Annotated in this window: 54 protein-coding genes and 2 pseudogenes (1 of these 56 only partly in view); 20 read left to right on the plus strand and 36 right to left on the minus strand. The window is 46.5% G+C overall.

Annotation, left to right across the window (positions count from 1 at the left end; all coding sequences use genetic code 11):
* Positions 1–420: 420 nt before the first annotated feature.
* Positions 421–1,488, minus strand: coding sequence for a BMP family protein (locus tag ACFW2W_RS27490; RefSeq protein WP_378185308.1), 1,068 nt, complete (start codon positions 1,486–1,488; stop codon positions 421–423).
* Between the two features lie 190 nt (positions 1,489–1,678).
* On the opposite strand from ACFW2W_RS27490, the gene ACFW2W_RS27495 reads away from it, so the two are divergent.
* Positions 1,679–2,077: a DoxX family protein gene (locus ACFW2W_RS27495; RefSeq protein WP_378185309.1), complete on the plus strand. Its 399-nt coding sequence runs from the start codon at positions 1,679–1,681 to the stop codon at positions 2,075–2,077.
* A 178-nt stretch (positions 2,078–2,255) separates the two neighbouring features.
* Positions 2,256–2,747 (plus strand): ureidoglycolate lyase, encoded by a 492-nt coding sequence (locus ACFW2W_RS27500; protein ID WP_378185311.1) that lies wholly within the window; start codon positions 2,256–2,258, stop codon positions 2,745–2,747.
* A 106-nt stretch (positions 2,748–2,853) separates the two neighbouring features.
* On the opposite strand, the gene ACFW2W_RS27505 is transcribed toward ACFW2W_RS27500, so the two are convergent.
* Entirely contained in the window at positions 2,854–3,213 is a 360-nt protein-coding gene (locus ACFW2W_RS27505; RefSeq protein ID WP_378185313.1) for a hypothetical protein, read from the minus strand.
* Between the two features lie 12 nt (positions 3,214–3,225).
* Here ACFW2W_RS27505 and ACFW2W_RS27510 point away from each other — a divergent pair, with 12 nt between their 5' ends.
* The 3 genes from ACFW2W_RS27510 to ACFW2W_RS27520 all read left to right on the plus strand — a co-directional run bounded on the left by ACFW2W_RS27510 (position 3,226) and on the right by ACFW2W_RS27520 (position 4,373).
* Positions 3,226–3,423 carry a hypothetical protein gene (locus tag ACFW2W_RS27510; protein ID WP_378185315.1) on the plus strand — a complete coding sequence of 66 codons (198 nt, stop codon included), beginning with the start codon at positions 3,226–3,228 and terminating at the stop codon, positions 3,421–3,423.
* 257 nt (positions 3,424–3,680) lie between these two features.
* The gene (locus tag ACFW2W_RS27515; RefSeq protein ID WP_378185317.1) at positions 3,681–4,088 is read left to right on the plus strand and encodes a helix-turn-helix domain-containing protein; all 408 of its coding nucleotides are present in this window, start codon (positions 3,681–3,683) and stop codon (positions 4,086–4,088) included.
* Between the two features lie 9 nt (positions 4,089–4,097).
* A complete protein-coding gene (locus ACFW2W_RS27520) occupies positions 4,098–4,373 on the plus strand; it encodes a hypothetical protein (RefSeq protein WP_378185319.1) in 276 nt (91 codons plus the stop codon).
* Here ACFW2W_RS27520 and ACFW2W_RS27525 read toward each other — a convergent pair.
* From ACFW2W_RS27525 to ACFW2W_RS27535, 3 genes are all read right to left on the minus strand, one after another.
* Positions 4,360–4,521: a hypothetical protein gene (locus ACFW2W_RS27525; protein WP_378185321.1), complete on the minus strand. Its 162-nt coding sequence runs from the start codon at positions 4,519–4,521 to the stop codon at positions 4,360–4,362. The genes ACFW2W_RS27520 and ACFW2W_RS27525 overlap by 14 nt on opposite strands.
* 69 nt (positions 4,522–4,590) lie before the next feature.
* The gene (locus ACFW2W_RS27530; protein ID WP_378185323.1) at positions 4,591–5,292 is read right to left on the minus strand and encodes a class I SAM-dependent methyltransferase; all 702 of its coding nucleotides are present in this window, start codon (positions 5,290–5,292) and stop codon (positions 4,591–4,593) included.
* Between the two features lie 114 nt (positions 5,293–5,406).
* Complete coding sequence (locus tag ACFW2W_RS27535) at positions 5,407–5,628, minus strand: hypothetical protein (protein ID WP_378185325.1); 222 nt, start codon at positions 5,626–5,628, stop codon at positions 5,407–5,409.
* 446 nt (positions 5,629–6,074) lie between these two features.
* On the opposite strand from ACFW2W_RS27535, the gene ACFW2W_RS27540 reads away from it, so the two are divergent.
* Positions 6,075–6,821 (plus strand): TVP38/TMEM64 family protein, encoded by a 747-nt coding sequence (locus ACFW2W_RS27540; protein WP_378185327.1) that lies wholly within the window; start codon positions 6,075–6,077, stop codon positions 6,819–6,821.
* A complete protein-coding gene (locus ACFW2W_RS27545; RefSeq protein ID WP_378185329.1) occupies positions 6,821–8,353 on the plus strand; it encodes a mercuric reductase in 1,533 nt (510 codons plus the stop codon). The genes ACFW2W_RS27540 and ACFW2W_RS27545 overlap by 1 nt, the downstream gene beginning before the upstream one ends.
* A 46-nt stretch (positions 8,354–8,399) precedes the next feature.
* On the opposite strand, the gene ACFW2W_RS27550 is transcribed toward ACFW2W_RS27545, so the two are convergent.
* From ACFW2W_RS27550 to ACFW2W_RS27585, 8 genes are all read right to left on the minus strand, one after another.
* On the minus strand, positions 8,400–9,644 hold the full coding sequence (locus tag ACFW2W_RS27550) for a leucine-rich repeat domain-containing protein (protein WP_378185331.1): 1,245 nt from the start codon (positions 9,642–9,644) through the stop codon (positions 8,400–8,402).
* A gap of 151 nt (positions 9,645–9,795) precedes the next feature.
* Positions 9,796–10,719 (minus strand): LysR substrate-binding domain-containing protein, encoded by a 924-nt coding sequence (locus ACFW2W_RS27555; RefSeq protein ID WP_378185333.1) that lies wholly within the window; start codon positions 10,717–10,719, stop codon positions 9,796–9,798.
* Positions 10,720–11,009: 290 nt separating this feature from the next.
* Positions 11,010–11,774, minus strand: coding sequence for a BMC domain-containing protein (locus ACFW2W_RS27560; protein ID WP_378185335.1), 765 nt, complete (start codon positions 11,772–11,774; stop codon positions 11,010–11,012).
* 102 nt (positions 11,775–11,876) lie between these two features.
* Positions 11,877–12,608 carry a hypothetical protein gene (locus ACFW2W_RS27565; protein ID WP_378185337.1) on the minus strand — a complete coding sequence of 244 codons (732 nt, stop codon included), beginning with the start codon at positions 12,606–12,608 and terminating at the stop codon, positions 11,877–11,879.
* 63 nt (positions 12,609–12,671) lie between these two features.
* Positions 12,672–14,681, minus strand: coding sequence for a ribulose bisphosphate carboxylase small subunit (locus tag ACFW2W_RS27570; protein WP_378185339.1), 2,010 nt, complete (start codon positions 14,679–14,681; stop codon positions 12,672–12,674).
* Between the two features lie 31 nt (positions 14,682–14,712).
* Positions 14,713–15,015, minus strand: coding sequence for a EutN/CcmL family microcompartment protein (locus tag ACFW2W_RS27575; RefSeq protein ID WP_378185341.1), 303 nt, complete (start codon positions 15,013–15,015; stop codon positions 14,713–14,715).
* A gap of 89 nt (positions 15,016–15,104) precedes the next feature.
* The gene (locus ACFW2W_RS27580) at positions 15,105–15,446 is read right to left on the minus strand and encodes a carbon dioxide-concentrating mechanism protein CcmK (RefSeq protein ID WP_190412142.1); all 342 of its coding nucleotides are present in this window, start codon (positions 15,444–15,446) and stop codon (positions 15,105–15,107) included.
* 133 nt (positions 15,447–15,579) lie between these two features.
* Complete coding sequence (locus tag ACFW2W_RS27585) at positions 15,580–15,888, minus strand: carbon dioxide-concentrating mechanism protein CcmK (protein WP_378185342.1); 309 nt, start codon at positions 15,886–15,888, stop codon at positions 15,580–15,582.
* Between the two features lie 676 nt (positions 15,889–16,564).
* Here ACFW2W_RS27585 and ACFW2W_RS27590 point away from each other — a divergent pair.
* The 3 genes from ACFW2W_RS27590 to ACFW2W_RS27600 all read left to right on the plus strand — a co-directional run bounded on the left by ACFW2W_RS27590 (position 16,565) and on the right by ACFW2W_RS27600 (position 21,384).
* On the plus strand, positions 16,565–18,436 hold the full coding sequence (locus ACFW2W_RS27590) for an NAD(P)H-quinone oxidoreductase subunit F (protein ID WP_378185344.1): 1,872 nt from the start codon (positions 16,565–16,567) through the stop codon (positions 18,434–18,436).
* 93 nt (positions 18,437–18,529) lie between these two features.
* Positions 18,530–20,044 (plus strand): NADH-quinone oxidoreductase subunit M, encoded by a 1,515-nt coding sequence (locus ACFW2W_RS27595; protein ID WP_378185346.1) that lies wholly within the window; start codon positions 18,530–18,532, stop codon positions 20,042–20,044.
* 209 nt (positions 20,045–20,253) lie between these two features.
* Positions 20,254–21,384 (plus strand): CO2 hydration protein, encoded by a 1,131-nt coding sequence (locus ACFW2W_RS27600; RefSeq protein WP_378185348.1) that lies wholly within the window; start codon positions 20,254–20,256, stop codon positions 21,382–21,384.
* Positions 21,385–21,443: 59 nt separating this feature from the next.
* On the opposite strand, the pseudogene ACFW2W_RS27605 reads toward ACFW2W_RS27600, so the two are convergent.
* Positions 21,444–21,632: pseudogene (locus tag ACFW2W_RS27605) on the minus strand (acetyl-CoA C-acyltransferase); the annotation flags it as partial.
* A gap of 258 nt (positions 21,633–21,890) precedes the next feature.
* Between ACFW2W_RS27605 and ACFW2W_RS27610 the strand changes: the two are divergent.
* The gene (locus tag ACFW2W_RS27610; protein WP_378185350.1) at positions 21,891–22,955 is read left to right on the plus strand and encodes an ABC transporter permease; all 1,065 of its coding nucleotides are present in this window, start codon (positions 21,891–21,893) and stop codon (positions 22,953–22,955) included.
* Here ACFW2W_RS27610 and ACFW2W_RS27615 read toward each other — a convergent pair.
* A pseudogene (locus ACFW2W_RS27615) lies at positions 22,935–24,153 on the minus strand (RNA-guided endonuclease InsQ/TnpB family protein). The gene ACFW2W_RS27610 and the pseudogene ACFW2W_RS27615 sit on opposite strands and share 21 nt — an antisense overlap.
* Positions 24,154–24,293: 140 nt before the next feature.
* Here ACFW2W_RS27615 and ACFW2W_RS27620 point away from each other — a divergent pair.
* Both ACFW2W_RS27620 and ACFW2W_RS27625 read left to right on the plus strand, forming a co-directional pair.
* On the plus strand, positions 24,294–25,229 hold the full coding sequence (locus ACFW2W_RS27620) for an ABC transporter permease (RefSeq protein WP_378185352.1): 936 nt from the start codon (positions 24,294–24,296) through the stop codon (positions 25,227–25,229).
* Positions 25,226–25,885, plus strand: coding sequence for an HAD family hydrolase (locus ACFW2W_RS27625; protein WP_378185354.1), 660 nt, complete (start codon positions 25,226–25,228; stop codon positions 25,883–25,885). The genes ACFW2W_RS27620 and ACFW2W_RS27625 overlap by 4 nt, the downstream gene beginning before the upstream one ends.
* Positions 25,886–25,895: 10 nt before the next feature.
* Here ACFW2W_RS27625 and upp read toward each other — a convergent pair whose 3' ends face one another.
* The 8 genes from upp to ACFW2W_RS27665 form a co-directional block, all read right to left on the minus strand.
* Positions 25,896–26,531: a uracil phosphoribosyltransferase gene (gene upp / locus ACFW2W_RS27630; protein ID WP_378185356.1), complete on the minus strand. Its 636-nt coding sequence runs from the start codon at positions 26,529–26,531 to the stop codon at positions 25,896–25,898.
* Between the two features lie 137 nt (positions 26,532–26,668).
* A complete protein-coding gene (locus ACFW2W_RS27635) occupies positions 26,669–27,904 on the minus strand; it encodes a URC4/urg3 family protein (RefSeq protein WP_378185358.1) in 1,236 nt (411 codons plus the stop codon).
* 42 nt (positions 27,905–27,946) lie between these two features.
* Positions 27,947–29,221 carry a GTP cyclohydrolase II gene (locus ACFW2W_RS27640; protein WP_378185360.1) on the minus strand — a complete coding sequence of 425 codons (1,275 nt, stop codon included), beginning with the start codon at positions 29,219–29,221 and terminating at the stop codon, positions 27,947–27,949.
* A gap of 755 nt (positions 29,222–29,976) precedes the next feature.
* A complete protein-coding gene (locus ACFW2W_RS27645) occupies positions 29,977–31,074 on the minus strand; it encodes an ABC transporter ATP-binding protein (RefSeq protein ID WP_378185362.1) in 1,098 nt (365 codons plus the stop codon).
* Between the two features lie 146 nt (positions 31,075–31,220).
* Complete coding sequence (locus ACFW2W_RS27650) at positions 31,221–32,105, minus strand: carbohydrate ABC transporter permease (RefSeq protein ID WP_378185364.1); 885 nt, start codon at positions 32,103–32,105, stop codon at positions 31,221–31,223.
* Between the two features lie 3 nt (positions 32,106–32,108).
* Positions 32,109–33,020 (minus strand): carbohydrate ABC transporter permease, encoded by a 912-nt coding sequence (locus ACFW2W_RS27655; protein WP_378185450.1) that lies wholly within the window; start codon positions 33,018–33,020, stop codon positions 32,109–32,111.
* Between the two features lie 276 nt (positions 33,021–33,296).
* The gene (locus tag ACFW2W_RS27660; protein ID WP_378185366.1) at positions 33,297–34,625 is read right to left on the minus strand and encodes an ABC transporter substrate-binding protein; all 1,329 of its coding nucleotides are present in this window, start codon (positions 34,623–34,625) and stop codon (positions 33,297–33,299) included.
* Between the two features lie 553 nt (positions 34,626–35,178).
* A complete protein-coding gene (locus tag ACFW2W_RS27665) occupies positions 35,179–35,355 on the minus strand; it encodes a hypothetical protein (RefSeq protein ID WP_378185368.1) in 177 nt (58 codons plus the stop codon).
* A 38-nt stretch (positions 35,356–35,393) separates the two neighbouring features.
* Between ACFW2W_RS27665 and ACFW2W_RS27670 the strand changes: the two genes are divergently transcribed.
* Positions 35,394–35,600, plus strand: a complete 207-nt coding sequence (locus ACFW2W_RS27670; RefSeq protein WP_378185370.1) for a hypothetical protein — start codon at positions 35,394–35,396, stop codon at positions 35,598–35,600.
* Between the two features lie 10 nt (positions 35,601–35,610).
* Here ACFW2W_RS27670 and ACFW2W_RS27675 read toward each other — a convergent pair whose 3' ends face one another.
* The 3 genes from ACFW2W_RS27675 to ACFW2W_RS27685 all read right to left on the minus strand — a co-directional run bounded on the left by ACFW2W_RS27675 (position 35,611) and on the right by ACFW2W_RS27685 (position 42,588).
* Positions 35,611–38,268, minus strand: a complete 2,658-nt coding sequence (locus ACFW2W_RS27675; RefSeq protein ID WP_378185372.1) for a response regulator — start codon at positions 38,266–38,268, stop codon at positions 35,611–35,613.
* A 413-nt stretch (positions 38,269–38,681) separates the two neighbouring features.
* Positions 38,682–39,143, minus strand: coding sequence for a response regulator (locus ACFW2W_RS27680; protein ID WP_378185374.1), 462 nt, complete (start codon positions 39,141–39,143; stop codon positions 38,682–38,684).
* A gap of 79 nt (positions 39,144–39,222) precedes the next feature.
* Positions 39,223–42,588 carry a PAS domain S-box protein gene (locus ACFW2W_RS27685; RefSeq protein WP_378185376.1) on the minus strand — a complete coding sequence of 1,122 codons (3,366 nt, stop codon included), beginning with the start codon at positions 42,586–42,588 and terminating at the stop codon, positions 39,223–39,225.
* Positions 42,589–42,650: 62 nt separating this feature from the next.
* On the opposite strand from ACFW2W_RS27685, the gene ACFW2W_RS27690 reads away from it, so the two are divergent.
* From ACFW2W_RS27690 to ACFW2W_RS27700, 3 genes are all read left to right on the plus strand, one after another.
* Positions 42,651–42,827, plus strand: coding sequence for a hypothetical protein (locus ACFW2W_RS27690; protein WP_378185378.1), 177 nt, complete (start codon positions 42,651–42,653; stop codon positions 42,825–42,827).
* Positions 42,828–42,997: 170 nt separating this feature from the next.
* Entirely contained in the window at positions 42,998–43,207 is a 210-nt protein-coding gene (locus ACFW2W_RS27695; RefSeq protein ID WP_378185380.1) for a DUF4089 domain-containing protein, read from the plus strand.
* The gene (locus ACFW2W_RS27700; protein ID WP_378185382.1) at positions 43,204–44,604 is read left to right on the plus strand and encodes an AtzE family amidohydrolase; all 1,401 of its coding nucleotides are present in this window, start codon (positions 43,204–43,206) and stop codon (positions 44,602–44,604) included. Before ACFW2W_RS27695 ends, ACFW2W_RS27700 begins: the two co-directional genes overlap by 4 nt.
* Positions 44,605–45,261: 657 nt before the next feature.
* Here ACFW2W_RS27700 and ACFW2W_RS27705 read toward each other — a convergent pair.
* The 4 genes from ACFW2W_RS27705 to ACFW2W_RS27720 all read right to left on the minus strand — a co-directional run bounded on the left by ACFW2W_RS27705 (position 45,262) and on the right by ACFW2W_RS27720 (position 48,721).
* A complete protein-coding gene (locus ACFW2W_RS27705; RefSeq protein ID WP_378185384.1) occupies positions 45,262–45,450 on the minus strand; it encodes a hypothetical protein in 189 nt (62 codons plus the stop codon).
* A 242-nt stretch (positions 45,451–45,692) separates the two neighbouring features.
* Positions 45,693–47,099: an aminotransferase class I/II-fold pyridoxal phosphate-dependent enzyme gene (locus ACFW2W_RS27710; RefSeq protein ID WP_378185386.1), complete on the minus strand. Its 1,407-nt coding sequence runs from the start codon at positions 47,097–47,099 to the stop codon at positions 45,693–45,695.
* A 340-nt stretch (positions 47,100–47,439) separates the two neighbouring features.
* Positions 47,440–48,066, minus strand: coding sequence for a class I SAM-dependent methyltransferase (locus tag ACFW2W_RS27715; RefSeq protein WP_378185452.1), 627 nt, complete (start codon positions 48,064–48,066; stop codon positions 47,440–47,442).
* A 133-nt stretch (positions 48,067–48,199) separates the two neighbouring features.
* Positions 48,200–48,721 (minus strand): hypothetical protein, encoded by a 522-nt coding sequence (locus tag ACFW2W_RS27720; protein WP_378185388.1) that lies wholly within the window; start codon positions 48,719–48,721, stop codon positions 48,200–48,202.
* Positions 48,722–48,931: 210 nt separating this feature from the next.
* Here ACFW2W_RS27720 and ACFW2W_RS27725 point away from each other — a divergent pair, with 210 nt between their 5' ends.
* From ACFW2W_RS27725 to ACFW2W_RS27735, 3 genes are all read left to right on the plus strand, one after another.
* Positions 48,932–50,104, plus strand: coding sequence for an NAD(P)/FAD-dependent oxidoreductase (locus ACFW2W_RS27725; protein ID WP_378185454.1), 1,173 nt, complete (start codon positions 48,932–48,934; stop codon positions 50,102–50,104).
* 32 nt (positions 50,105–50,136) lie between these two features.
* The gene (locus ACFW2W_RS27730; RefSeq protein WP_378185390.1) at positions 50,137–50,289 is read left to right on the plus strand and encodes a hypothetical protein; all 153 of its coding nucleotides are present in this window, start codon (positions 50,137–50,139) and stop codon (positions 50,287–50,289) included.
* Positions 50,290–50,400: 111 nt separating this feature from the next.
* Positions 50,401–51,237, plus strand: a complete 837-nt coding sequence (locus ACFW2W_RS27735; RefSeq protein WP_378185392.1) for a sulfite exporter TauE/SafE family protein — start codon at positions 50,401–50,403, stop codon at positions 51,235–51,237.
* Between the two features lie 589 nt (positions 51,238–51,826).
* Here the strand turns inward: ACFW2W_RS27735 and ACFW2W_RS27740 are convergent.
* The 6 genes from ACFW2W_RS27740 to hypB form a co-directional block, all read right to left on the minus strand.
* Positions 51,827–52,282: a cupin domain-containing protein gene (locus ACFW2W_RS27740; protein ID WP_378185394.1), complete on the minus strand. Its 456-nt coding sequence runs from the start codon at positions 52,280–52,282 to the stop codon at positions 51,827–51,829.
* A gap of 70 nt (positions 52,283–52,352) precedes the next feature.
* Complete coding sequence (locus ACFW2W_RS27745) at positions 52,353–53,132, minus strand: cysteine hydrolase family protein (RefSeq protein WP_378185396.1); 780 nt, start codon at positions 53,130–53,132, stop codon at positions 52,353–52,355.
* Positions 53,133–53,438: 306 nt separating this feature from the next.
* The gene (locus ACFW2W_RS27750) at positions 53,439–54,242 is read right to left on the minus strand and encodes an ABC transporter ATP-binding protein (RefSeq protein ID WP_378185456.1); all 804 of its coding nucleotides are present in this window, start codon (positions 54,240–54,242) and stop codon (positions 53,439–53,441) included.
* A 108-nt stretch (positions 54,243–54,350) separates the two neighbouring features.
* On the minus strand, positions 54,351–55,199 hold the full coding sequence (locus ACFW2W_RS27755) for an ABC transporter permease (protein ID WP_378185398.1): 849 nt from the start codon (positions 55,197–55,199) through the stop codon (positions 54,351–54,353).
* A complete protein-coding gene (locus ACFW2W_RS27760) occupies positions 55,196–56,215 on the minus strand; it encodes an ABC transporter substrate-binding protein (RefSeq protein WP_378185400.1) in 1,020 nt (339 codons plus the stop codon). The genes ACFW2W_RS27755 and ACFW2W_RS27760 overlap by 4 nt, the downstream gene beginning before the upstream one ends.
* A gap of 28 nt (positions 56,216–56,243) precedes the next feature.
* Positions 56,244–56,613, minus strand: the 3' portion of a protein-coding gene (hypB, locus tag ACFW2W_RS27765) for a hydrogenase nickel incorporation protein HypB (RefSeq protein WP_378185402.1). 341 nt of this gene lie beyond the right edge of the window; the window shows 370 of its 711 coding nt (coding positions 342–711); its start codon lies beyond the right edge, outside the window — the gene reads right to left on this strand; its stop codon occupies positions 56,244–56,246.

Consider the following 56,613-nt stretch of genomic DNA (forward strand, 5'->3'; position numbering starts at 1 on the left):
CTTTTTTAAGGCTGAGTGTAGTTTCTTTAGTTGCTCTGCATTGAGATGATTCTTCGCTGGCATTTCTGCACTCATTTGACTTAATTAAGCTTTCCATTATACCCTATTTAAATGCATAACAGCTTAGCTCAAGTCCACTCAAGTGGACTAAATGTTTCTTGCTAGTCCTCTTAAGAGGACTTCTGCTATTAGCCGGGGAATTGATTCCCCGGCTTAAGTTCACGGCTAATAGCTCAAGTCCATTCAAGTGGACTAAATGTTTCTTGCTAGTCCTCTTGAGAGGACTTCTGCTATTAGCCGGGAATTGATTCCCCGGCTTAAGTTCACTAAATGTTTCTTGCTAGTCCTCTTAAGAGGACTTCTGCTATTAGCCGGGAAATTGATTCCCCGGCAGGTGATAAGCGAAGAAACTAAACAAAATTAAGCTTGCTTCACACAACGAGTATCTTTCCCCCCCTGCTTACACGCCTCAAACATGACTTTTTTAGCTAATATTGCATCCTTCATCTGGAGTGCTTTTTCCTCTACATTTTTTGGCACCATCGCCCCAAATTTACCAAGATACAGAATCTCAGGATTTTCCAACCCAATTGTATAAATCTCACCTTTGAGATTACCCTTCACAGCGAGATCGGCTAAGTATGCGATCGCTAAGTCAATTCGCTTCACCGCACTGGTTAATACCGCCTTTGGCGCAACATCTAGCTGATCTGTTGTATTGCCGAAAGCAAAAACTCCCTTCTCAGCGGCGGTTTGCAGCACCGCAGGAGCAGCATTATCCAGCCACTGATAAACCACATCTACGCCAGAAGAAATCAACGCTTGCGTCGCTTCCTTTGCCTTAGCCGCATCATTCCAATCACCTGTGTAACTTGCAGCTATTTTAATATCCGGCTTAACAGACTTTGCGCCTAACTCTAATCCACGCAATTCTTCATCAGTTGCTTGAAAAGATTGAGCCGCTAGATAAGCCATTTTATTTGATTTTGTCATCAAAGCACCAATGATGCCGCACAGATAACTGGTTTGCAAATGATCGATTCGCAAAGACGCCATATTGTCACCTTTCACCGTACCATTGACGCCGACAAAAAACGTCTTGGGAAATTGCGCTGCCACCTGCCCAATTGCTGCATCAAATTGTCCCCCGTGAGCATACACTAAGTTGTAGCCACGACGCGCAAAGTCGGACAAAGCTTCTGCCTGATCCGCTTGTTCCACCTTCTCAACCTGAGCAATTTCGACTCCCAGCTTTTCCTTAGCAATTGTCACGCCTTCATAGCCAGCCTGGTTCCAAGCTTTATCTGTAATAATCCCTGGCAAAACGATGGCAACTTTGAAATCCTTACCCGTTTTGGCAGAAGTATCCCCGCTAGCTGCTGTTTGTGTTGGGGTAGGGTTGTCATTGCAAGCCTTCAGCAACAGGCTTGTACCCAAGGCAGCTGAACCGTACAAGAGAAATTTGCGCCGACTATAGTTTTCCGCCATGCGATCGCCCTCAGATAGATAGTATTAATGTAGTTACTTATTTTGAGCGATTCGAGTATAGCGTTGCTACGCTGACGCCAGTCTATTTTTCCGACTGTTGACTGAAAACAAAGTAACATCAGACTGAATAAACTGAAGAAGCAGACAAAATTTGTCAGCAGATTCTAATAGTTAGTCTGTATAGGGTGAGATGGAATACATCAAAAAGAACAAGGAACTGTTGCGAGTGATTCTCGCCGTGTGTATCATCGGCGTCGGCATAGCGCACTTTGCCATCCCAACGCCATTTGTCAAACTCGTGCCTTTGCAACTTCCCTATCCTCTGGAACTGGTTTATATTAGCGGCTTTTTTGAAATTCTGGGTGGGATTGGATTATTAGTTCCCCCGGTGAGTCATGCGGCTGCTTGGGGACTGCTTACTCTTTTCATCTTTGTTTTCCCTGCCAACATCAACATGGCAGTGAATAACATCAACCTCGATCCTATACCAAATTCACCTTGGTTCCAAGCGGTAAGACTTCCCTTCCAAGCAGTCTTAATTGCTTGGGCTTGGTGGTATACAAGACCAAGCAAAATACCTGGCGATTGAAATCGCGGCTACACAAACAAAGCCTGCCTCCGCAGGCTGAATTGAGTCCGCGCTTTTCTGACTTGGAATGCAATAGCCACAGACTGGAAGTCTGTGGGTAATTTGCTTTGGGATGCTTCCTTAGGTTTTTCCAGATGAAAATGACCGCTAAAATGATAAAAATACAAACAAGTTTGATATGAATACATCAAAAACAGTGCAACAATTACACGCAGAATTGATAACACCAGAAAATTTTCGGCGTTATGGTCAAGTAATCTCTGCAAGTATTGACGGCAAACTTTATGATTCTGAAGAAGCGCAGTTAAACCTACAAAATGGAATTCCCCGATTTTACATTATGCGGCTGCATCACAAAGGTCGCAAGTTTCACAAAATCACGCGCCACGTCCAATGCACTCAATGTTTAGGTTCTTTAGAAGGAAAAGACTGGTTAATTGCGGTTGCGCCTCCGAATAATAGCGATCAACCAAAATTAGAAGACATTACAGCTTTCCGCATTCCAGGGAATTGCTTTATCAAGTTAGAAGTAGGCACTTGGCACGCTGGGCCATATTTTGAGCATGAATTTATAGATTTCTACAATCTTGAACTCAGCAATACAAATGTAGCCGATCATTTCACTCACAACTTTTTAGAAAGTCATAAGCTAGAGTTTGAGATTGTCTAGGCAAACCAGCGACTACCCAGGCAATTAACCTGAATAGTCGTTTGCCTCAATCCCCGATAGTCAATGCCATTCGGAGTAGATGGATGAGATGAATGGAGGATAGTTTTTATGCGCCTAGATCAGGCTTCCATCGATTTCGGATAGCCTCAACCAGTAGCCCTTCGGGGTTCCGCACTAGCATTCCTCGCTGACGATATGCCTTCAGCACTGCGATCGCATTCCAAACCACTTCAACCCTGGAACTTATAATGAAATCCTCTAGCCAAGGACTAAGTTCTATTCCGACAGCTTCCACCGCCTGCAAAATTTGGTCAGCGTTAGCATTTGCAGGAGATTGTTGACTTTTCGGATGATTTTGAGCAATCTCAGCAAATTTCATCAGATAATCCAGGCGTTCTACGCCATACGTATCAGCAAATTCTTTCGCTACACGCAGCGTTTCCAGAGTTTCACGATTTGAGGTCATAATGGTCATGTAATGAATTACTGCTTCCCGGCTCCCCTCTATGGTTGGAGTCGGGAGTTTTTCTTTGCCCAAAACAGCATTGGCTCCATGACTGCAACCCTAGAAGTGAATCAGTTCGTATTTTTACTGTATCCCTTACCCAGTAAAGTGTCTAGCAGCTCTAATAAGTTGTACGATGCGTACTTAGCTATGTGTCCAGATGCGTATTGATTATGTTGTGTGATGCGTAATTAGCTATGTATACAGATGCGTATTGATTATGTTGTATGATGCGTACTATTAATGTCGTCAGATGCGTACAAAGGAAACTTAATAGTTTAAAAAAGCCTTTTTAAGGGATTCCAGTATAAAGGAATCCCTTGCAAGCTGCTGAGTGCTAAAGGATCTGGCGCAAGTCAAAAAAAAGGATACAAAACTTTACAAAAACAGCCAATCATCTCAGTCTACTGGTGAGTTATCAGATAGCTATGTCACAAAAGCCCCGTCGCCAGAAGCATCCCAAGTCTCCCAAAAATTGGAGACCTCCCCCAGACGACAAAGGAACAATTCTTGTTCGTAGAGAGTTGGATGAATATGGCTTGAATATCTATGAGTTTCGGGTACTAGCTCACGTAGCACGTAGGGAGTCCAAGGCAGAAGGTTGTTATGCCAGTCAAGCACAGATGGCAGAAGTTTGTGGGATAAGCCAGCGCACAGTTTTGCAAGCCCTGAAAACTCTTTGTCAGGCAGGAATTCTGCGGAAGGAAAAAAACGAAAAGGGGCGTACTAATGTCTACAGATTGAACGAAGGCAGCAAATGGAAACACCCAAGCGAACTGGAGAAGATTCGCAAAGCAGAAGAATTGCAAGAGGACGAATTGTTGAATCTTATATAAAAACAGAGAATGGCACTGAGAATAAGAGCTACACGCAAAGAATTTGAGGCGGCGTGTGCTAATGGTTGCGTCTACGGTGAAATTAGAGGTAAGCGCGGTCTTTATGTTTACGCCGAGTTGGGAGCCGAACAAGAGTATATCTCGTCACCGAATGACGATCCGATGACGGAATACAGAATTTTCACAGGCTGTGATGTCTACTTTGCCCAAACCAGAGAGCAACTCGCTAATGGAGAGTTTGAAGCGGAAGACTTGCCTAATGTAACTGCGATCATTTATTGCTAATGGAGGCTCTAGCGCTATTATCTACTGGGGGTCTACGCAGTTTCTTGCGGCGAGGTTCGATGCGATCGCTATTTTCATACAGATAGTCTTCTAAGTTTTCCAGGCTGACCTGTACAGTTTCTCCACCTTTTAAATACACAGTCGGCATAGCATGACTCCTATCGGTTCCGAATCAATTTTATTCATTTTTAGGTAAAGGTTGCCCGAAACCAGTGTGTTATCCCCTACGCTTTGCAACCCAACCCCCAACCAGCAAGGCACTATAAAAGCGTTCCACCATCCCAAAACCAGCGTCTTCAAGCAGCGCCACGATTCGCTCTTCCGGCACCAAATGGATATTTTTGGGAATATTTTCCAGTCTCTGCTGTACCTGCTCTGGAGGAACACCTTTTTGGAGAACGTAATTCTTTAAGGTTTCAAGCATTCGTTCAACTTGAGCCGAATTCGATTCCCCGTATGAATCCACCAGCAGAAAAGTAGCACCTGGCTTGAGCCGTTGAGCGATACTGCGAAGCATCGCCAGCTTGGTTCCGTCATCTGGAAAAAAATGCATGACTAGAATCAACGTGGCGGCGTCATACAAAATATTTTCAGGTAAGTCAGACACAATGCCTTGATGCAGGCTGACGCGCTTCTGGAGTCCGGCTTTCTGAATGCGATCGCTAGCAATGCTCATCATATCCGCAGACGGGTCTACGCCCAACAACTTCCATGAAGAATTTGCTTTTCCCAGAGTCTCAAGTTCTTTACCCGAACCAGCACCAGCAATTAAAAGTGAGGACTCTTCCGGGAGGCGCACTCGCAGAATCGCCTGTAACAGATCGTGCATCAGCTCATATCCAGGCACCCAGAAAGGAATGTATTTATCATAATTTTCGGCGCGTTCTCCCTCAAAAATAAACACTTGCTGATTTGTCATGCCTGCAAATTTATAAACAACTGATAATTGCTAATTGGGGTCAATTGGTAACAGTTAGTAAGTGGTAGATGCATTTTCCCCATTTCCCATTTTACTCCCATTACCTATTAGCATTTAGCCGCCGACTTCTTCAATCAATTTTTTCAGATAAGCGGCTGCTTCTTTGGGTGCTAGCATAACCACCTCATTTTTGCGAAGAATTTCATACTGGTTACTTCGATAACCGTGACCCAAAATCAGCCCTAAACTGACTGCTCTATTGCCAAGTTCATTTAACTCGTTGTAGCTCATCGCTTCAACTTCCATATTCAGCTGTTTAATGATTTCCTCATCCATGTCCTCATGTCTCCGGATTACTATATTTATTTTACATCTTAGATTTTTTACGCACAGCTAATCCCAATTCAAAGTGCTGATGCTACACATCTGGTCTTCCTTTATCCTCTTGGAGGGTTAGGAGGAGCTTGATGTAGCACATCAAAATGGAAATGGTATAACTAAATCGCTGACGCGAGCGATCGCATCTGGGTGAAGCTAGTATTTTACAGCCCCCTTACCCACCCACTCATTCTAGCTTTTGTTTAGTTCCACCTTTTTCGCATCTTTCTGAAGAAATACTTTTTTGCATGACATCTTAAGCTTCTTTTTAGAAAAATCTAACGTTTTTTTAATAAAATTGTTATCAATTCTCAGCTAAAAATCATTTGTTACCCAATTTTTACTGTGAAAATTAGCTTAGTCTTTAAGTGTCAGCTCCCATATCTGTGTCAGTGAGGTAGATTATGGAGAATGAACCAGTACAAAGCCCCTCCAATTCAAAAATAAAACGGATTCTTGGTTTTTTTCTAATTGCTGCTCTTATCGCTGCCCTCATCTTTGCAGCAAAATATTTCAATGTCCAGGAACTGTTGAAGAACGCCTTGGCGTGGATTGACAGTCTGGGATTTTGGGCACCCGTGACTTTTATTGTCATCTACATCCTAGCCACCGTACTCTTCATCCCTGGCTCCATCCTCACCTTGGGTGCGGGTGTGGTTTTTGGCGTGATTTTAGGTTCATTTTACGTCTTCATCGGAGCCACTTTAGGAGCCACTGCTGCGTTCCTAGTGGGACGCTATTTGGCTCGCGGCTGGGTTTCCAAGCAAATAGAAAACAATCCCAAATTTAAAGCCATCGACCAAGCCGTTGCCAAAGAAGGACTCAAAATTGTTCTCTTGACTCGACTTTCACCTGTGTTTCCCTTCAACCTTTTAAACTATTCTTTTGGAATCACACAAGTTTCTCTGAAAGATTATTTTTTAGCCTCTATCGGCATGATTCCAGGAACGGTCATGTACGTTTACATCGGTTCCTTAGCTGGTAGTATTGCCACAATTGGAGCAGCAAATCAGCCCAAAAATTCCGAAACTGAAATAGCCCAATGGGTAATTCGTGTAGTCGGATTTATTGCCACCGTTGCCGTGACGATTTATGTTACGCGCATCGCTCGAAAAGCATTAGAAGAAAGCGTTAATCAGGAGGAATCGTAATGCCACAGCCAGGAGTTGATCGGGTGACTGTGTCGCCAATGGATGTCTATAACCAAACTTTGGTTGCTCACGTACATCCACCCGATTGGGTTAATCCTGAACCTGCGCCGAATTACAATTTGGTTGTAATTGGCGCGGGTACTGCGGGACTGGTGACAGCCGCAGGTGCAGCCGGTTTAGGCGCTAAAGTAGCGTTAATTGAAAAGCATTTGATGGGTGGAGATTGTCTTAATGTGGGTTGCGTTCCCTCGAAATGCATGATTCGCTCTTCTCGTGTTGTTGCAGATATTCGGGATGCAGCGCGATTTGGTGTTCGCGTTCCTGAAGGTACAGAAGTTGATTTTCCTGCCGTAATGGAGCGGATGCGGCGAATTCGTGCCGGGATTAGTCATCACGATTCTGCTGAAAGATTTCAAAATTTGGGCATCGATGTATTTTTGGGAGAGGCTCGGTTTTCTAGTTCTGACACTATCGAAGTTGGGGGCAAAAAATTACGTTTTAAAAAAGCAGTCATCGCTACGGGTGCGCGAGCTGTGAATCCCGGAATTGAAGGGTTACAAGAGGCAGGTTATCTCACCAATGAAACAGTATTTTCTCTTACGGAACGACCAAAACGACTGGCAGTAATTGGTGGTGGCCCTATCGGTTGCGAATTGGCGCAGACATTTCAGTTGCTCGGTTCAGAAGTGGTGTTGCTGCATAAAAATGCTCATATTCTTGACAAAGAGGATGCTGACGCAGCTGAAATTGTGCAGAAAGCTTTTATTCGGGAAGGCATTAAGTTAGTATTGCAATCCAAAATTAAACGGGTTGAGCGAACCAGTGAAGGTAAAGTTATTTATTACGAATCCAATGGAAAAGAAAATTCAGTAACAGTCGATGAAATTTTAGCTGGAGCCGGACGCGCTCCTAACGTTGAAGGCTTAAATCTTGAGGCGGTTGGCGTGCAGTACGATCCCAAAAAAGGGGTGATTGTCAACGATCATCTGCAAACAACAAACCCCCGGATTTATGCCGCTGGTGATATCTGTATGGAATGGAAATTCACCCATGCTGCTGACGCTGCTGCCCGGATTGTGATTCAAAATAGTTTGTTTTTTGGACGGAAAAAACTCACTTCGCTCTTCATGCCTTGGGGTACTTACACCAATCCAGAAATTGCCCATGTGGGGATGTACGAGAAAGACGCTCTAAGTAGAGGAATTGAGTTGGATACTTATTTTATTCCCTTTAGTGAAGTGGATCGAGCAGTTGCTGACGGCGAAGAAGAAGGATTTGCAAAAATTCACGTCAAGAAAGGCACCGATAAAATTTTAGGTGCAACGATTGTGGCGAGACACGCAGGTGACATGATTAGCGAAGTCACCTTGGCGATGGTAGGAAATGTTGGCTTGAAAACTCTAGCCACGGTTATTCACCCCTATCCCACGCAAGCTGAAGCGATTCGCAAAGCAGCAGATGCTTATAACCGCACTCGTTTAACGCCATTTGTGAAGAAGTTATTTTCTAATTGGTTGGCTTGGACGAGATAGCTGTTAATTTCACGTTCAAGTGCAAATTTCCAATATAGGAGTCGATTTAGGTTTCGACAGCAAACGCTTCTGGATCAACGTCCCAGTTTACCCAGCGAATCGCCTCTCTGGCAGAGGTGAGGGTGGGTGGAACGCGCAGCACGTGAAGGTGTCCGGTGCTGGGACAGGTCATTTTCAGCAGATGGATGGGTTCGACATCAATATCTGCATCAATTTTGAGCAGGGTGTATTCGCGCCAGGTATCGATAGCTTGCGTTGCCAACTTGTGACAAATGCGATCGCAACCAATCTGCTGAATCAACACTCGCCGGACTTCCGCATTGGATTCTGTCAACAGCCATTCGGCTTGCCACTGGTTCAGGTGCGTCCAATAGCGCCGAGGAAGGTCAGCATTAAAAGCAGAAACCCTCAGTTCTAGATTGGAATGATTAGCTAATACCGATAAATCTTGAATAGAATTGCCGTTTAGAAAGAGATATTCCAAAGAATGCAGTTGTCCGATTTCTGGAGGCACAGATGCGAGCTGGTTGCCCCTCAAATCGAGATGAGTCAAAGAATGCAGTTGCCCGATTTCTGCTGGTAGGGATGCAAGCTGGTTGCCATCCAGAGCGAGCAATTTCAAAGAATGCAGTTGCCCAATCTCTGTTGGCAGGGATGCAAGCTGGTTGCCATCCAGAGCGAGAAATTGCAAAGAATGCAGTTGCCCAATTTCTGGCGGTAGCGATGCAATACGGTTGTTACCTACATAGAGATTTGTTAAGGAATGCAGGTGCCCGATTTCTGGTGGCAGCGATGTGAGACAGTTGCCGCTTAGATAAAGACTGCCTAAGGAATACAGTTGCCCGATTTCTGGCGGCAAGGATGTGAGCTGGTTGTCGTGCAGAGCGAGAGATTTCAAAGAATGCAGTTGCCCGATTTCTGGCGGCAGCGATGCAAGACTGTTGTTGTTTAGATAGAGATATTCCAAAGAATGCAGTTGTCCGATTTCTGGCGGCAGCGATGGGAGCTGGTTGTCGTGCAGAGCGAGAGATTTCAAAGAATGCAGTTGCTCGATTTCTGGCGGCAGCGATGCAAGACTGTTGTTGTTTAGATAGAGATATTCCAAAGAATGCAGTTGTCCGATTTCTGGCGGCAGCGATGGGAGCTGGTTGTACCTCAGATCGAGTTTTGTCAAGGAATGCAGTTGCCCTATCTCTGATGGCAGAGATGGGAGCTGTTTGTATCTCACACAGAGTTCTGTTTCATCTAGGGAATTTAGAATTTTCTGTCGAACTTCTTCCATCAGCGACATCGTTTCATCCTTTACCTAAGCAAGTTGGGTAGGCTCAATTGGGTCGCCTACCGCTGAAGCTGGGCGAATACTTCAGCATTTCGTGTCTCTATACACCTATCCCCGGCTCAATTCCAGCTAAGTCTCCACGGCAAACGCTTCCCAGAAAAACCTAATTGCTACTTGCCGGTGTCTCACCCGCAATTCGCTTCGCTTCTTCCAAGAGATAATCAAAAAATGTGCGAGCGACAACGGAGAGTTGTTTGCCAGCCGGATAAGCGATATACCAATGACGGCTGATGGGAAAACCCTCCACATCAAGGATAGTGAGTTCGCTGCTGACACCATCCAACCCTAGCGTGTGGCGAGATAAGACAGAGATCCCTAAGCCACCTGCGATCGCTTGCTTGATCGCTTCATTACTCCCCAACTCCAACCTGACTTTCACAGAAACCTCATGCCGCTCGAATAATTGTTGCACCGATGAGCGCGTTCCCGACCCAGCCTCGCGCATAATAAACGGCTCACCCGCAAGACGAGAGAGTGGGATATTTTTTTGCTGAGCCAGTGGATGATTGACAGGTGCCAACACCACCAAGGGGTTTTCTAGAAACGGGTGGCAGCAGACATCCAGATGATCCGGTATTTGGCTAAGAATATACAAATCGTCCAGATTCTCGCTCATGCGGCTCAAGATCCGTTCGTGATTCGTCACCTGGAGGGCGATATCAATTCCCGGATAACGCTGGCAAAATGGCCCTAATAAACGCGGGACAAAATACTTAGTGGTAGTAATCACACTCAGCCGCAACCGTCCCTGTTTCAGCCCTTTCATTTCAGCCAGAGTCATCTCAAATTGGGCTAATCGATCGAAGATTTCCCGGCACGTTACCATCAGTTCGCGTCCGGCATCTGTAAGATAAAGGCGCTTGCCCACTTGCTCAAACAGCGGCGAACCGACTGCTTTGGTGAGTTGCTTCACCTGTATGGAGACGGTAGGCTGGGTAAGAAACAGTTCTTCTGCCGCACGGGTAAAGCTCCCGTGGCGAGCAACCACCTCAAAAACCTTCAACTGGTGCAGCGTTGCCTGCTTCAAACGCTCTTCTCCTGCCAGTTATAGATAAAACTCTATTGTAACTATCGCAAACAATACCTTTTATCCATGAAGATTCAAGGTTATGATTGAATCACTGAACAAAGTAACAGTCTTCCTTCCTAAAGGCGTTGTACATTTACTTGATGCTTGGTTAGGGAAGTTATCATTCATTTTCATCCTGTGGTTTTACAGGCTGATTTCCCTCTAACATCACAGTCATAAATGTGCAACGCTTTCCTTATGAAAGTAATTCTTAGCCTCAGTTCTACATTCACAATTTAAGATTTAAATTATTCTGTAACCTGAATCGGTAACTCAGCTAAATCTGGCAATTCTACCAGCTGTTTTTCCTGTTCCTTGATGGAGACTGGCAACTTCAGGGGTTGGGGTTTCTCCTCTATCCAACAAGCCGCAGCAGGCAGGCATTGCTCCAGATCGTCCAACGGTCGAGGAATTACCATTAAAGAATTAAATTCACCAATCCTCTCGGCTTCTTGCATACCCGCTTCGACAGCCACTGCGACATCTGCCACGGAACCCCGAATAATCGCGGTACATAAACCACCGCCAATCGTTTCGTAGGAAGACAGATACACTTCTGCTGCCTTGAGCATGGCGTCACAGGCTCCAACCATAGCCGGAAATCCCCGCGTTTCCAATAGACCAACAGCTTGATTGCTTAGACGGCTGTAACCGTTGCTATCGATAAGTTGGGATAAGTGTTTGCCAAGCGGAAAAATCACTTCCAAATTTGGCAGGGGGCGAGGAATCACCGAGGAGGAAATATACTGACCAAACTGTTCGGCAGTCTGGGCACCCGCTTCGACGGCTAAACGGACATCGGCAATGCCACCTCGGACAATAGCGGTACAGTAACCACTACCAATTTTCTCAAACCCAATGAGCGTTACCCCAGCGGACTTCAGCATCATATCGGCACAGCCGACGATGGCGGGGAAACTCTGAGTCGAAACCATACCCAAAGCAGTGTCTTTAAAGCTTTTGGATTGACTTTGCCTCTCAAATCGAGCCAATCCTGGCTGTTGTACCTCCACCTATGACCTCCGAGAGAAACTACTGTTGCGCCTAACTTTAGTATGCCCACAGTCACAGATTAGTTGATAATTGTTAGTGCTGATAACTGCCAAAAGTCAAAACTATGAACTTTGAGTGTCTTTGGGGGGGTGGTTGGCGGATTTATAGTGAGGAAACAAAGTCGTCAGCAGCCGATTGAGGTTTGCTTGTCCATAGACTGGAGTACCAGCAGCTGGAGATGGCGGCGTTAGCTCCTTAGGGGTGTCTTCGCTGCTTGATGTGGAGAGAGTAGAAGCGATCGCTTGCCCATTTTGAGTTTCCTCGCCAGTCGATGCTGCGGGGAAGTCCTCTTGGTTCGCTGGCGGATCTGAGACAGCCTCACTGGAAGCGGCAGTTGGTGTGTCCGCAGTTGGGGTGTCGGCAATTTGACGAGTGTTATCTCCTAACAGAGAACCCGGTGGCACGATTTGCCAAGACTCCACGTTACTGTTCAAAATCGTCGTCGTGGCACCGATGCAGGCATTAGCACCAATCTTGCCTTTGCCGACGACGAGGACGCCAGCTCCCAATATTGCCCCTGTTTCCACTTCTATGGTGCCTTGGTGGGCATGAAGAATGGTTCCCATGCCGATGCAGACACCCGCAGCAATGATAATTTTACTGTCTGGAGCTGCTTGCAGGATCGCTCCCGGAGCGATCGCAGCACTGTCATCAATGCTTACATCCCCTTTCACATAAACTTGAGAGTTGCTAAGTGGCGGCAGTAGCGGCAAGTGCATGGGGCTAGAAAGTAAGGAGTGGCGAAATAACTTTTGGCTGAAGGAGCAAGAATTTAATTTTTCTTGATCCTTCATCCTTGCGGAAGGATCAAGAATGAAAAATTTCATCCTTCATCCTTCACATTCTTCATCCTTGCTTTAGCGGCTACCGCTCTTAGCTGGCTGTTGAATCAGCAACGGTTGGTTGACGCGACGCTTGGCTTTGGGGTCAATTCCAAAGAAGCGCACGTACTCCCCGACGTGGCTAGTCATGCAAGCTTCCAAGGCAGCGATCGCTTCTGCTTCCCGATTGGTTTCAATCGGAGAGCAAGTGTGCCAAGAACTGGTGCGGAAGTGGCGCTCATCGGCGTGTTCCGTGCCAATCTTGTAGCCTTGAGCCAATATATTTCGCACCTGCTCAACCGCCTCTGAATTTAACAGAGAACTATTCTCAATTTGCGGGGCGCTGGTGTAACTATTCGCTGGGGCAGTTTTGGCACTCTTGGGAGTGGGTGCGCCGTCGGGACGTTGGATAATTTGCTCTAGCACCCGCCGTTTGGCTTTGGAGTCGATGCCAATCAAGCGCACGTATTCCCCTGGGTGTTCGGCTACGATCGCTTCTAAAGCTGCGATCGCTTGCGACGCCGACCGAGCTTCGATTGCTGTCCCACTCGTCCAGGAACTGGTGCGGAAGCGGCGTTCGTTCGCATATTCGGTACTAATCTTGTAGCCTTGATTCAGCAGGCTTTGCACTTGTTGTGCCAAGTCCCCACCCTGGAAGCTAGCTGTGTTCGCCGGTGATTGGGTGCTACCGTTATTAGATTTAGTGTTAGCAGTTTTAGTTGCTTTGGCTTGTGTGGGTGCCTGCCCGTTGGGACGTTGGATAATTTGCTCTAGCACCCGCCGTTTTGCTTTGGAGTCAATGCCAATTAGGCGCACGTATTCCCCTGGGTGTTCGGCGACGATCGCTTCTAAAGCTGCGATCGCTTGCGACGCCGACCGAGCTTCGATTGCTGTCCCACTCGTCCAGGAACTGGTGCGGAAGCGGCGTTCGTTCGCATATTCGGTACTAATCTTGTAGCCTTGATTCAGCAAGCTTTGCACTTGTTGTGCCAAGTCGCCGCTCATCTGTGAGCTGGCTGTCTGAGCCGGTGATTGGGCGCTACCGTTATTAGATTTAGTGTTAGCAGTTTTAGTTGCTTTGGCTTGTGTGGGTGCCTTCTGGTTGGGACGTTGGATAATTTGCTCTAGAACCCGCCGCTTAGCTTTAGAATCTATGCCAATTAAGCGCACGTATTCCCCTGGGTGTTCGGCAAGTGTCGCTTCCAAAGCAGCGATCGCTTCCGACGCCGACCGAGCTTCGATTGCTGTCCCACTCGTCCAGGAACTGGTGCGGAAGCGGCGTTCGTTCGCATATTCGGTACTAATCTTGTAGCCTTGATTCAGCAGGCTTTGTACTTGTTGAGCCAAGTCGCCGCTGGAAGTGGCACTCGTCGATACTGATGCAGCAGGACGGCGATCGCTGTTGGCTTGGTTAGGTGGATTCAACTCATCCCGAATTGGTGTAATACACGCAACATCTCCAGCACACAAATAGCCAGCTCTTAGCGCCTCATTAATCCCAACTACATGGCGGCTAAACTCGGTATCTTGTGTTTGCACATCCGATAGGCGGTCAGCTTGCTGCTGATTGGTAATCACCGCTCCCGAAGGTACGTACTTTCCTGGAGGAATCTCTACATCCTGAATCAAGGCGTGCATCATCACAATGCAGCCTTTCCCCACCCTAGCGTTAAATACCGTAGAGCGGAAGCCAATAAAGCAATTCTCCCCGACATAAGCTGGGCCGTGAATCAAAGCCAGATGGGTTAAGGAAGCATTCTTCCCTACCCACACCGAGTATTCCTGATTGTCATCCCCAACGACTCGACCTTGTTCCAAACCGTGAATTACCACACCATCTTGGATATTCGTGCCTTCGCCGATGTAAAATGGCGCTCCTTCATCAGCCCGGATCGAAGTTCCTGGTGCCACTAACACATTAGACCCAATCCGCACATCTCCAATAATGTTGGAAAAAGAATGCACGTAAGCGCTGGCATCAATTTTCGGTTCCGCCAAACTTTTTGACCAAGGGGTCGGGGGAGCCGCAAAGTTGCGGGCTGCCATATCTCTAAACCTCACTAACTGAACAAAGTAACTAACGATATTGTTCTTTCTTGCTGTACAGGAGGCGATTTTCTACACTGACCGTGTCAATAATCGCCACCACCATCGCATCAAGAGGACGCTTTTCGCTGCCATCTACAATCCGGGCAGCACTCCCACGGCTTACCAGAACCCACTCATCAAAACCAGCGCCTACCTGATCGCCAGCTACCTCGTATTGTGGTAGGAGCTGTCCCTCTTCATCGATGAATTGCAACAGCAGTAGCTTGACGCCTCGAAGACTAGGCTCTTTGTGGGTACTAACAACCGTGCCACGAACCTTAGCAATTTGCATTTTCGGTAATTGGGAAAAAGGGAAAAAGGTAATTGGGAAGGTCTTTTCCGATTACCGATGACCCATTACCCCTTACCCGTGACCTAATCTTACGGTCTGTTGAAAGGACGAATGCCACTGACACTTTCCCGGAATTGTTCAACAGCTTCGGTGTAACGAATGGGCAGAACGTACTCCAGGTTCTCGTGGGGACGCGCAATAATGTGAGTGGACAATACTTGACCGCCATTCACTCGCTTCACGGAATCAACCCCCGCCGATACAGAAGCTTGCACTTCCGAGACATCTCCCCGCACGATCACGGTGACGCGACCGCTGCCGATTTTTTCATAACCCACTAACGTGACGCGGGCAGCTTTGACCATCGCATCAGCAGCTTCCACAACGGCAGGAAAGCCTAGTGTTTCAATCATTCCAACTGCAATTGCCATGCCTTTCTTCCTTCGCTAAATTTAAGTGTTTTGACTTGAAAGCTTGGTATGTGTGAGAGTTTCGAGTTGAGACGCGACCTAATATAAGGCAAACAACACCGCCACAAGAGCGATGCTGGCGTCTTGACCCTACTTAAGTACGGAACTGTTCGACGAGTTCCGTGTAACGAATCGGTAGCACATACTCAAGGTTCTCATGAGGACGCGCAATGATGTGGGTGGACAGAACTTCTCCGCCATTCACACGCTTGGCTGCATCCACTCCAGCGGACACTGACGCCTGCACCTCAGAGACATCCCCCCGAACAATTACCGTTACCCTGGCACTGCCAATTTTTTCATAGCCTACCAGTGTAACGCGAGCCGCTTTAACCATCGCATCCGCAGCTTCTACAATCGCTGGAAAGCCTTTGGTTTCAATCATTCCAACCGCAATTGGCATCTATTATCTCCTACCTAGAGTGACCTCTACTCGCCTTAATTTGTACTTCCCGTAAAATTTTGACGAGGATACCCATTCTTTCAGATCAAGAACTATCGCTTAGCCTCGCATCATTAAGCATAGAGAAGCGAGGCTTACTTGACAATATAAACTATTATGATATTTTTATATTAAAGAGTTTAAGAAAACTTAACGGTCGTTATTAAAATGGCGTATCTCCTCAATAAAAGCTCATCCGTTTCTGGAATGCTTACTTATGTTTTATAATTTCTTTATTACTTTTGAATACTTTACAGGATATCGCCTGTAAACCTTACTCTGGGGGAGTTTCAAGAAAAATTGAAATATTTTCCAGGGCTGAAGTCCGTGTCAAACCTAGACACCAACAAGCCCAAGCTTTTTAAGGTATAAGTTTTTCAAATTTGCTTTATAAACATAGGTATAGTAGGTAAACATACCGATGTTTTTAACAGCTAGAAGGAGGGATTGAGATGAGTATAAATAATTTTTGGAGTTCCTAAGTGTTAATTTACAGCAAAAAAACGTCATACTGAAAAAAAAATAAACATATTAATCAGACGTTTACAAGACCGCCATAGGTTGCCGCGAGAACCGCTTCCGGGTGCCTCTTGGTGAGCAAGTTGATTGATGTTGAAATAGCAAGGGCTTTCCTAATATGACAGAGTTTCTCACCCAGACAAGTTGGTGGGTGCCTTTCTATGGATTAATGGGGGCAATTCTTACCCTGCCGTGGTCAACTGGATTTATTCGTCGGACAGGCCCGCGACCAGCGGCTTACTTTAACGTGTTGATGACTATCTTGGCGTTTGTACACGGCACGATTGTCTTCAGAAGTACCTGGAATCAAGAGCCTCAGAAGCTTGTATTCCACTGGCTGCAAGTCGCAGATTTAGACCTGACATTTGCTTTGGATATCTCAGCCGTGAGTGTTGGGGCAATGGAGCTAGTGACGGGTTTAAGCCTTTTAGCTCAACTGTTTGCCTTGGGATACATGGAAAAAGACTGGGCATTAGCTCGCTTCTTTGCCCTGATGGGATTTTTTGAAGGGGCGATGAGTGGCTTAGCAATTAGTGACTCTTTGTTTCTCACCTATGCCCTGTTGGAAGTGCTGACCCTTTCCACTTATTTACTGGTAGGGTTCTGGTATGCTCAGCCCCTAGTGGTGACAGCAGCGCGAGATGCCTTCTTAACCAAGCGAGTGGGAGACATCTTGCTGTTGATGGGGGTGGTAGCGCTAGCGACTTTAGCAGGAACCTTAGATTTTCCCGATTTATATGAGTGGGCGGAAACGGCTACCTTATCGCCAGTAACATCCACGTTGTTAGGATTGGCATTGATTGCGGGACCTGTGGGAAAATGTGCCCAATTCCCGCTGCATCTTTGGCTAGATGAGGCGATGGAAGGGCCTAACCCCGCTTCAATCTTGCGAAACTCTGTCGTGGTGGCTTGCGGTGCTTATGTGCTGATTAAACTTCAGCCAATCTTAATACTTTCGCCGGTGGCTTCGGCTACCTTGGTGGCGATTGGCACAATGACGGCGATTGGTGCTTCGTTGGTAGCGATCGCTCAAATTGATATTAAACGAGCTTTATCCCATTCCACCAGCGCTTACTTGGGCTTAGTATTTATCGCCGTCGGGTTGCAATGGACGGGTTTCGCCCTGATGTTGCTGTTTGCTCATGCGATCGCCAAAGCGTTATTGTTCATGAGTATCGGTTCCGTCATCATCACCACCAACAACCAAAACCTTACCGAAATGGGTGGTCTCTGGTCGCGGATGCCAGCTACCACCATCTCCTTTTTGGTCGGTAGTGCTGGATTAGTCGGACTACTGCCCTTGGGAGGCTTTTGGGCGATGCGCTTGGGGATTGATGACTTTTTGACAAACCAACCCTGGCTAGTGGTAGTCTTGCTCTTAGTTAACTGCCTGACCGCCGTAAATTTAACTCGCGTGTTTCGTCTGGTTTTCTTGGGCGAACCCCAGGCAAAAACTCGCAGGGCACCAGAGGTACCTTGGCCTATGGCTGTGCCAATGGTGTCTTTGATCGTAGTAACACTGCTAGTCCCTGTGATGATGCAGCGGTTGACATTGCTGCCTGATTGGGAATACCTCAACAAACAAGCGTTGCTGCTACTGGTTATCTCCGGCTTAATCGGCACGGGTCTAGGAAGCGTTATTTATCTACCCAGAACTTGGTCTAGACCCGTTGGGATTCCCTTTAGATTCCTGCAAGACTTGTTTGCTTATGACTTTTACATTGACCGACTTTACCGCGTAAGTGTCGTTTTTGCAGTTGACCGACTTTCCCGATTAAATGCATGGATTGACCGCTATGTGGTAGATGGATTCGTTAACTTGGTTGGCATTGCCACAATTTTTAGCGGGCAAAGCTTGAAGTACAACGCTACCGGGCAGTCCCAGTTTTATTTACTAACTATCCTCCTGGGGTTAAGCGTTTTAAGCATTCTCATGCTCTGGCCAATTTTAAGTGTTTTGAGTTCCGAGTTGTCCTTCGGTAATTGGTAAGCGGTAAGAGGTAATGGAATCACCAATTATCCATTACCTCTTACCCTTACTACCAACTACAAATTACAAATTACAAATTACCAGTTCCTTAGTATGCTCAGTGCTTTGATTTGGTTGCCGGTATTAGGCGCTGCGATAATCGGGTTTTTGCCCGGAACTATGAACCCCCAAGTCTCCCGGAAAGTGGCTTTGGCAGTTATTGCTGGTGTCTTTATTTGGTCTATTGTCCTAGTGACTCAGTTTCAATATACAGAGGGACTGTTACAGTTTTCGGAGTTCCTCCCTTGGATTGATGTTTTAGGATTGACCTATCATCTCGGTGTGGATGGCTTGTCTTTGCCTTTGCTGGTTTTAAATAGTCTTTTAACAGGAATAGCGCTTTACAGCACAAATGAATCTATTGGGCGACCTCGGTTCTATTACGCTCTAATTTTAGTGTTGAATGGCGCTGTTTCTGGTGCCTTTTTAGCACAGGATTTGCTGTTATTTTTCCTGTTTTATGAGGTGGAACTGATTCCACTGTATCTGTTGATTGCTATCTGGGGAGGTCAACGGCGAGGCTACGCAGCCACCAAGTTTCTCATTTATACGGCAATTTCTGGAATTCTAATTTTGGCATCTTTCTTTGGGTTAGTTTTGCTCAGCGGTGCCTCTACATTTGAATTTGAAAAATTGTATGCCCTGTCCCTACCATTGGGGACACAATTTCTGTTGTTGGCAGGAATTTTGGTGGGTTTTGGCATCAAAATTCCTTTAGTTCCCTTCCACACTTGGTTGCCGGATGCTCACGTAGAAGCCTCAACGCCAGTTTCAGTCCTGTTGGCTGGTGTGTTATTGAAGTTAGGAACCTATGGGTTACTGCGGTTTGGGTTGGGTTTGTTTCCCGAAGCGTGGGCGGTTGTGGCACCTTGGTTGGCGACTTGGGCGGTAGTGAGCGTGTTGTATGGTGCATTCAATGCGATCGCTCAAAAAGATATGAAAAAAATGGTGGCTTATAGCTCCATTGCTCACATGAGTTACATCCTGTTGGCAGCAGCTGCCGCCACCCCTCTGAGTCTGATGGGAGCCGTCTTCCAAATGATCTCTCACGGCTTAATTTCATCGCTGTTGTTTCTGCTGGTAGGCGTCGTTTACAACAAGACAGGCACCCGCGATATAGACGCTCTCAAGGGTTTGCTCAACCCAGAACGCGGCTTGCCCCTGATTGGTAGCTTGATGATAGTAGGGGTAATGGCAAGTTCCGGTATTCCCGGCATGGTAGGTTTTATTGCGGAATTTTTGGTGTTCCGGGGCAGTTTCCCCGTGTATCCGACTCAAACCCTCCTGTGTATGGTAGGGACAGGCTTAACCGCCGTTTACTTTTTGCTTTTGGTGAACCGCGTCTTTTTCGGACGACTGTCTGAAAAAGCTGTAAATCTGCCACCTGTGCAGTGGAGCGATCGCTACCCGGCGATGCTTTTAGCTGTCCTGATTGTCATCCTGGGAATACAGCCTAACTGGATGGTGCGTTGGAGTGAATCCACGATGACAGCAATGCTCGACAGGTCGAGTATGGTCGCGGAAGTTTCTCCTGTCGCTAAATCGGTGGATATCAAAACCGAACCTTAGACCTACACACCCAACTTTCTTCTTATCTCTCCCTAACGATCTTCTAAAAGGAGAAGGAAGCAGAATAAATGTTTTTTACTCTTAAGGAGAAAACTACACCCCTTAAGAGCAAGGGAAGGGGTCGGGGGAGAGTTCAACCACTGGGCAGTTGTGAAAATATTTCCTCTTTTACTTTTTTCATACACATTTTACGGTTACGAATAACTCTCATGCCAAGCACCGCTTTAAAACGTTCAACTCACCCTCTAGCAGCGTATATTAACCGGCTGCAATCTGGAGAAGCTTTACTTGCTGATACGCCAGAAAACTTAGTAGAAGTCGTCGGCATTCTCAAAAGCTATGGAATCGTGCTGGATGCTTATTATAAAAATCTCCTCTACATTGCCGATCGTCAATTCTTAGTGCTGTTTCCCTTCTTTAAGTACTTCAATGGCGAGATTACTTTAAAGAAGTTGCTGCGCCATTGGTGGCACGACCGGATTAATTATGAGTACGCCGAGTACGTGATGAAGGTGATGTTCTGGCACGGCGGCGGTAGTTTGGATGCTTACCTAGATTCGCCGGAGTTTTACCAGCACGCGAGAACCGCAATCGAAGCCAAAATTAAAACAAACTTGCCCATTAGAGGACTGCACAACCTGTTTCCAGAGTTTTTGCTCGAACAAGTCCGTCAGCAAGTTTATTACAGCGCTCTAGGTCAATTCTGGCAGGTGATGAGCGAAATGTTTCTCACTTTATCTGACTGCTATGACCGGGGAGAAATCAAATCAATCCCTGATGTGGTAGAACATATCCTGGCAGGTTTGGTCGCAGCGGCTGCTTTGCCGATTACTTACTCAGTAGAAATTCAAGAAAAAGTTTATGACATCATTCCCAAATCAGCCGGGTTAACCTTTTTGCCCGATGTCGCTGTACCCTATGTGGAAACGATTTTCTTTAGAGGGACGCCTTTTCTAGGAACGGTTTCCTATAATGCCCAGGCTCAGCAAATTTCTCCAGATCAAAGTAGATTTGAATATGGCGCTCTCTATGCCGATCCGTTGCCGATTGGCGGTGCTGGAATTCCACCGACGCAGCTGATGCAAGATATGCGTCATTTTATCCCAGACTATCTGCACGAGTTTTACCGTCGCAGCCGTCGAGGAGAAGATGATTTGCGGGTGCAAATTTGCATCAGTTTCCAAAAGTCGATGTTTTGCGTTACGACTGCCGCAATTTTGGGACTGGCACCCTACCCCATTGACACCACCGATCCATCTGAGCAGTCAGCGAATCAAGCTTATTTAGCGAAGTGGATGGATCGGTTTATCAGCTCGCGCTTAAATGATGTGAATAGTTAAAGAGTCCATTACTGGTTAACATTGATTTGAGAAGTAAGGGCATGGCAGTTTCATGCCCTTATCTGACTGCTGTTGCTAGCAGTGACCCCCTCTTCCCTAAAAGCAGGCTTTAGCTTGGCAAGACTCTGCAAGGTGGTTTCGGGGCGAATTCCCTCATCTTTGTCCACGAGTTGCAATCCTTTTTTGCCCTCGATTTTTATTGGTGCGATCTCCTGCTTGAACCAGTCTTGTTCGGTAGCGATCGCTGCTAAGTTAAACTGTTGCCTGACGACTGAAGTCGTAGCTACACAAACAAAGACCGCCAGCGCGGTCTAAAATACAAAAATCAGGACTTACGCAAAGCTTATACATATAGCGTTCTTGTCGGTTCAATCCCCCCGTGGTTGCCCTTACTATGTGGTGATATTTGCGTAAGTCCTGAAATTATTCTCAGCCTGACGGGAGCAGGCTGAGTTTGTATAGCCCCAGACTTCAGTCTGTGGGAGTCTTGGCGAAGTCCCACAGTTATGACAACAAATCGGATTCAACCTGTACTGCTGCCAATTTTATCGCCGCTGGTAGCGATCGCATCCGCCCTCATCGTCGGCGCTGTTCTTATCTTGCTGGCAAAGGTGAACCCCATCACCGCCTACGGCATTCTATTTAAAGAATCTCTCGCCGACTACTACGGCTTTGCCAATACAATCGCCAAAACCGCACCCTTGCTGTTAGCCAGTTTGGGGGTGCTGGTGCCTTTGAAGGCGGGTTTGTTCAATATTGGCGCAGAAGGGCAAATTTATATGGGGGGACTCGGTAGCGCCTTGGTGGGGTTGTATCTGCAAGGATTATCCCCATTAATTCACCTACCGCTGGCGCTGCTGGGGGGATTTTTACTAGGGGCAATTTGGGGATGGATTCCGGGTTATCTGAAAGCGGTGCGGGGTGTGAATGAAGTGATTACCACGCTGCTACTTAATTATGTGGCGCTGAACTTTGTGGGATATCTGGTGAGTAATCCGATGAAGGAACCGGGTGCGCCGAGTGCCTATTCAGCGCTAATTGCAGAATCTGCCCGATTACCGATTATTTTGCCCCAAACTCAAGCTCATGCAGGGATTTTTATCGGATTATTCGCTACAGGAATATTGTGGGTGTTGCTGACGCGATCGCCTTTAGGATACCAAATCGAAGCCGTAGGACAAAATCCCACAGCCGCCCGTTATGCGGGGATGTCAGTAGAACGTACCATTATCGCTGTAATGGCGTTAGCTGGAGGATTAGCAGGACTGGCGGGTGCTGGTGAAGTTATGGGGCTGAAATATCGACTATTCGACCGCTTTTCACCGGGATATGGATTTGATGCGATCGCGATCGCCCTCCTCAGTCGTGGTAATCTCGCCGGTATCGTCCTCACTTCCCTCTTTTTCGGTATCCTCCGCAGCGGCGCCAACGTCATGCAACGCAGCGCCAACGTCCCCTTCACCGTAGTTTACGCCATCCAGGGTTTAACTGTTTTGTTCATTGCAATTAGTTTTGCAGTTGAACGTCAAATTAAGTTGACACTCCCCGGCTTAAAAGCACGGGGATTCTAAGTTCTTCCTAATTACTTGCTCTAACAGGTTTTCACCAATTAGCGTAGAGGTCACTAGTCCCTTAGCGTTACTTCGGGATTGCCCATCCCTAGCAAGTCTTGCAAGTTTTAGAATATTTAACGCTGCATTTACATCTCTATGCAACTCACATCCACAAACACATTTATGGGTACGGGTTGATAGAGACTTTTTGACGATTACGCCACAGCTACTACACTTTTGGGATGTGTAATGAGGCGGTACAGCAATAGCTATTTTGTCAAACTTAACAGCGAAATATTCCAACCATTGTCGAAACAAATACCAGCTAGCATCACTAATTGATTTTGCTAAACAATGGTTTTTGACCATATTTGACCATATTAGAAACACGCAAATCTTCATAGGCTACTAAGTCGTTAGACTTGACTACGCAACGTGCTATTTTCTTAGCATGTTCTATACGTTGCCTACTTACTTTCAGGTGTTTTTTGGCGTAGACTTTTCTTGCTCTGCGTCTACCCGACGAACTTTTTACCTTTTTGTAAATGCTTCTTTGAGAATGTTTAATAGCTTTCTCAGCCTTTCTCAAAAACTTGGGGTTGGGTTCATGATGCCCGTTGCTGTCAGAATAGAAACTTTCAATTCCGACATCTAATCCGATTTCAGCGCCTGTTTTAGGTTGGATATCTACTACATTAATCCCAATGCAGAATTGAGCGTAATATCCGTCTGCACGACGAATTAATCTGACTCGTTTGATATCTTTGAGATTGTAAGATTGGATATCCCATTTGCCCAAAAGCTTTACTTCGCCAACACCTTTTTTGTCAGTAAAAGTGATGCGTCTTTTAGTTCGATGAAGCTTCCAAACCGAAGTTTTATATTCAGCGCTACGACAATCTTTTTGGAATCTGGGATATCCTTTCTTCCCAGACTTTTTAGACTTGCAATTATCGTAAAAGCGAGATATAGCAAACCACCCGCGTTCTGCGGCTGACTGTACAGCCATTGAGTTTAGTTGAGCAACAAAGGGAAATTCTTTACGTAATTCTGTACTGTACTTGTTAAGGGCAAATTTATCAATCTTCGCTTCTCTTGGCGCATCCATCCAATATCTAATCGCTTTGTTGCGAACAAATTGAGTAGTACGGATAGCATCGTCGATAGCCATATATTGATGTTTTTTACCTTTAACTTTGTATTCCAGGACTAACATTTTATTTTCCTTTTTCGACCTATTTATATGATATCGTGTATAGGACATAAAAACCTAACCCCCTTCCCTCGTAGGGAAGAGGGAAAATTACTCCCCTCCCCTTGCACCTAGTGGGTTGGGGGAAAGGTTCCTGATTCAGCATGGACAATCTCAACTTTTTCACCGATTACCTAATTGCCAGCTTGCGCCTCTCAGTACCCTTAGCATTTGCTGCCCTTGGCGGACTTTTTTCCGAACGTTCAGGAGTGCTAAATATTGGACTAGAAGGAATGTTACTATCCGGGGCATTTGCTAGCGCCGCCGGAGCATTTTTTACCGGCAATGTTTGGCTGGGAATGCTGTTAGCAATCATAGTTGGTGGCTTAGTAGGACTGCTTCATGCCTATCTATGCATTACCTGGCGCGTCGATCAATTAGTATCTGGACTTGCAATCAATCTTACAGCAGCGGGATTGACTTCTTTCTGGTCGCGTGTTTTATTTAATAGCGGTCAGGCGCAGCAACTACCAGGCATTCAAATCATCGGCATTCCCGGATTGCAAAATATTCCGATTATTGGTAATTTCCTCTTCAATCAAGACCCATTAATTTACTTACTATTTCTGTTAATTCCCCTGAGTACATACGTGTTATTTCGCACAAGTTTAGGCTTGTCCTTACGCGCCGTTGGAGAATATCCCCGTGCTGCTGATACTGCCGGAGTTTCTGTCACCAAGGTGCGCTATGTTGCAGTCACTCTCAGCGGTTGTCTCGCCGGTTTAGGAGGAGCTTATCTAACATTAGTTCATGTAAGATTCTTTGTAGAAGATATGAGTGCGGGAAAAGGTTTTATCGCCCTTGCGGCATTAATTTTTGGCAGATGGCATCCCGTCAGCACTGCTTTAGCTTGCCTGTTGTTCGGTGCTACAGAAGCTTTGCAACTGCGAATTCAAGCCTTTAATCTGAATATTCCCTATCAATTTTTGGTAATGTTGCCTTATGTCATTGCCCTGTTGGCGCTAGTAGGATTAGCTGGCAAATCCACACCTCCCGGCGCCCTCGGTGTTCCTTACATTCCCGAAAGTCGCGAACAATGAGTCGATATCAGTTAATTATTTTTGACTTTGATGGCACTTTAGCAATTACGCATCCAGCTATCATATCCTGCGTTATCAAAACCTTTCAGACCTTTAACATCGACCCGCCAGATGAAGAACAGATTCGCTCAGTAATTGGCATCACCCTTGCCGAGGCTTTCCCGATTTTTCATCCAGCGATCGCGCCCAAAGAAATTCATACATGGATTCAAACTTACAGACACTTTTATCAAACAGAAGGTTTATTAAAAATCGATTTATTTTCGGGAGTGAAGCAAGTGATTCAAGCTGCATCCTCCGAGGGTTTGAACTTAGCAATTGTTAGCGTCAAACACACTAAGTTTTTAAAGCTTGCCTTAGAAAAGCTAAAAATTAATACTGACTTCGATCTGGTTATAGGCGATGACGGACAAACGCCAACCAAACCGGATGCAAGCTTATTCCACTCAGTCATCCAGCCGATTTATCCAGACATTCAAAATAAAGAAGTTTTAGTTTTTGGCGACAGTCATGTAGACTTAATGTTTGCTAAAAATGCTGGATTAGATGCTGGTTGGGCTGCTTATGGCTATGGCGATCGCGCAAAATGTTTAGCACTCAACCCAACTTTTGTCGCGAACGATATTTCCGAACTGATTTCAATCATCAAACCCTAAGCGCAAATCGCTACTTTGTCCCGTACAAGCGATCGCCTGCATCCCCAAGTCCTGGGACAATATAACCGTGTTCATCTAATTTTTCGTCAATTGCAGCCGTATAGATAGGCACATCCGGGTGTTCAAGGCGTAAGTGTGCAATCCCCTCTGGTGCTGCCAGCAAGCACAAAAACTTGATTGACATCGGGCTTACTTCCTTAATTCTGTCAATCGCAGCGACGGCTGAATTTCCGGTTGCCAACATTGGATCGACAACCAAAATATCTCGCTGCTCAATATCATTAGGAACCTTAAAATAATACTCAATCGCCACATGAGTTGTAGGGTCGCGATATAAACCAATATGTCCCACTCTTGCGGAAGGAATCAGTTCCAAAATTCCATCTAAAATCCCCTGTCCTGCCCGCATAATTGAGACAATTACCATCTTCTTTTCAGCAGCAAGCATGGGTGCCAACATGGGGGCGATAGGCGTCTTAATTTCTTCATATTTCAGTGGCAAATCTCGCGTCACCTCGTAAGCTAACAACATCCCGATTTCTTTTAGAAGATTGCGGAATTTTCCCGTGCTGGTTTCCGTTTGCCGCATCAGGGTCAATTTATGTTGGATCAAGGGATGTTCGATTACAGTGACTTCAGCATTCATTAATAAATTCCTCTCCAAAGATGCCCATAGACAAAGCCTGCCTACGCAGGCTCAAAAAATGAGCAAAAATTCCTTTTAGCCCGCGTAGGTGGGCTTATTTTGTATAGCCGCAAATTCTATTCGCCAGATAATTTCTATTAAAACACGGTTCCATCACTCTCAATTTTAATTGGGGGAACGCCGCCTTCTCGTAATTGTGCGGCAATTTTTCTCCCCGCACTCCAAGTTCCTCCTTGTAAAACTTTTACCAGTGGTAATTCATCAGCAGTCATATTCAGCTTTTGCCGAATAGTTGTCGCAATTCTATCCAACAAACTAATCGTTAAAGCCCTCCACTCTACAATTACCTCAGAACCAACTGGGTAACGTTCCTGCAAAACTGCTGAATCTTTGACTTGTAACAGTCCAGTATCTAGACATAAACCGCCGTTACGATATTCTGGTAAACCTGTAAGTTCGTCTAGTCCAGTGATTTCCAAATCGAGTTCCTGAAGTGGTTCTAAAAGAGAGTAAGTTAACCACTGAGAGAGTTTGTGAAACGGCACATAATTGTCGCTTTTCTTATCTCCCAGTAAAGCTGAATGAATCCAGACATCGCCTAAGTTTACCCCAGCGATCGCTAGTCTCCCCGACCAAATTTCCCCCAATCCCTCCAAAACCGCATTCAACACCTTACTAGCAGGCAGTTCTCCATGATTGCTCTTATCCAGCAGGTAATTGACTAGATTGCCAAGACGCGGGTTTTCCGTGCCAAAAAACTTGGGATTTTGGCTGAGTACTTGTCCCAAACGCTGTAGCAGCTTAACACGCCCTTCCACCCCTACCAGCGGATTTTTTTCACTCACTTGGAAACCCTGCGCTAAAGCGGGTTCTCTTAACTTTAGGAGTCCATCAGCATCTACCTGTAATAGTGATTTCGGGTTACTAGAAAAAGCACCTTGAAAAAACATTCGGAAGCTAGCCACCGCTAAACCTTCCGAACGCCGAAACACTTGTCCCATTTCTAGTTCGCAATACTGCCAATCTGCACCCGCACCTGCATCCAATAAGACGCTAACGATCGCCAAATCAAACTTAACTTTAGCTTTTTCTAATCGAGTGAGTCCCATTAAAGCTTGTTCGAGTTCCAAAAGACGAGGCACATTTCCGACTTCAAAATGTCGCCAGCGACTGTGAAAAGGAATGTCGAGATCGGGATAATCATCGCGCATCACCCCGATAACATAATCAGCGCATTTGTCTAACTGCGTTAAATCAACTCCAAAGTAACGAAGTTTGTCTTCACAGCCTAAAACAAAGATGCGATCGCATCTTTCCCGAATTGCCGCCAAACTCCTCAAATATGCGATCGCTTCCTGTTCAGAATTGCTCATAAACAATTAAAACGCAAACATTAACTTTGCATACCGAGAGCGTTAAAAATCCTCATCCCCTAAACCCCGTCCCTTAATTTCTGCCAGAGTTGTCGCAGTGGGCACTTCTCCCGACGTATAGTAACCGGCGGCTTGCTTGGCAGCAATTTCCACCCACGCATCTTCTGGAATCCAATCATCAGGAATCGGAATACGTTCGATTACCTCAATGCCAGAATTTGTAATTGCGTTATATTTCATATCGCTCATCGACACCAAGCGGTCAATTCGGGTAATTCCCAGCCAATGCAACACATCCGGCATCAGTTCTTGAAACCGCATATCTTGAAGTCCCGCCACACATTCAGTACGGGCAAAGTAGGCATCCGCGCGATCGCCTCCTTCCTGACGTTTGCGGGCATTATAAACTAAAAATTTAGTAACTTCGCCCAAGGCACGACCTTCTTTGCGGAAATAGACAATCACCCCCGCGCCGCCTGCTTGTGCCGTCTGGATGCAGACTTCAATGCCATGCACCAAATAAGGGCGACAAGTGCAGATATCGGAACCAAACACATCTGAACCGTTGCATTCATCATGTACCCGCACGGCAAGCAGTCGGTTGGGATCTGTAATTGCTGCGACATCGCCAATCAGATAAATCGTCGTGCCGCCAATCGGTGGTAAGAATACGTGTAAATCTGGGCGCGTCACCAATTCTGGGAACATCCCACCCGTTTGCTGGAAGAGAATGCGACGCAAATCGCTTTCTTCAATGTTGAGTCGCTTGGCAATACCGGGCAAATACCAAACTGGATCGATTGCTACCTTTGTTACAACTAAATTGCCGTTACTTTTGATAATTTGACCGTCAACTTGCAAGCGCCCTTTTGCCACAGAATCTTGCAATTCCGGCATATTAATGTGAGCTTTGGTGACAGCAATAGTGGGGCGAATATCGTATCCCTCTTCATAAAATGAAGTGTAAACTTCGCCCACGATTGCTCCAAATGGATCGAGTGAGACAATTTTGTTCGCATCTGCCCAACTGGGGTATGACCCAATGCGAACAACCGGAGAGGTATTAGTTAAATCGGCGCGGTGATTTGCCTGAAGTGCGCCAGATGCGATCGCTAGTGCCCGATAAACGGCATAAGATCCCGAATGCGTGCCAATTGCATTCCGTTGATTTGGGTTAGCTAATGTCCCAATAATTGGCCCTCGTTTAATCGGATCGCTTTCTCCCCAATGGATAGAAACCGATTTTTTACCCGATTTACCCGGATGGGATGTTAAAACAATATGCTTATGGGAAGATACTTTTTTTGGGTTTTCCATAAATAGCTCACAAGATGCACTCAAGATGTCGTCCAGGGCAATCTAAGCAGGGGAGTGGAAATAAGCTCTGATCATAGCAAGGTGATTTTGGCTCTTAGAGTATCCTGCACAGCCAAATCTGTTTGTGGTTGCTACCCTTTCATTTAGTATTATTTGCTACAAATTTGCCCAATTTACTGATTTTTAAATTAACTTAATAGAAATCTAATCCTATCGCTATACTCCCATGAATTCATCCATGCAAACGTTTGTGCTTAACCTTTTCTCCCCTAAGTTTTGTATGGGATTTTCAGTGCTAGTTAGGCTTTATGAGTAAACTTTACCCACGCGATCGCGGCAGATTATCCCCGCACTACAATAACTCAGGACTTAGGCAAATATCACCACATCTGGGGGGCAACCACAGGGGATTGCCCCTACAAAACGCTATATATATAAGCTTTGCGTAAGTCCTGAACTTCAACATTTCCGGCTGGACGGAGTTAATTAATGCTCGTGCTAAATCCGACCCTAATAAAGGTAGCGACGCCAAAATATTTACTTGGGCTTTGAGCTTTGTTTTGCCCGATGTCGGTGGACTCGGTAATCTGCTAAAATTTGCGATCGCTCAACCGTCCAAATCAATTGAAAATGATGTTTCTGGGCGCGAAAATCCAGATCCCTCTTTACATTTAGAAGCGTTTTACAGCTATCAAATTACTGATAATATTGCCGCAAAAATTTTTTCTGATTGCACAATGAACTTTTATTGTTTCCTAACGCCCAATCGCCAGTGGTTGCCGTCTAAAAACAGCATCCCCCGTCTGCACATCAAACCAGTGGATATTCTGAAGTGGCAATGCCAGCGTTACATCTTCGCCACTCCAGTTTTGAGCGGTCGGTAACAAGGTACGAATTGTCGTGGGTTCTGCCTGCGCCTCAACCCGCACGCTAACTAAGTTGTGCATCCCCAAGTTTTCTACCAAATACACCCGACCCCGAACGGTGTTTCTATCTTCTGGTTGTGCAATGCGAACATTTTCCGGACGAATCCCCAACACAATCTGAGGCGGCACTGTAGGAACTTCCGGCAGCGGTATTCTAAAATTACCCAGCATCGCGGAATTTTCTTGGCAAGGCAGCGTTAACAAATTCATCTGGGGACTGCCCACAAACCCAGCCACAAATAGATTTGCCGGATTATTATAAATACGTTCGGGAGGGTCAAGTTGCTGCACGTCGCCCTTATTAAGAACAGCCACTTTGCTAGAAAGAGTCATCGCTTCTGTCTGGTCGTGGGTGACGTAAACAACTGGAACGTGTTGAGCTTCAAATAGTTGCTTAATTTCGGCCCTGACGTTTTCCCGCAACAGCGCATCCAGGTTACTCAGGGGTTCATCTAATAAAAAGACATGAGGGCGGCGTACCAAAGCCCGTGCTAGGGCGACCCGCTGCCGTTGTCCGCCAGACATTTGACCCGGTTTGCGGCTCATTAATTCGTCTAATCCCAATACTCTTGAGGCTTCTGCCACCCGTTGTTTAATTTCTTCAGAGGGTGTTTTTTGCAGTTTGAGAGCAGAACCGATATTTTCGTACACCGTCATGTGAGGATAAAGGGCATAGCTTTGAAATACCATTGCAATGTTGCGATCGCCCGGTCGCAAGTTCGTGACATCTTTATCCCCGATCGAGACCCGACCGCGAGTGGGTTCTTCCAGACCCGCAATCAACCGCAAAATGGTAGATTTACCGCATCCAGAAGGTCCAAGTAAAGTGAGAAACTCACCATCTTCTACGCTCAAGCTAACGTCTTTGACCGGAATAACTTTAGGATTATATGTCTTATTTAAGTTTTGGAGTTCGAGTCTAGCCATAATTTTAAACAGGTTGAAGGTTGAAGGTTGAAGAAAGTTGAAGTTTGAAAGTTTTTACACCTCGTTTTCTGGCTCAGTCTGGTAAAAGTTATGGTTTTTAAGTTTTGAGCGATCCATTCAAAACCCAAAACTCAAAATTCCTAACTCTATCCTTTAACAGCACCCGCCGTTAAACCTTGGACAATCTTACGCTGGAAGAACAACACCAGTAAAACCAGGGGCAAAGTCCCCAAAACGGTAGCCGCAGCAATTGGCCCGTATGGAATTTCAAATAGCGACGCACCGCCTAATTGAGCAGCCCCAACCGGAATCGTCTTCATATCTTCACGAGTAATAAAGGTAAGGGCAAAGATAAACTCGTTCCAGGCAAAAATAAAGGTGAGAATCCCAGTCGTTACCAAAGCTGGAACCGTCATCGGCAGTAAGATTTGCGTCAGCATTTGGAAAGTATTGTAGCCATCGACTTTAGCAGCATCTTCCAAATCTTTTGGCAATTGCTCGAAAAAGCTTCGCAGCACTAAAATGGTCAGCGGTAAATTGATGGCGGTATAGGGAATTATCAGCGCCAAATAGTTGTTACCCAAGTGCAATACCTGGACAATTTCTAACAGTCCCAAAAACAATAAAATTCCAGGGAATAAAGTAACGATCAGGACACCGCCGAGGATAATTTTGCCGCCCCAAAGATGCAATCGTGCGAGAGCGTAAGCAGCGGGTGCCCCAATTGCTAAAGCCAGAGCGGTGGAAGTAATCGAGACGAAGGCACTATTTAAAATGTAGCGCCCAAACGGACGACGAGCGAATAACTCAATGTAGTGACTGAACGTGTATCGAGTGGGAAAATAGACCGTGGGAACGGCGGCAATATCTTCATTGACCTTGAATGAAGTCAGCAGTTGCCATAAAACTGGCGCTAGGGAGAAGATCAAGACTAAGGCAACTGCTACCGGCATTAAGATTTTTTTCCAGGGAATTTTTTTTTCCCTGGTTGGGGTTGGAGTGGTTGGGCGTTCTTGTGGAATTATAGTCATAACTTAAGCGGCTCCTGAAGTTTTGGCACGAGACCGACTGAGCAACAAACTAGCGATCGCTACCGCTACAATCAGCAACATAAATGTCACTACCACCAGCGCCGCACCATAACCAAAGTCTAAGTAGCGCATCACGGTGGAGTAGATGTACAGCGAGACTACTTCCGTCGCACCTCCAGGCCCGCCACCCGTCATCACCGTAATCAAGTCGAAAATTCCGAAAGATTGGGCAAACCGAAACAGCAGTGCAATCAAGATTTGCGGCATCAGTAGCGGCAGCGTAATCCTAGTGAAGTTTTGCCAAGGGGTTGCTCCATCAATCGAATGGGCTTCGTAGAGGTCTGGCGAAATCGACTGCAACCCAGCCAACAGCAGAATACTGATAAACGGCGTTGTTTTCCAAACATCGGCAAAAATCACCGCCATCAATGCCAGCGTCGGCTCTCCCAGCCAGTTAATCCCACCTTCAATTAGACCGACTCGCCTAAGGATATCGTTGACAACTCCAAACTGGTCGTTAAAAATCCAAACCCAGGCAAGACCAATCAGAGCAGTCGGCAACGCCCACGGTAAGATAGCCGTAGTTCGCACCAAGCTTCTTCCCCGAAATTTCTGATTCAGAACCAGAGCGATTCCCAGCCCTAGCAATAGCTCGATAATTACGGCTGAGGTAGTGAATACTGTCGTCGTCCAGAAACTCTGCCAGAAACGACCATCCCCCGCCATCCGCCCGTAATTATCCAGACCCGTGAAGACAGGTTGCAGCTTTGTTCCCAGGTTCTTAGTAAACAAACTCAACCAGAATGCCCGGACAATCGGGTAGCCATAGACAAATAAAAGCACAAGCAAGGCGGGCAGTATTAAGATCCAGCCCGTGCGTTGTTCCCGACCTCGGATTGTATGCAGGTTCATCATGAAGTCAAAAGTAAAAATTAAAAATGCTAACTCCTGAAAGACTATCCAAATCTCGGATGTGTAGGCTCCCTTTGAGGCAACGAAACCCAGCACTGGTGCAGTTTGTTGGGTTTCGTTTACACTCTACCCAACCTACGATTTTTCAGTGCAGGACTTACGCAAAGCTTATACATATAGCGTTCTTGTCGGTTCAATCCCCCTGTGGTTGCCCTTACTATGTGGTGATGTTGCGTAAGTCCTATTTAATTTACTTTTGCCTTTTACAGGGTTGCCTTGTTATGCCGACGGTTTCGCTTGACCCGCGTTGAGGAGTCGGCGCGTTTCATTAGCGGCAGCTTGCATTGCTCTTTCAGGACTCGTCCGGTTTGTGAGCGCGGCGCTAAGGTAGCGTTGCAAAATATCAGAGGCTTGGGCATATTGTGCAATCTGCGGACGTAAGACGGCTCTTTGCACCACCTCCAAAATCTGCGGGAAGTGGGGGTATTTAGCTACAATCTCTGGGTCTGTAAATAATTCCCGTCGGCTGGGCAGATAGCCTTCTTGCAAAATAAATCGCCGCTGTGTTTCTTTACTGGTAAAGTATTGAATCGCTTTCCAGGCTGCCTCTGGATGTCGAGAGGATTTAGAAATTCCAAAACCCCAGCCGCCTAGGCAAGCCGCCCCATTTTGACCGGGGACGTGAACCATCGGTTTAATCCCAATTTTTCCCTTGATTGGCGAAGTCTCTTCATTCGCTAAAGGCCAGACATAAGGCCAACTTCTTAAAAATGCTGCCTGACCGTTTTGGAAGAAGCGTCGGGTATCTTCTTCGTGGTAGGTTGTCACCCCAGGCGGGGCAATACCCTCCTGAACAGTGTCGCGCAAAAACTCGATGGCTCTTAAAGTTTCGGGTCGATCTAACCCAACTTCCAGCGTGTCGGGATTCACCCAGAAGCCACCAGCGCCTTCGAGGACTTCCATAAACATTGCCACCAATCCTTCGTATTGGCGACCCTGCCAGACGTAGCCCCAATTTACCTTTCCTGCCTTCTGCAAGGCAATGGACGCTGCTATCAAGTCTTGAAATGTTTCTGGCGGCTGCAATCCTGCTTCTGCTAGCAAGTCTTTCCGGTAGTAGAGCATCCCAGCATCAGAACGAATTGGCAGCCGGTACAGCTTGCCTTCGTAACGTCCCCCTGCTACATCATTGGGTGAAAATGCTGCCAATTCTTCTTGGGAAATTCGGTCGCTGAGGTCTAGCAGCCAACCAGCCGCCGCAAATTTTGGCGTCCAGATGATATCCATGACCACCAGGTCATAAGGAGATTCTCCCAAGATGAAAGCAGATGTATAGAGGTCTTCAACCAAGTTGGCGGCATTAGGACCTTCAACGATGTTGATGCGAATGCCTGGATTGTCTGCCTCGAAGTCTTTGATCATCCGCTGCAAGGGTGGGGCATCAGGGGCAGGCAGCAACAGGTTGAGGGTGACTGGCTGCTGAGCCATCACTATCCAGCTAAACAGTACGATGCCCAAGAAAAGAGCCAGCCATACCCCAAAGTGACGCAAATATCGGAGGTTTGGTAGGAATTTTCGCAGTTGGTTTACCGATTGGCGATACAACATTGTTGCTCGATCAAGCAGAGGTTTAATTAGTTGATTAAGAAACTAAAACACTTAAACTTTCTCAACCGTCTCATTTAATGGTTGGCTTGCTAACTTTGCTTAAGATTGCTTAATATTCTGATGAAGTAACCTAAAAAATTAGCGGGTGCTATAGACAAAGTTTCAATTTGTCAGCTAGGCAGATGATTCTGTTGAGAAAGCCCGAAGTTTACAGAAGCATATCCTAGGCTGAACTGAGATTTTATCTGGTTTTGCTAGCAGTACGAACTGTTTATTTCCAATAGATAAAAATGCTGCGATCTCAGTAAATTAATTTCTTATTAATCAGAGAGCAACTTTCCAAAGATATAGCAAGTTGTAAACAAATAACTTTCTGAGGAGGTATAATTTGCAGACATAAAAGTGGTAGACTTTAATCTAGAAATTTAATTTTAATAAAATTAAAAGAAAGTTTGATTAACCCTGGAAGCTTTGAGAGTAGCGATCGCTGCTAAAAACTACCCAATTGTGCAAACCACTATTTTTACCTATACTCATCCATGAGAATTAGCAGTTAAACAAAGCGACTGGGTGGGTATTCACGACCGAACCGCTGTACGAATAAGTAGACGGACTTAATTATTTGTAGGATGGGTAGAGCGGGAGCGAAATCCATCAAACTCTTGTCAATGTTGGGTTGAGTAGCGATCGCCCAACCTACAAAATGACTTGTACCATAATTACTTGTCAATGTAATGTTGGGTTTCGTACCTCAACCCAACCTACAAAATGACTTGTACCATAATTCCTCAGTCCTCAGTCCTCAGTCCTCACTCCTCACTCCTCACTCCTCAGTCCTCAGTCCTCAGTCCTCAGTCCTCAGTCCTCAGTCCTCAGTCCTCAGTCCTCACTCCTCACTCCTCACTCCTCACTCCTCACTCCTCACTCCTCACTCCTCAGTCCTCAGTCCTCAGTCCTCAGTCCTCAGTCCCGTAAAGATTGAGAGTTATCGGTTTGAAGTGCCTACAGCCAGCTTTGCCACCACGTTCGCCAATTCAGATGGCTCAACTGGCTTCGCCAAATGCATCTGGAAGCCTGCCGAGAGAGCCTGTATGCGGTCTTCTTCCCTCGCATACGCAGTCAGCGCCACAGCCGGAGTCTCTCCCCCTTGGGTGGCATCCAGTCCCCGCACTTTGCCAAGCAAAGAATAACCATCCTCGTGGGGCATCCCAATGTCACTCACCAGAACATCGGGTCTTACTTGAGGAATTAGCTCAAACGCTTCCTGTGCCGATGCCGCCGCGATCGCTTCAGCGCCATACTGTTCCATCATGAAGGTCAGAAATTCCCGCGTGTCAGTATCATCATCAACGACAAGTACCCGCACGCCATCGAGTAAAGTGCTGGGGACGGAGGATTGAGAACTGAATAAGACATCTTCTTGCATTGTTAGTTTTTTCCCCTCACTCTTGATAAGTGGCAGCATCACCGTGAAAGTTGCCCCCTGTCCTTCTCCCAGACTTTCTGCATATACAGTCCCACCGTGCAGTTCTACCAAATGACGCACGATTGCCAAACCAAGTCCCAGTCCACCGTACTTCCGAGTCGTTGAACCATCCGCTTGTCGGAAGGAATCAAAGACATAGGGCAAAAAGTCAGCACGGATGCCTTTACCTGTGTCGAGGACTTGAATTTGGGCATAGTTGTGATTAGTCCTGAGTCCTTGGTCATTTGTCATTGGTTCGGGTTCGTTGGCGAATGACTTTTGAGCGCTGACCATTGACAGTTTCACCTCAACACGACCCCCTTCTGGAGTGAATTTAATCGCGTTTGAGAGCAGATTCCAAACAACTTGTTGTAAGCGGCTGGAATCGCCCGAAACCAGCCCTACAGTTGGATCGAGCCAAGACTGAATCTGAATAGATTTAGCGTCAGCCGCCAGACGCACCGTGTCGATTGCTGCCTCAAGGGTGGATACTAGGTTGATTTGGGAGATATTTAGACCGACTTTTCCTCGGATGATGCGCGAGACATCCAGCAAATCATCAATTAGCTGTGTCTGCAACTTAGCATTGCGCTCGATAGTTTCAATGGCACGAGTGGTGGTAGCTTGGTCAAACTTTCGGGTGCGGAGTAGTTGCGTCCAACCGAGTATTGGGTTGAGGGGCGATCGCAACTCGTGAGAGAGTATCGCCAGGAACTCATCCTTCATGCGATTCGCTTGCTGAGATTCTTGGTAAAGCTGTGCATTGTCAATCGCCGCCGATGCCATCTGAGCCATTTGTACCAGGATGGCTTCATCTTCTTCGGTAAATTCACCCTCGTATTTGTCGGAAAGTTGGATCAGACCAATGTTTTTTCCATTGCGACCGATCAGCGGTACAGCTAGCCAACCCCGCATGGGTGGGTGCTTTTCTGCCTCCTTCCCAAAACCTCGCCAAGCTGGATGTGCTTCTAGCTCGTCCTGGGTCATCCGCATGGGGCGTTTCATGCCACAGACAGCCGCATAGATACCAGAACCATCGGTTTTTTCACTGTAATCTCGCCACTGCGCGTACTTATCTGACAGAGAGACAGTGTTAATTGCCTGTGCCCAGTTGTCGTCTACTGTCATGCTAGTGACTGACTGATGTGCCCCGATAATGTCGCGAGACTGCTCTGTAATTAGCCATAGCATCTCTTCGAGAGATAGGGTTGAATTGATGGCAACGGATGCCTCCGCGAGCCTTTGCAAACGGCTGGTATATTGCCGTTGGCGGGTTAGCATTTGGGCGCGTTCGATAGCGATCGCTACCTGATCGCAAACAACCTTCATCAATTCAATTTCATCCGCCTCGAAGCGGTTGCGATTGCGGGTACCAAAAGAAAGCGTTCCGATGATCTGACCGTGGGCAAGTAACGGGTGACAAGCATAGGCTGTCATTCCCAGCGATCGCGCCATTTCTATCTTCGGGTCTGTGGATTGCTGAATGTTCTCTCCGACGAAGTGGTGATGCTCCAAAGCGACACGTCCGCACACAGTTTCACCCAACTCCAACCACTCCCTTTCTTTGGCAACTTGCTCGGAAACTCCACCACAGGAGTTTAAATGCAGAAGTTGTCTTTCTCGATCGACCAAGTAGTTGAAATAAACCTCAAGTCCTAGATGAGAAAAAAGTTCTTCCAATAGATTGTCGATCAGTTCTTGCGGTCGATCGTTCAACAGTAACTTGCTAGCCGTTTCCGAGAGAAGCTTGAGTCGCTCATGGCTTTTGTGGAGGTCTTGTTCGGCAGCTATGCGATCGCTACGTTCCTGGCTTTCTCGCAACGCCCGTTTTACTGATGGAACCAGTCGCTCTAGCCGTTGCTTCAGCACGTAGTCTGTTGCTCCATTTTTCAGGGTTTCAATCGCTAATTCCTCGCCAATCGTCGCCGAGACAAAAATAAATGGCACCTCAGAACAAAGGGTGCCAGCGATTTTCAGAGCCGAGATGCCATCAAACGACGGCAGCGAATAGTCTGAGAGAATCAAGTCAAAAGAGTCTGTTTCTAGTGCTGTAACAAAGTCAGTGCGCGTCTCTACTTGCACCAACTCGCAGTCTATCCCGCCATCGGTTAAATTCGCATAGATGAGTTCTGTATCTAGCAGACTGTCTTCGAGCAAGAGGATATGCAGGACTTTCACGAGACTCAAACCTTTTTATGATTATTCAGCACAACGGTGGAAATCAACGTATAGCGTTTCTCATTTGGATGAAGTACAGCAATTAAGGTTGTGAGTGAGATGTGTAGGCTCCCGCCTGAGTTCACGTTACCCAACACTGGTGAAGTTTGTTGGGTAACGCTATCGCTCTATCTAACCTACAATTTTGCTTGGGTTAACCGATTTATCTGCAAGAATGCGTTTGCCCTTACAGGTGTACCTCACCCAATTGCCAACCGCTATAACTCTTTAAAGCTGAGAATGGAGAATGAGAGTTTTGAATCTGAGTTAAAGAAAGTTCTTTAATTCAAGATTCAATATAATTCTTTTTTCGCTTACCAATTCCCTTTCTTCGCATTAATAACCTCCACTAGAAATGCTTAATTACCTCTATCTTAGACAGCACAGACAAGGGGAAAGGAACCGGGTGGTGGCTGATTGACCACTGCCCAGAAAAGCCCGATTCCCTTAATAGCGTTGACAAATTCATGAAAATCAACCGGCTTCACAACATAAGCATTCACGCCTAAATCGTAACTTCTAATCAGATCCTGCTCCTCCCGTGAAGAAGTCAGCATGACGACTGGGATTAGTTTCATAGTAGGGTCAGATTTCAACTGTGCTAGCACTTCCAGCCCATCCACTTTGGGTAATTTCAGATCCAGCAGTACCACAACCGGATTTCCTTCAATCCGCAGCTTAAAAATCCCCCGTCGATAAATATAATCTAGCGCTTCCTCCCCGTCGCGCACGACTACCACTTCGTTCGCTAGATGGTTTTCCTCTAGCGCTGCTAGTGTTAATTCGACATCGTTCGGACTGTCTTCAACTAGCAGAATTCGTTTTAATTCCTTCATTCATCCCCCTATATCAATTAAAAATTAAAAATTAAAAATGTTAGATAACTTTTGACTTTTAATTTTTGATTTTTAATTTTCATGGTTTTTCTGCAAACTTTGGCAATGAGAAGTAGAAAGTTGCTCCACCCTCTACCGCTCCCTCTGCCCAGGTTCGACCGCCATGACGATGGATAATTCGCTGGACGTTCGCTAATCCAATGCCAGTCCCCTCGAACTGTTGCTCGCTGTGCAAGCGTTGAAATACGCCAAAAAGTTTGTGTACGTACTGCATATCGAATCCTACGCCATTATCACGGACAAAAAAGACAACCTCAGACTCATTGTCAGTGCTGCCAATTTCAATTTCGGCATGGGTGCGTGTCTGCGTGTACTTAACAGCATTCGCCATCAGATTCTGGAGTACCAGCCGTAACATGGAAGGGTCGCCCTGTACTTCAGGTAAGTTGTCAATTTGCCAATTCATGGCGCGTCCATTGATTTCCTGCTCCAGATTGCGTTGGACTTCTCGAACCAGCCGATCCATATTAATCGATGTATAGCGCATCTCAGTGCGCCCCATGCGGGAGAAAGCTAGCAATTCATCGACTAGCATTCCGGCTTGTTTAGCGGTCTGGGTGATAGTTTTGAGATAACGCAGACTGGTTGCATCCAGGGTTGTTGACCCAAGTCGTTTCTGGAGCAAGTCAACGAAACCGCTAATATGGCGAAGTGGTGCCCGCAGATCGTGGGAGACAGAGTAGGAGAAAGATTCAAGTTCTTTATTGGCGGCTTCTAGTTGGGTAGTGCGTTCTTTGACCCGTTGTTCCAAGTTTTGGTTGAGTTGTCGAATTGATGCTTCAGCTTCTTTGCGATCGCTAATATCGATACACGAGCCGATATAACCCAGAAAACTGTCATCTGGTGTAAATCGGGGAATCCCCATATCTAGAAGCCATCGGTACTCCCCATCAAAGCGTCTGAGGCGATATTCCATTTTGAAATCTTGACGAGCATCAAACGCATTTACATAAGTATCTAAACAAAACTGGAAATCGTCGGGATGGACTCCTTGTGCCCAACCATTGCCCATCTCTTGTTCCGTTGTCCGTCCGGTAAAGTTTAGCCAGGGTTTATTGAAGTAGTAACAGAGCTTGTCAAGACCAGACATCCAAATCAAGACGGGAGCCGTATCTGCCATTTGGCGAAAGCGTTCCTCACTTTCGCGTAATGCGGCTTCAGCAGATTTGCGATCGCTAATGTTGCGGAAGTATAGCGCCAACCCCCCCATTTCCGTCGGATAGGCGCGGACGACAAACCAAGCGTCGAAGGGTGGATAATAGTCTTCTAGTTCCATCGGTACTTGCTCGGCAACTGTCCGCCGGTAAAGCTGACCGAAGTTGGTGCCTTCTAGCTCCGGAAACTCTTCCCACAAGTTCTTGTCCAGAAGTTCTTCAGGAGAACGACCCAAAGTTTTGGCTCCCTCGTGGTTGAGGTAGGTGAAACGCCACTCGTGGTCGAAGGCGAGAAAGCCGTCGGTGACACTTTCGAGAATCAGAGAGATTTCCTCTCTGGCGGCTTCTGCTTCTGCACGGGCAATTTGCTCCAGGGACAACAGCAAGGCGCGTTCTGCCTCCACTTGTTTGCGATCGCTAATATCCAGTACGAAGGCGACGCCGTCTTGCTGGGAGTCGTTGAGCAAGGCAATCCCCAGAACGATCGGCACTCGCTTGCCATCCCGTTGGACGTACTCTTTCTCATAGATATTGGAAACTCCAGTTGCTAGAACCTCTGCGATCGCTCGATCGTCTAGGTGCTTGTACTCTGGGGGCGTCAAGTGTCTCCAACTGATTTTTCCCAATTCGGTAAATTCTTCGCGAGTATAACCAACCAGGCGAAGATAGGCGTCGTTGGCGTCGGTGATGAAGCCATCCACGTTCCAGAAGGCAACGCTGCTCAGGTTGGAGTCGAACAGCCGTCGGAAGCGATCTTCCGAGCGACGCAGCGCCTCCTCAGCCGCTTTGCTAGAGCTAATATCGCTAACTAAGCCGACAAATCCTTCGACTTCCCCAGAGCTGTCAAACTGGGGAATGTAACTAGCACTGATGTAGCGGGTGCCGCCATCTTTATACGGTAGTTTGGTTTCGTAAGTAACTTGTTTTCCTGACAAGACTGCTTCGATATACGGACGAGTCGCTGCATAAGCTGCTTCGCCCAGAACCTCCCAGACGTGCTTTCCATATACTTGTGCGGCGGAATGCCCGAACCATTCTTCATAGGCTTTGTTATGAAAGCGATAGCGCTGTTCTGAATCGATGTAGGCAATCAGGACTGGCAAGGCATTTGTAATCAGGCGGAGTTCATTTTCTCTTTTTTGCAGCGCCTCCTGCGCTTGCTTGCGCTCGGTGATGTCCCGGAAATAAATGCCCAGACCGTCTTCGGAAGGATAAGCATGGATCTCAAACCAGATGCTTAACGGCTCGTAGAACTCCTCGAAATGGACAGCCACCTGCTCGGCGATCGCCCGTCGATATTCTCTCTCAATTTTTGTCCCTACTGACCAAGGCCATTGCTCCCAGTGAGTTTTGCCAACGATTTCCTCTGGCTTTTGGCTGTTGAGCCTCGCCGCCTCTTGGTTTACATAGGCGATCAGCCACTGGCGATCCAAGGCGACAAACGCATCAGTCATGCTCTCCAGGATGTTAGTAACGCGACGGGTAGACTCCTGTAGCACCGACTCTGCTTGCTTGCGATCGCTCACATCGGTAATCATGGCAAGGGTGCCGACGAACTCTCCCGTGTCGATGAGAATTGGATTGGTGGAAACAATCGTCCAGAGAGCCGAGCCATCTTTGCGGCGGAATTGCCAGTCATCTTGAGCGGTGACGTCTGGGTTGGGTTGCTGCATTTTTTGCAGTGCTTCCCGGCGCGACGCTTCATCCACAAACTCGAAAATGGAGCGCTCAAGCATTTCCTCGACGCTGTATCCCAGCATTTGCGCCATCCGCTGGTTGACATAGTCTGTCCGTCCTTGGCTATCGATTGTCCAGATGCCTTCGTTGGCAGTATCGATGAGGCGACGATAGCGCTTCTCACTTGCCTGTAGCTTCAGCAGACTCATCTCTAGCCGCTGTTTGGCAGTATGTAGTTCCGAGTTCAGCGAGCTGATCAGGAACGTCACCAGAAGGAATACACCCAATCGCACCACGAGGCTCGTGCTGGTGACGCCTAAAGAATAGAGCGGTTCTAAGAAGAAGAAATTGGTAACTAAAGTCGATAAAATGGCAGCTAGCAGCCCCGGAACCATGCCACCATACCAGGCACTAATCGCCACTGCTGCATAAAAGAAGGGGAAAACGAGTGGTCCCATCAGTGGCTGTAACAGGAGTGTCAGCAGCAGTGCTACCACCACGGTCAAGACAGCCACGCCATAGCCTAGTAGTTGGGAGCGTGTTACTTTCAGCATGAACCTTTCAAGATTGGAATCCAGAGCGCACCTTCACCAAGGCTTTTTTTACCCTAAGGTAGATGAAAAATTTTTTGCATTCACCCTACGGATTATTTGTTGAGCTATTTGCATCAGCAATGATTAGCCGCGATCGCCCTCGAAGAATGCGACTCGCCACTTTTTCCCAGTATCTTTGCGTTCTGGTGTCCAAGTTCACGCTAATCTCGTTCATTCAGCGCGATCGCTCTCGAAATTAGTTAATAAAATACTAAATAAATCAGTTGAGAAAAATGACATGAAAACAGAAAAAATACCTGGCGAATAGAATTCCCGTCTAAACAAACTTAGGCACGTTCATGCCGTAAGGCTTTAGCCTTCAAGGGAGGGTAGTCCGTCATCGGACTAATCTGCAATCTGCCAAAGTGATATGCACCATTCTTCCATTATCTCAATGACCGCTGACGAAATCGCTGAAGAATATGTCAATTTAATGGCAAAATTGATTGACTTGCCACTCGCTCCAGAACACCATCCAGGTGTGGTGGAAAATCTGAGCAGAATTGCCGCGATCGCTCAACTCGTCAATGAGTTTCCTCTGCCGGATGAAATCGAAGCCGCACCTGTGTTTCAGCCATGAGCCAAGCCTATCCTGATGCCACTCAAATTGCCTGTGCCGTGCGGAATTTTGAAGTTTCAGCAAAAGCTGTCGTTGCAGTTACATTGGCAAGAATTGCCGACCAGAATCAGACGCTGAACTGTTTTACTGCTGTCACTGCTGAGATGGCAATGGCAGACGCCGAAAGAATCGATCGGGCGATCGCGCAAGGCAACGATCCGGGTGTTTTAGCAGGCGTGCCCTTTGCCGTGAAAAATCTCTTCGATATCGCCGGTTTAACTACCCTCGAAGGTGCAAAAATTAACGCCGAAAATCCTCCAGCTACCCAAGACGCCACCGCCGTCGCCAAACTCAAACAAGCGGGTGCCGTGCTAGTCGGGGCGCTGAATATGGATGAGTACGCCTATGGCTTTGTCACCGAAAACAGCCACTACGGTACATCAGCAAACCCCCACGATCTGACTCGCGTTAGCGGAGGTTCCTCTGGAGGTTCTGCGGCTGCTGTGGCATCTGGGTTAGTGCCGCTGACGCTGGGTTCAGATACGAATGGCTCAATCCGTGTTCCTGCCGCATTTTGCGGAATTTTCGGCTTTAAGCCGACTTATGGGCGTTTGTCAAGAGCAGGCGCGGGATTGTTTTCCAGTAGCTTCGATCATATTGGACCTTTTGCACGTTCTGTGCGCGACCTAGCTGCCGTTTTTGATGTCTTGCAAGGGGCAGATGCCAAAGATCCGGTTTGTACGAATCGCCCTCCAGAACTGTGCTTGCCACACCTCAAACGGAGCATTGAGGGTTTGCGAATTGCTGTCGCGGATGTTTATTTTGCCCAAGGTGCAGAACCAGAAGCGTTGGCAGCGGTTGCTAATGTAGCGCGGGCGTTAGGCGTGCAAGAAACTGTCACCATCCCCGAACCCCATCGGGCAAGGGCAGCGGCGTATGTGATTACAGCGAGTGAAGGGGCGAATCTGCATTTAGCTTCCTTGCGATCGCGTCCTGGTGATTTCGATCCGGCAACCCGCGATCGCTTTCTAGCGGGTGCCCTAATTCCGGCAAGCTGGTACATTCAGGCACAGAGATTTCGGCAATGGTACCGCGATCGCGTTCGGGAAATCTTCAGCGAGGTTGATATCATTCTCGCCCCAACGACTCCCTGCGTTGCCCCTCGGATTGGACAAGAAAAAATGGCGATTGCTGGAGAAGAGGTGCTAGTCCGTCCCCACCTAGGACTGTTCACGCAACCGCTATCTTTTATTGGTTTGCCCGTTCTATCTGTCCCGATTCATCGCCCCGATGCCATGCCTTTAGGAGTGCAAATCATCGCCGCACCTTATCACGAGACGCTAATTCTCCGGGTGGCGGCGGTACTGGAGGCACAGGGTATCATTTCAGCGCCGATTGCTAATGGCGATCGCTTCTAACTTGCTTGTGGAGACGTTCGCGCGATCGCGTTTGGGTGATGACTAAGTAGGCGGGATTAATTATTTGTAGTAGTGGTTAGCGATAGCATTAACCCATGCAACTGAGAAAAGGTTATAGTCTGTTAAAACTCACATCTTGCACCTATCGCATTAACCCGCCAGCCAGGGGTTCAAACCCCTGGCTAATAGCGAAAGTCCACTAAAGTGGACTGGGGAAGAACTTCAGTCCACTTTAGTGGACTTTCGCTATTAGCCCGGAACTTGAGTTCCGGGCTGGATTGGCGGCTTGTTGAGAATGGTGCAAGATGTCAGTTTTAACGGAATGCCAGCTATTAGTCCGGAACTTGAGTTCTGGGCGGTTTATGTCTAGAACTAAATAGCTCTGCTAGATGACTGTTAGCTCAAAAGAAAAAACCTCGGTTGTATACGCCGAGGTTAATGTCTAGAGAAGAGATATTCGGTTTAGGAAGGTGTTTTAACAGTGTTGAGCAAGCAGTGTTGAGCTTTTTCAAACCCCCGATCTGGCTATGGGTGTCAATCGCTCTAACAATCGCTCTGGAACACCTCCAGAATTCTTTAATTTTTGAAGTTTCTGCAACCGAAAAGCTATAAATCGGTTGCCTAGCTAACAGCAAAAGTACATTAGCAGGGATCGGTTTATGTGCGATCGCTTGCGTTGAGTGCTACTGCTTTCTTCGGTTTTTTGCCTGCTTTTAGCTCTTGTTTTTCGTTGAAATGCATCTCTAGTGGTTCGCCGACATACACATCAGCCTCCATAAAGAAGCTGTCGGCAGTCATACACTCATCAAGGGTTAGGGTATTCCCTTCTTTATTGGTGTATCGCATGGATGTGTAACCTCGTGTAAACCTATGTAAATTAATATAACATCTTTTTGCATTTTCTTGACAGAATTTTGATTTCATAATAAAAAAGCCTGCTTTGAGGGGAGCATCCCGCTTCTCGGATAAGGCAAACCTAGCCCCCTACCCGGAATCGGGAAGGGGGTAGAACTCTTCGCCCCTCTCCGATTCCGGAGAGGGGTTGGGGGAGAGGTATCCCTTGAAGTATTGTCGCGTATTCAGCCCACCTAGTCGTCGGGCATTTTGGCTGTCATTGGGCACGCTTCATGGAATTCATTAATTAATTGTGCAAGACACACCAAGTCATTTTCCGGTAAAGATTCAGACACTGGCAGGTAAAGAACATACTGGATCAGGCGTTGTGCATTCACAGATCCTTTCGTTGGTTTGTCACCTGACGAAGCGTTATCTATAAAGGTCAAACTGGTATTTCCTTGAGTGGCGTCAAAACCATATTCTCTAAGTTTTGCCATCACAGATGGGGGATTTGAAACCAGTATGGGAACAACCCAAAACGAGTTGTACTCAGTTTTGCTTCCGGGACAAGTAATTTCGGGTTTGAGAAGGGAAAGAAATTTTCGGGCATTTTTTGACCGCCTTTCAAACCATTGGGGATTGCAGTTTCTTAATCTCCGCCTCAAAAGAACTAGCATCTGAGTTGGAGGACGATACCTAATTTTTGCAAGAATATCTCCTTGAGAAAACCCCCGTGTCATTGAGTTAATCACCGAGTCGAGATTCTTTCCTAAGTATTTAAGAAAAACAAGTAGGTGGTAATACAACCAAGGAATAGAAAAAAGCTTTAAGCAAAAATATTTAAGAATGCGTTTAAAAAACCAAGATTCGCTCTTGCAGGGATATTGTCGATCGATATCTCTCATTTGTTGAGCTAGCGATCGCTCACGAATGACAGCGATCGCTCCTCCAAGAGCCGTACAGGACTTGATCGGGCCAAAACTAAATAAACTTACATCCGCATCCTTAGAACCGTGATATTTGTCACCAGCAAAAGCTTGGGCACAGTCCTCAACTAGGAAAATTTGATATTTCTTGCACAGTTTGGTATAAGGCTTGAGATTAATAATCGAGCCGAATAAATGTGCCACAATCAAAACTTTACTTTTTTCCGAAATCAAAGATTCCAGTAACTTGAGATCGGGTGCAAGCGTATCTAAAGAAATATCAACAGGTATCGGCACTAACCCGTGCCGTTTCACCACTTCAACCATATCCCGGATATTGACAGCACTCATCAAAACTTCCGATCCGGCAGGAAGCTTTAATGACTGTAGCAGCAGATCGAGCGCTGTTCTGACTGAAAGCGTGACTAGAACCTCGCTACAATCATCAATTGGCTTGTCCCATCCACTCTTAAACCCAGGCTTAGGGAGAAGTTTTTTGACGTTATTGTATTGAGGTTCTAAACCTTCTCGATTTCCCTGCCAATCAAGTTGAATGTCTCGGATGAGTTGCTCTCTGTTTGGGAAGTAAAGAAAGGAGTACAGACTAGCTGCGAGATCGGCAAAGCTAATATGTAGACGCAATCTAGGATAAACTTTCAGCCTTGTTAAAGGCGACTTTAAGCTCGAATTCGCTAGCGATAAGTCGGTTGTCACATCTTGCACCAGTCGCATTACCCGCCTGAGGTTTAAACCCCTTGCTAACAGCTATAGCCATTTTCAATCGGGTGAGGTACGCAGACGAAACCTAACCCCCTAACCCCCTTCCCGACGCGGTTGTGGGTGAATAATTCAAAGCCTCTCTCCTTCTAGGAGAGAGGAATGGAAGCGAGGTCAAAACTGTACCGCACCCAACCGAGAACCGCTATAAAGTCTTCTAAGAGAAGACTGAGTAAGAATTTTAGTCCATTTCAATGGACTTGAGCTATGAGCCTTGAACTTGAGTTCAAGGCAGACTTTAGGCTACACAAAGAGCGCACTCCAACAACTTCAGTTACTTTCCCAAACAATACCGCTACTTGGTCGCCACACCTGCGATTTGAGGACTAACAATTGGGAGATCAAGCTCAAACTTTTCGTAATTGAGACGGTCAAAACCAGCATTTTCTAATGCTACCCAAGTTTCTCGGTCTGGGTTGCAACCATCGGCAAGAAATTTCCACACTGGACGCACTCCCTTCTGTACCCGTCGCAAGAAAGTGTCTTGGGGTGCGGCGACGTGTTCGATAAACAAGAAGCGTCCACCGGGTTTGAGGACTCGCAAGATTTCATTGAAAGTTGCTGTTAAATCCGGTACCGAACACAAGACAAGGGTACTAACGACCGCATCTATACTGTTATCTTCAGCTTCCAGTCGTTGGGCGCTAATACTGCGAATATCGAGATTGTTTAAGCCATTCCGTTCTGCTTCTTTTCGGAGATAAGGATGCATATACGGGTTCGGTTCGATGCCAATCCAGTGAATGTCTTTGGGATAATAAGGGAAGTTCGCACCCGTTCCAGGGCCAATTTCCAACACATCGCCGTGCAAGTCAGAAAATAGATTGCGCTTGCGATCGCTTACCAGTTTTTCATAGCCAGCGTTGCCTTTGTATAGCAACCAGGCAAATAAGCGCTTATTCCAGCAACAGGGACTTTGCATTTGCAACTCTATAGAAATTTGCTTATTATCTACGACAGATGTCTTCAAACTTAGACTAGCTGCTGACCTGGTGCTGAGTAGCTGTACAACCGCTTGGGGCATGGCATTGCCATGCCCCTACTTGTAGCAATCCTTAGCGAATCGTTAACTTAAATGTGTATCTGGAACTGGTCAGCTTGTAAGGCTGTGCAACCACAACCCGGTAATCGCCTGTTGATGTTGCCTCGAAATAACCATCTTGTGGGTCTTGGAACACTTCTCCGTTAGGCCACACGAAGGAGAAACCGGACAATCCTTGGTCGTCGTTATCGCCACCAACCCGATCTCCTTCCCACACTACTTCTGTAATGATGGTTTGACCTTTCCGTGCCCTAAAAATATAGGTGTCTTTTTTGCCCAGCGGCACCGCTCCCTTAATCGTAGTAGAGCTTCTCCCCCGTGCAAACTGTACGCGCCGATTCACGCCGGTTCGTGGTTCGGCTGCAATTTGTAGGGTAGTATCGCCTACGTTACTCTTAGAAAGATTAACACCGGAGGCGTTTTTAGTGGGTGCTGTCGCCCATGCTTGGGAGTTCAACAATAAAAATGCGCCTGCACTTAGTAGCGCCAGCGTCGAGGCATATTTGCAATTAAATTTACGGAAACCGAATGCCATGTGTTAACCTTCCTTTGAACTGAAGACGAGTTGTCGGCATCTGCACTTAGCACCCTTCAATTGCCTGCTTTGGTGGTTCTTCAAATCGACGAAAAGCATTTCCAGAAATCAGGCAAAAACCAAGGCTCGTTAGGGTTACAGAGCTTTACAGAGCGTGTGTGCGCGGGGAAGGAAAATAGTCATTAGACGCAGGAATGACCAATGGCAATGATGAAAACTTACGACTGGATTGTTGTCGGCGGCGGCATTACAGGCGCGGCGCTGGCTTACGAACTGGCAATCAAAGGCTTCTCGGTTCTTTTATTAGAGCAACACGCCTCACTGCAAGGTGCCACCCGCTATAGTTATGGTGGAATTGCCTACTGGTCAGGGACGACTGAGTTGACGCGACAGTTATGTGCTGAGGGAATTGAGCGTCACCGCATCTTATCTGAGGAATTAGACACCGATACCCAGTTCCGCGAATTGGATTTAATTTTGACGATTGGTACTGATGATGATCCGGAGAAAGTTGTTGCCAACTACGCTGATTTTGCAATTCCGCCTCGGTTACTGGGCGTTGCAGAAGCTTGCGAGATGGAACCGCTACTAAATCCAGATGCGATCGCAGCTGCTTTAACTGTCCGTCACGGTCACATTGAACCAGAAAAAATAACTCAAGGCTACACTCAAGCTTTTCGCCGCGCTGGGGGTGAGGTGCAAATCGATCGGGTGGTGGAACTACTCGGCAAAGGCGCAAAGATTCAGGGAGTCAAAACCGCAACTGCAACCTACCACGCTGCCAAAACCGTTATTTGTGCCGGTGCCATGAGTCGGATGCTACTCAAAGCTGCGGGGATTCCCATCCGCTTGTATTTCACCCATACCGAACTCATCGAAATGCCACCCGTTGATGTGCAGTTGCAGACAACGGTGATGCCAGCAGAAATAAAACGCTTTCAACTAGAAGCAGAAGCAAGTATACCTGAGCGCGATCGCTTATGGGATGAACCCGATTATGAACCTGTTGCACCTATTCTAGATGCCGGTGCGATTCAGTTCAAAGACGGCAGTTTACGCATCGGTCAAATTAGCCGAGCGATCGCAAACCCCAACGCTAAAATTGATGCGGTGGAAAGTGAAGCGAATCTCCGTGCTGCGGTGGGTAAAATCTTACCGGCACTAGAGAATCTACCCGGAAAGTGGCATCACTGCTTGGTTGCGTTTAGTAGCGATCGCCTTCCCTTAGTTGGCGCACTCAATAACGTGGACGGCGCTTATCTCTTCTCCGGATTCTCAAATCCCTTGGTATTTGTACCATCTTTAGCCAAGCATTTTGCGAGTTGGGCAGCAGGTCAAGAAGACGAAGTTCTAAACAAATTATCGCCCCTACAGTTGTATTGAAAGTAACACTTTTAGCGTACTCTTGTGGACAGATGAATTGTCCTCGTAGTGTGAGTCAATGCAATTTATCTGCATCAATGCGGTTAATTATTGCTGAAGTTATTGGGATTGCCGATAAGATTAAACGCTGGAATAATCGCCATATTATTATTGAGCAGATATCCGCTACAAGCTTCAGCCTATAGCGATACAATCCCTATTAGCCTGCTCTCGTCAGGCTTTGTTTGTATAGCCGCGAATGCGAGTCGTCAGGCGTTTTTACTACCTCAATCAACTTTTCTAAAAGCGCTTCAGCTATGACAACCACCAGTTTATTGATTTTTGCGATCGCTGGACTCTTTGCCGGAATTCTCGCGGGATTTTTAGGCATTGGCGGCGGTACGGTTCTTGTCCCGTTATTAGTCGCTTTGAAATACACACCCGTGCAAGCCGTTGGCACCAGTAGCCTAGCAATTTTAATCACGGCAATTTCTGGCAGCGTCCAAAACTGGCGGATGGGGTTATTCAGCTTCCAAAGAGTGATTGCCATTGGATTTCCGGCTGTAGTCACTGCACAAATTGGTGCTTATTTAGCCACCCAAATTCGTCCCTATTTACTACTAGCAGCTTTCGGCTGCTTACTACTTTTAAATGTTTACTTAGTTGAACTACGCAAGCAGCTAACAGCCAAGAAGAAGCAGGAAGAAGAACAACTAAAAACTCAAGGCAGCCACGAATCTAGCATCCCTAAAAATTCAAATATCTTCTTCAATCCAAATTTTGCCAGAATTGCGACTGGCAGTGCCGCTGGGATACTAGCAGGTTTATTTGGTGTAGGTGGCGGTGTAATTATGGTGCCGCTGCAAATTTTACTTTTAGGAGAAACCATCAAAGTCGCCATTCAAACCAGTTTAGGTGTCATCGTTATTACAGCAATATCAGCTAGTATAGGACACGCTTTCAGAGGCAATGTTTTGTTATTTGAAGGACTTCTTTTGGGTTGTGGTGGCTTTTTGGGAGCGCAAATAAGTACGCGGTTTCTACCCAAATTACCCGATAAAATCGTCAGCTTAGCCTTTCGCAGCCTGTTAGGTATTTTATCAATTTATGTTTTTTGGCAAGCATGGCAAAACTATAACAACTTTAAAATTTAAACTTGCCTAAAAACTCTTTTTAGAGAAGTTTAAACTTTACTAAAAATAAGTATATTTCTATATTTTTTAAACTTATTTTTATTAATTTATATATAAGCAAGCCGGATTTTTTAAAACGATTTGCAACGGTAACGGATAAGATTAAATTGAAGATTTTCGTAGGGAATGGTTGACGCAGGAAACCCAACATCTGCATGGGTTACGCTATCGCTAACCCATGCTAAAAATAATTCAGGACTTACGCAAATAGCACCACATAGTGTGGGCAACCACAGGGGGATTGCCCCTACAAAACGCTATATGTATAAGCTTTGCTTAAGCCCTGAATTAATCCCACTTACTAAGCAACCAAAATTTATATATCGTCAGATTTTGGTAGGGAATGGTTGACGCAGGAAACCCAACATCTGCATGGGTTACGCTATCGCTAACCACTACTACAAATAATTAATCCCGCTTACTAAGCAACCAGAATTTATATATCGTCAGTGGTCAGTGGTTATTGGTCAATTGCAATTGGCTAATAACTACTGACTCATGACTCCTGACTAATAACTAAGCATAGAAACCGTTTCTTTCTCTCGAACCTTTAGCAGGCGACAAGCGCATCTGAACGATTCAGAACTCTTAAATCCTCCTCATCCAACTCGACGGGGACGCCGCTGCGAATTAGTTCCACAAAATCCTCGTTGGGAACCATAAAGCACAGCGTATACAAGCGATCGCCACCTGTATTTTCAATTTTATGAATCCCCGTCGGCGGTACTAATAAGCTGTCTCCAGGGCGCATGGGGACGGTTTTGCCGTCGCAAGTCGCCAGTCCTTGCCCCTTGAGGACAAAAAACATCTCCACAGCCATCTGGTGACGATTGGGAGGAGTTTTCCCACCAACATCAAAAATTTCTACACAAAAAGTTAATGAAACGTTAGCGCTTGCCGGATCGAAGACAATCGCTAACCGATTGCTATCCTCAGGACTGATGCGAAAGGCTTGATAGTCTCTAGGAGACTTGACGACCGGAATCATGCAACGAGACGAGTCCATCGGGCATTTCTCCTCTAAAAGAGATCGGTTTGGCTAATGACTAATTGTTCGTTACCATTGGCGATTAGCATTAGCGATTAGCCAACTTAATTGTTTCTACGATAGCTTGAGAATCTGCCACGAAACCAAAACACTGTTTTACGTTATAAAGAGTGGCTTGCCAGCAATACTCTGGGGATGTGGTAGCAGTACCATCCTTCACCAAAATACAGTCATAGCCGAGAAAGTTAGCATCTTGCAGAGTTGCCATCACGCACTGATCTGCATTGACTCCGGCAAAGAACAAAGTCGTTTTGCCCAGGTTCCGCAAGATGCTGTCGAGAGGTGTATCCCAAAAACCGCTCATCCGGTACTTATCGACGCGGATATCTTCCGGTTTTTGTTCCAATTCATCCACCACCGCCGCCGCCCAACTGCCCACCATCAGCACTGGCGCACCATTAGCTGGCAGCGGATCTCCTAAACCCACGCCATCGCCGGTGGGATTATAAACATGGCGTATACTGGCGCTGATATTCAGTAAGTCGGGACGGTTCCCCCAGTTAACCCAAATAACCGGAACGTTTACCGTTCGCAATTCTGGCAGCAGCGTTTTGAGAGGATTGATGGGAGTTCGGGCGGGTGTCACGTCTACGCCAATGTGGGCTAGCCAGCCATCTGGATGACAGAAATCATTCTGCATATCAATCACCAAAATCGCCGCTTTTGCCAAATCCAGGCGTAACGTCTTGGTTTCTGTGGCTAGGGTGACAAGTTGCGGTTTTAAAGGAGGGCGCGTGATATCGGCAATTTCTGCATCAACTGCCCAAGCATTCGGCGGTACGCCCAAGGTACGGAGGGGTCGATTCATAGGGAGAGTGCAAGGGGGCAATCTTGAGGAATACTACTTTTTCTGCCCAGGACTCTTAAATTTTTCTATTTCTTAACTTCAAGGGATAAATGCGCGAGTTCTACACTACAGAAGGTTTGGAGATATTCCCAGACCTAACCCCCAGTCCCTTCCCTACAAGGGAAGGGAAGCCATTTTCAAAGCCCCTCTCCGTATCGGAGAGGGGTTTGGGGAGAGGTCTGCCGACTTGTATGTACAACACGGTAGCGCTGTTCACGGGGAGGGTTGGGGAGAGGTTGCGGAACAAGAATGAAACAATCTTGTTGCTTAAACCACCATCGGTAACTCTTGAAAGCTACTTTTTAGTAAAGTTTTATCTTCCTCGGCGCGGAGGAGTCCCATTACCCGATCCTTATAATCCTGAAACAGAGGATTGCACTTAATGTCATAAGTGCGATCGCTTGGCAGTTTTATACTTAATTCTTCTTTAACCGTACCTGGACGCGAACTCAGCACATAGATGCGTTGAGATAGAAAAACTGCTTCCTCAACATCATGAGTAATCATAAATATTGTTGTCCGCGTGCGTTGCCAGACTTGCAGTAAAAATTGCTGCATCGCTTCTTTCGTCTGGACATCCAACGCCCCAAACGGTTCATCCATCAGTAAAATTTTAGGTTGCGAGGCTAAAGCGCGGGCGATCGCTACCCGTTGCTTCATCCCACCTGAGAGTTCCTTCGGAAGTGCTTTTGCAAACCCAGACAATCCCACCACATCTAGATAATAAGCCACCCGTCGCCGTCGTTCTACCGAGGAGACACCTTGCAGCTTTAAGCCAAATCCCACGTTATCTGCAACACTCATCCACGGATACAGCGTATAGCTCTGGAACACCATACCACGGTCAGATCCCGGTCCCATCACCCGCACCCCATCGACCAAAACTTCCCCCGCCGTGGGAGTATCCAATCCAGCAATCAAGCGCAGCAACGTTGACTTGCCAGAACCCGAAGCACCCACCGCACAGATACATTCTCCCTCTTCAATATGCAAATTGATATCTTTGAGAGCAACGAGCGAACCGCGTCTGGTTTTGAATTGTTTATGGAGTTGAGAAACTTGCAAATGCATAATCAGTGACAATTTTAAGTTTTAGATTGAATTGCCCGATGTAATCGTCATTGGTCAGTAACACCGAACTAATCATTCAAAACCAATGACTATTGACCATCTATTTTCTTAATCATTAGCCCACTTACAAGACACGCGCAGTAACAATCGAAACAAAAGATCGATAGTCAGACCAATCAAGCCAATCACAATCAGCCCCGCAAAAATTTCATCGGTTTTGAGAAATCTTTGGGCAACGCTAATGCGGCGACCCAAGCCTTCTGTCGCTGCCACTAACTCGGAAACGATGACTAAGTTCCAAGAAGCTGCCATATTGACGCGACCCGCATCAATGATACTCGGCAGAATAAAGGGAAAAATTACTTGCAATAAAACTTGCTTTCGCTGACCGCCCAAGGTGTAGGAAGTTTCCAATAACTCTTTCGGTACAAACTTCACCGCATCCATCACCATGAGCGTATTAAAAAATAGCGTTCCGATAAAAATTAGCAGAATCTTGGGTTCTTCTCCCAGACCAAAATACAAAATTAGTAAGGGAATAAAAGCCGGTGCTGGCATATAACGCACAATGCCAATTATCGGTTCCATCAACGCTCGAATGCTGGGAAAAGTTCCCATCAATGTCCCTAAAGGAATTGAAATCAGCGCCGCCAGAAAAAAGCCACTCAGAACGCGAAACAAGCTATAGGCAATATCTTTTTGCAAATCGCCAGTTGCTAAAAGCCTCTGAAAAGCGCCCCAAACTTGAGCTGGAGTCGGCAAAAATAAAGGCGCGACTATCCCAGAGTTGGATACTATCCACCAAAGAGCAACCGGGATGCAAATTGACAGAACCATTAAAGTCCATGCCAAATTTTTAGGAATCTCCTCACCAATGCGCCAGAAGACGCTAGGCGATAACATTTTGCGAGGACGAGCGGAATTAGTTTCCGGCAAATCTTCAGCGTAGCGGTTCATGATTTTTGCTTTGCCGCGTAGGCTTTGATAAACTGATCGTCAAATATTTGGCTGAGATTCGGAGTTTGTTTAGTTAACTTAGCCTTGATTAGAAATTTGCTAATTTCTTGAGCGGCGTAACCCAAAGATGCCATGTCATTACCGGGACTAAATGCTTTCAAGTTGTTTTCAATGCTAAAGATTTTAGTCCCGGCTTCGTATTTCTTGTATTCGTCAACCGCGACACCAGCGCGTTTTGCCATCGTGGCGTAAGCTTTGTCAGGATTGCTGCGGATAAACGCCAACGTGTCGAACCAAGTATTGACCAAAGCTTGCACGTCTTGAGGACGTTCGTTAATCAGTTTTCGACTAACAGTTAAATGATCGGGAATTGCTCCTGGAAAGTCTTTAGAACTGAATAATTCTTTACTTCCAGCCCGTTCTAGCGCCTTGCTCGTGAACGGTGCAAAAACTCCAACTGCATCCACTTGACCCGCAACAAAAGCAGCTGCGGCTGCGCCTGTTTCTAAGGGTTGAAAAGTAATATCAGCTTGGGTTAAACCCGCTTTTTTCAGTCCTAAAAGTAGCAAGAAATGATCGACGGTTCCTTCTTCAGCAGCAATTTTTTTCCCTTTGAGGTCGGCAATACTATTGATACCTTCCCGAACAATAATTTTGTCGTTCCCGGTTGAATTGTCATTGACTAATATAATCACTTGATCGGAACCAGCAGCCACTGAGCTAATCGTGTCATTCAAGGTTTGGGTATTAGCACTTAGCTGACCAGCATTGAGGGCGTTAATGGAATCTAAATAGCCATCGAACCACTTCAAATTCACATTAACTTTGTTCGCCTCAAACAGTTTTTCTTCTTGAGCCACCTGCCAGGGCAACCACCCAGGCCAGACACTGAAACCCATTTGAATTGTTTCAGTTTTTGAGGATGTAGTGGTTTGCTGAGGGTTAGCACAACTAACGGTAATGACGAGGCTGAGCAAAAAGACCGAGAATAGAGAAAGTAACTGGCGGGTCTTCATTGAGTCTCACTTTTTACTAGCAGGCTCATTAGGCGGGTAGCATTTCGGTTGCCGTAGCAGATGGGTGTTGATTTAAAACTTGCGATTTTACCCAATCAAACCAGTTTTCTAATCCCTCACCCGTCTTGGCAGAAACCGCAATAATTGTGACATGAGGGTTCATCTGACGAACGTTGGCGGCAATACGATTAATATCAATATCGAGATAAGGAGCCAAATCAATCTTGGTAATTAACAAACAATCTGCTTCTTGAAACATTACCGGATACTTGAGCGGCTTATCTTCTCCTTCAGTCACGCTCAACAAAGCAACTTTAACGTGTTCTCCCACTTCAAACTCAGCAGGACAAACTAAATTACCGACATTTTCAACCAGCACTAAATCAAAATCAGAAGGA

The sequence above is a fragment of the Coleofasciculus sp. H7-2 genome, from assembly GCF_042747725.1.
Taxonomy (GTDB): Bacteria; Cyanobacteriota; Cyanobacteriia; order Cyanobacteriales; family FACHB-T130; genus FACHB-T130.

What these genes read in the sequence shown, in the direction of transcription:
- ACFW2W_RS27700 (WP_378185382.1), top strand. Translation starts at nt 43,204, where the DNA reads ATGAGCCAAGCCTATCCTGATGCCACTCAAATTGCCTGTGCCGTGCGG.
- ACFW2W_RS27710 (WP_378185386.1), bottom strand. Translation starts at nt 47,099, where the DNA reads ATGCGACTGGTGCAAGATGTGACAACCGACTTATCGCTAGCGAATTCG.
- ACFW2W_RS27610 (WP_378185350.1), top strand. Translation starts at nt 21,891, where the DNA reads ATGACAACAAATCGGATTCAACCTGTACTGCTGCCAATTTTATCGCCG.
- ACFW2W_RS27595 (WP_378185346.1), top strand. Translation starts at nt 18,530, where the DNA reads ATGCTCAGTGCTTTGATTTGGTTGCCGGTATTAGGCGCTGCGATAATC.
- ACFW2W_RS27585 (WP_378185342.1), bottom strand. Translation starts at nt 15,888, where the DNA reads ATGCCAATTGCGGTTGGAATGATTGAAACCAAAGGCTTTCCAGCGATT.
- ACFW2W_RS27755 (WP_378185398.1), bottom strand. Translation starts at nt 55,199, where the DNA reads ATGAACCGCTACGCTGAAGATTTGCCGGAAACTAATTCCGCTCGTCCT.
- ACFW2W_RS27655 (WP_378185450.1), bottom strand. Translation starts at nt 33,020, where the DNA reads ATGATGAACCTGCATACAATCCGAGGTCGGGAACAACGCACGGGCTGG.
- ACFW2W_RS27625 (WP_378185354.1), top strand. Translation starts at nt 25,226, where the DNA reads ATGAGTCGATATCAGTTAATTATTTTTGACTTTGATGGCACTTTAGCA.
- ACFW2W_RS27590 (WP_378185344.1), top strand. Translation starts at nt 16,565, where the DNA reads ATGACAGAGTTTCTCACCCAGACAAGTTGGTGGGTGCCTTTCTATGGA.
- ACFW2W_RS27635 (WP_378185358.1), bottom strand. Translation starts at nt 27,904, where the DNA reads ATGAGCAATTCTGAACAGGAAGCGATCGCATATTTGAGGAGTTTGGCG.
- ACFW2W_RS27535 (WP_378185325.1), bottom strand. Translation starts at nt 5,628, where the DNA reads ATGGATGAGGAAATCATTAAACAGCTGAATATGGAAGTTGAAGCGATG.
- ACFW2W_RS27510 (WP_378185315.1), top strand. Translation starts at nt 3,226, where the DNA reads ATGAATTACTGCTTCCCGGCTCCCCTCTATGGTTGGAGTCGGGAGTTT.
- ACFW2W_RS27580 (WP_190412142.1), bottom strand. Translation starts at nt 15,446, where the DNA reads ATGGCAATTGCAGTTGGAATGATTGAAACACTAGGCTTTCCTGCCGTT.
- ACFW2W_RS27730 (WP_378185390.1), top strand. Translation starts at nt 50,137, where the DNA reads ATGAATTGTCCTCGTAGTGTGAGTCAATGCAATTTATCTGCATCAATG.
- ACFW2W_RS27525 (WP_378185321.1), bottom strand. Translation starts at nt 4,521, where the DNA reads ATGCCGACTGTGTATTTAAAAGGTGGAGAAACTGTACAGGTCAGCCTG.
- ACFW2W_RS27540 (WP_378185327.1), top strand. Translation starts at nt 6,075, where the DNA reads ATGGAGAATGAACCAGTACAAAGCCCCTCCAATTCAAAAATAAAACGG.
- ACFW2W_RS27735 (WP_378185392.1), top strand. Translation starts at nt 50,401, where the DNA reads ATGACAACCACCAGTTTATTGATTTTTGCGATCGCTGGACTCTTTGCC.
- ACFW2W_RS27745 (WP_378185396.1), bottom strand. Translation starts at nt 53,132, where the DNA reads ATGAATCGACCCCTCCGTACCTTGGGCGTACCGCCGAATGCTTGGGCA.
- upp (WP_378185356.1), bottom strand. Translation starts at nt 26,531, where the DNA reads ATGAATGCTGAAGTCACTGTAATCGAACATCCCTTGATCCAACATAAA.
- ACFW2W_RS27490 (WP_378185308.1), bottom strand. Translation starts at nt 1,488, where the DNA reads ATGGCGGAAAACTATAGTCGGCGCAAATTTCTCTTGTACGGTTCAGCT.
- ACFW2W_RS27495 (WP_378185309.1), top strand. Translation starts at nt 1,679, where the DNA reads ATGGAATACATCAAAAAGAACAAGGAACTGTTGCGAGTGATTCTCGCC.
- ACFW2W_RS27660 (WP_378185366.1), bottom strand. Translation starts at nt 34,625, where the DNA reads ATGTTGTATCGCCAATCGGTAAACCAACTGCGAAAATTCCTACCAAAC.
- ACFW2W_RS27570 (WP_378185339.1), bottom strand. Translation starts at nt 14,681, where the DNA reads ATGGCAGCCCGCAACTTTGCGGCTCCCCCGACCCCTTGGTCAAAAAGT.
- ACFW2W_RS27530 (WP_378185323.1), bottom strand. Translation starts at nt 5,292, where the DNA reads ATGACAAATCAGCAAGTGTTTATTTTTGAGGGAGAACGCGCCGAAAAT.
- ACFW2W_RS27685 (WP_378185376.1), bottom strand. Translation starts at nt 42,588, where the DNA reads ATGCTGAAAGTAACACGCTCCCAACTACTAGGCTATGGCGTGGCTGTC.
- ACFW2W_RS27575 (WP_378185341.1), bottom strand. Translation starts at nt 15,015, where the DNA reads ATGCAAATTGCTAAGGTTCGTGGCACGGTTGTTAGTACCCACAAAGAG.
- ACFW2W_RS27670 (WP_378185370.1), top strand. Translation starts at nt 35,394, where the DNA reads ATGACTTGTACCATAATTCCTCAGTCCTCAGTCCTCAGTCCTCACTCC.
- ACFW2W_RS27680 (WP_378185374.1), bottom strand. Translation starts at nt 39,143, where the DNA reads ATGAAGGAATTAAAACGAATTCTGCTAGTTGAAGACAGTCCGAACGAT.
- ACFW2W_RS27690 (WP_378185378.1), top strand. Translation starts at nt 42,651, where the DNA reads ATGAAAAATTTTTTGCATTCACCCTACGGATTATTTGTTGAGCTATTT.
- ACFW2W_RS27720 (WP_378185388.1), bottom strand. Translation starts at nt 48,721, where the DNA reads ATGGCATTCGGTTTCCGTAAATTTAATTGCAAATATGCCTCGACGCTG.
- ACFW2W_RS27715 (WP_378185452.1), bottom strand. Translation starts at nt 48,066, where the DNA reads ATGCAAAGTCCCTGTTGCTGGAATAAGCGCTTATTTGCCTGGTTGCTA.
- ACFW2W_RS27645 (WP_378185362.1), bottom strand. Translation starts at nt 31,074, where the DNA reads ATGGCTAGACTCGAACTCCAAAACTTAAATAAGACATATAATCCTAAA.
- ACFW2W_RS27705 (WP_378185384.1), bottom strand. Translation starts at nt 45,450, where the DNA reads ATGCGATACACCAATAAAGAAGGGAATACCCTAACCCTTGATGAGTGT.
- ACFW2W_RS27695 (WP_378185380.1), top strand. Translation starts at nt 42,998, where the DNA reads ATGCACCATTCTTCCATTATCTCAATGACCGCTGACGAAATCGCTGAA.
- ACFW2W_RS27760 (WP_378185400.1), bottom strand. Translation starts at nt 56,215, where the DNA reads ATGAAGACCCGCCAGTTACTTTCTCTATTCTCGGTCTTTTTGCTCAGC.
- ACFW2W_RS27600 (WP_378185348.1), top strand. Translation starts at nt 20,254, where the DNA reads ATGCCAAGCACCGCTTTAAAACGTTCAACTCACCCTCTAGCAGCGTAT.
- ACFW2W_RS27740 (WP_378185394.1), bottom strand. Translation starts at nt 52,282, where the DNA reads ATGGACTCGTCTCGTTGCATGATTCCGGTCGTCAAGTCTCCTAGAGAC.
- ACFW2W_RS27750 (WP_378185456.1), bottom strand. Translation starts at nt 54,242, where the DNA reads ATGCATTTGCAAGTTTCTCAACTCCATAAACAATTCAAAACCAGACGC.
- ACFW2W_RS27550 (WP_378185331.1), bottom strand. Translation starts at nt 9,644, where the DNA reads ATGTCGCTGATGGAAGAAGTTCGACAGAAAATTCTAAATTCCCTAGAT.
- ACFW2W_RS27515 (WP_378185317.1), top strand. Translation starts at nt 3,681, where the DNA reads ATGTCACAAAAGCCCCGTCGCCAGAAGCATCCCAAGTCTCCCAAAAAT.
- ACFW2W_RS27650 (WP_378185364.1), bottom strand. Translation starts at nt 32,105, where the DNA reads ATGACTATAATTCCACAAGAACGCCCAACCACTCCAACCCCAACCAGG.
- ACFW2W_RS27640 (WP_378185360.1), bottom strand. Translation starts at nt 29,221, where the DNA reads ATGGAAAACCCAAAAAAAGTATCTTCCCATAAGCATATTGTTTTAACA.
- ACFW2W_RS27620 (WP_378185352.1), top strand. Translation starts at nt 24,294, where the DNA reads ATGGACAATCTCAACTTTTTCACCGATTACCTAATTGCCAGCTTGCGC.
- ACFW2W_RS27500 (WP_378185311.1), top strand. Translation starts at nt 2,256, where the DNA reads ATGAATACATCAAAAACAGTGCAACAATTACACGCAGAATTGATAACA.
- ACFW2W_RS27545 (WP_378185329.1), top strand. Translation starts at nt 6,821, where the DNA reads ATGCCACAGCCAGGAGTTGATCGGGTGACTGTGTCGCCAATGGATGTC.
- ACFW2W_RS27565 (WP_378185337.1), bottom strand. Translation starts at nt 12,608, where the DNA reads ATGAAGGATCAAGAAAAATTAAATTCTTGCTCCTTCAGCCAAAAGTTA.
- ACFW2W_RS27505 (WP_378185313.1), bottom strand. Translation starts at nt 3,213, where the DNA reads ATGACCTCAAATCGTGAAACTCTGGAAACGCTGCGTGTAGCGAAAGAA.
- ACFW2W_RS27520 (WP_378185319.1), top strand. Translation starts at nt 4,098, where the DNA reads ATGGCACTGAGAATAAGAGCTACACGCAAAGAATTTGAGGCGGCGTGT.
- ACFW2W_RS27725 (WP_378185454.1), top strand. Translation starts at nt 48,932, where the DNA reads ATGAAAACTTACGACTGGATTGTTGTCGGCGGCGGCATTACAGGCGCG.